This window comes from Lyngbya sp. CCAP 1446/10 (assembly GCF_026130175.1).
GTDB lineage: Bacteria > Cyanobacteriota > Cyanobacteriia > Cyanobacteriales > Microcoleaceae > Microcoleus.
The window spans coordinates 1-53,441 of sequence record NZ_JAIGNI010000042.1; the positions used below are offsets into that span (position 1 = coordinate 1).

The window sequence follows — 53,441 nt, forward strand, 5'->3', positions numbered from 1 at the left end:
CCACCAATCACCCCAAAAAACCGAATTTACGATCGCAAAAACCCAAATTTGTAGGGGCGGGTTTATTCAGATTCTTTGTTGGTGACAGAATCAACGGTGAACCCGCCCCTACAAATTTGGGTTTTTGCGATCGTAAATTCGGTTTTTTGGGGTGATTGGTGGGGTGGGGGCGGGTTTATTCAGATTGTTTATGGGCAACAAAATCAACGGTGAACCCGCCCCTACAAATTCTGGGTGATCGCAAATTCAGTAATACTATTGCCTATCTTTCCTCCTTTGGGCATCTTGCAATTGCTTCCCTATCTTTTCCACCATTAGTAAGTCTTTTAAAGTTTGATATCCCTCTTTTGCTAACTTCAAATACTGTATCGCTTCGGGATAATTCCGCATGGATGAATAAACTTGTGCTAAACCGTAACGCGCATCGGTTAGCTCTTCGATATCGTCTGGTTTAGCTTTATCGATCGCCCTTTTATAGTATATTTCAGCCTGCGGCATTAGTTGCGATCGCCCTTGATACATTTCTCCCAACTTCCGGTAAATTGGCGCTGTCTCAACTCCCGCTGCTGGTAAGCTTTCCAGGATTTCTATTGCTTCGGCAATCAAGTTTGCGCTACGATAAACCTGTGCGATCGCCAATTTCTGACTCGCTGCATTTTGTACCTGTTGCTCGATCGCCCCCACAGCCTCCTTAACCCTCTCAACCTCCTTCTCATCCAACAAACTAAACTCTGAATCTCCCTCTGACAGCGGACTTTCCGAAGAAACCCCCGTATTCGTCTCCACAATCAATCGGTACTTAACACCCGGTTTCAGCACCGGTTCCCCCGGATACACCGCCTCAGTACCCTTAACCGTCATTTCCCAATTTAACTTCGCATTTTTTTCGAGGATGCTCAACTTATAGCTAGTCGCACCCGCAACCGGATTCCAGCGCAAAGTTGGCTTATTTCCCAGCAATTGCGTCCGTCTCGGACTGATTATATAAGGAATTGGCGCGTTATTCCAAGCAATTTTATCATCACCGCGATCGGGACATCTAATTAAGTTTTTATTGCACTCAGACTTCGACTTGTCGCTAGCCAACAAACAGCTATTTAATTGATTTTCGCCCGATTTAATTGACTTAATTCCTAAATCTGCACATTGAATCGTAATTTGTCCATTTTGTGCAGTTTGCAGTTTGTCGCCCGGATAAATCGGTGTACCGGCTGTCGGGCGAATATTTCTGCCATCTTGACGTTGTAGCTGCACTTCCCCGCTAATATTCAGGATTTGTCCGTTGGGTATTCTTGTCGTTGCTGCGATTGCTGAGGAAATTATTAGATTGTTAGCGGATATTTTGGATAAATTGGTGTCACTTCCGAAGTGGGGATGAGGCAAAATATCGATCGCAATTAACGTAAATGCGATCGCGCTTGCACCCATAATAACAGTCGTCCGTTTTTTCATTTAGTTTTTCCTGTTTTTGGTAAACGTTCCTTTGCCATTTGGATACATTCATCTTGTGCTGGTATCCTGGAATTGGCAGATTTCAGTGTTTCTTCCCAATGTGTCAGTGCTTCTTGTGGTTTTCCTTTAGCTTCCAGTACCTGCGCTAAAAGGCAATGAGCTTCTGGAGTCTTATTGCTGAGAGATATTGCTTGTCTTAAATCTGGTTCCGCTGAATCGTATCGCTTTTGGTTCAAGCGCACCCAGCCGCGATTCTTGAAACAAGCTGATTTGACTCCATCCTGTTTAGCATTTTGAAAGCAAAGTGCGATCGCCTTTAAAGCGTCTTCAGGTTTATTTTCCCGCAGAAACGATTTAGATATTTGAGCGTGAGCTTCAGGAATTCCCAGCCAGACTGCACTTTGCATTGATTCTCGCTCGCATTTGCGATCGCTTAAGTCTTTGCAAAGTTCGGATAAGTTATAGTAAGGCTCGCCGTTAGTAGGATTGATTAATACAGCTAGATTGTATGAAGCTTTCGCGATTAAAAATTGATTACTACGGTGGTTTTCCATCCCAAATGTATTGATCGCAGATGCCAGATTCTGCCCGATCAATGGATAGCCGATCGCCAAACCAGCTAAACTGATACTGGTACGCTGCATAAATTTAGTGGAAATGGTAAATTGTGGGTAGCTTGGAGGGCGATTGGCAGTTACAGGATCTGTTGTAGGTACGACAGGGCGATCGGCTTCCGGCTGCGGTAAAACAAACTCCTCAAACGTCGGATGCTGACACAGCATAGGAATTCCACTCGCACCCGGAAATTGAGAATCCCATTTCTGCAAGTCATTCTTAGCTTTTCGCACAGCTAAAAATAAAAGCTCTCCCGCAGCCAAATATGTGAATAAAGACTTCACAAAATCTTGAGCAACTACATCAGGTAGCGGCGCGCGCATCACAATTATCGACGGTAAATCTAAACCCTCAGCAACTATATCCGTCGCAATTCCCAAGCTCGAACAAGAGTTGAAAATCAGCAACTGCAAGCCTTTATTAATAGCTCTTTTTAAACCAGATTTTAAATCTTCTACTTTAATACTATTGTGATCAGGATTTTGATTGATATACAGCACTCCGTTAGTAGCATTATTGTCGCTGTTGCTGTGTCCCGCAAAAAAGAAAACTTGCCAGCCTTTATCATCAAAAAGCTCATCATGCAATTCTTGAGGAGTTGGCTCTTGGAGAAACTGTAAATCGCAAAGCTCGCCCAAACTTTTTTGTATAATTATTTGATCTTTATCAATATCAATTCCCTTGCTATTCCCAGCAATACATAAAATTCTCCCTTGAGAAGGTTGAGCTATGTCTGCTGTGGTTTTATGTTGATTTTTCTTGCCATATTCTGACGAAGTGGGAATTATTTCGCAGTTGGCGTAATCTTCGCGAAATGCCCACACATCCCAAGGTAACTCCCAAATTTCAGGCTTGTCTATTTCTAAAAATATTTTAAAACATTCAGATACATTGCCGATGTGCGTTCTGAGTTTTGACTCAATTTTTCTACAAAATTCGTCAGACTCCAGCCACTTTTTCATGTGTTCCCGCAAGTTCCTATATACGGCTTCAGGTTTATCCTCAGAAATGTTTGTAACACCCGTGGATTTTACCTTGATCCGAGGATCATGGCTCCGAGGTTTAAGAGCATTACATATCATTTTCCATTTGTCATGCAGTAGCGCAATTTCCGGCGCTGGTGGCAAGCTTCCTGAAAATTTAATTCTGGTTTTTTCCGATTCTTTGAGTTCCGCTGTGACGTGAGCAAAACCGTTCCCTAAAGTCCCAGAAGCCAAAACCAATATAATACTCTTACTCATAAATTGGAGGCGAGTGTAGTGATTTTCAAAATCATACCACAAAATTTTCTGTTATGCTCAAATCATCTATTGCTACTCGGATGCTAAAGCTCTCTTCGGGTTCTACCTCAAAATCTTTCAGCAAAATACACAAATCTTGAACCGTTGATTCACTTTTGTGTAAAATTTTTCCAGTATCGGATATTAACGAGAGTTTAGTATGGGGTGGGAGGTAGCGTTGTCCGATCGCCGGATGCAACTGGACATGAACTCTGACAGTGCGATCGCTCTGTTGGGCGATCGCCACCAACAAAGCCACAGTTGTCCTACCCAACTGCATTCCCAAATCAATCAATCTAGCCCTCGCAACATCCGCTTCGGGAAATCTATGCTGGAGGCTGGCTTGTCCCCCTGATAATGATAAATTTTGTCTCGAATTTCCACTACTTCGGAATGCAAAATTTGGATGCTGATCAGGAAAAATTGTTTCTTCTAAATTTTGCTTACCTTGGTCAAATTTCTGCCAACCTGTTTCAACAATATTCTTAAACCAATTACCCAATTTTGACGGAATTGGATTTTCGATTGCACCGGGCGAATCCTCCAATGGTTCAGGGTTAAATATTGCCTCGAAAGGTTGCCAATCAGGATTAAATACATTCATCAACCACTGATTTAGGTCAACTTTAGCGTCAAACAAACGTTCTAGATTTACTAAAAAATCGTCAAGAGAATGTAATTCGTTCAATACTAATTCGCCCGTTTCCGCAGTCGGAGAAAAACCAAGCAATTTCGCTGCTTTTTCATTTTCATCAATGGCTACGGCAATATAACCGATACGATCAGCCCTAGCTTCCAGGGGAACTGGGCAATTTACAGGAGAATTTGCTGACAAATTGTCATTAGCTGTTGCTTGATTTTGATGCAGATTTCTAACGGGACGGCATTCAATTTTACCCAATCCTTTGATATACAAATCTGCCGCATCTGTAAACAAGCGCATTGCGGGATTCCAGCTATCGCACTCAGTCAAATCAGTTTCAATATTCAAGATTTGCAGGTAATCGTGAACTGCCAGCACTGCCAAAGTATTGAAATAAACTTGCTCTTGTCTTTGCGGGTGGCGCTGTTGGGCGGCAAATTGTCGAGCAAGTTGTAGTGAACTTTGAGTGATTGGCATGGGCAAAGGTTCGAGATTTGAAAGGTTTTCATAGTTCATTGTTCCGGCACTCCTGGTATGTTGAAAGTTTGATATCCTTGATTTTCGGAAAAATTTTGCAGCAGATGGCGACAGTCATTGTTGAGCAATTGATATAAGGTGGAAGGGGCGCACCCAAACTCTTTGGCAATCTCTTGAATAGTTTGACCATACAAACACTTGCGCTGCAATAAAACTTGGCAATTTATCTGCGGCTTTCCTCTGACGTGTCTGTTTTTTAATTCGTCATTGGGATCGGTTTCTATCCATTCTAAAAGTTCGTCTAAATAGAAACTGACATCTGGATTGGCTTTCAGATTTTCATTGTATTTGATATCCTCTCGGTTTGATAATTCCTCTAAAGAGGCTATTGGATTTTGTATGTGTCTTGCCCTTTCTTGTTGTTGCTTCAGATGACAATCTAACAGCCGCTTTTTGAGATAGGGATTTAACCAGGTGGTAATCTGACTTATTTCGGGATTGTAAGCTTGTTTTGCTGTGGTAGCTTCACATAAATTGCCAGAAAGATAGATCCATGTCTTGTGCAATGCCTCTTCGTAGTGAGGTGTGTTTTCTTTCCAGAGTTTGCCGGATTTGATAATCTCTCGAATCAGTTTATTCAAGAAACGACTTCGCCGGAGACTACCCACGGGATGCTTACAAGCTTCGATGACGAGTTCGAGGATTTGCTGCTGGGCGGAATCTCGATCGCAATTTCCAGATTTTCCTGAGCCCCCAGCAGCATCAGAATCGTCGGATAACTGGTCTTCCCCCTCGGAGGGGTGGGATTGATCATTCATAGTTAAGTGCGGCCGCAACTTTGTTCCTACACTTATTTATCAGGTTGAGTTAGGATTTTTTTTGCGAAATTTCCAAGTTTTTTTTGTGACTGTGCTTGAAACCTTTGCTGTGCGGTCGATGTGGCTGTTTTTTTTTGTAGGTAAAGTTTTGTAAATAGGTCGATCGCCCATCAAGCCAGTGCTCGTGCATCAAAGAACTATGCGGTTGAAATAGCTGACCATCAGCCTCTCCATCACCTTTATCTGTTCCCAAATTTTGGCAAATTTCTGCTGTCGCCGATGCCATCGCCCTGAAAGTTGTCGCACAATCGGGTTAATTCGTTCTAGCCTCTGGGTGTTATCTTTGCCGATTTGACGGTGAATTTCTGAAGTTAGATCGTTTCCGGTGGCACCGGAAATAATATAACTCCTCTACTATAAAAATTTTCGTTGTTTTGCGACGAATGACCACATTGCGTCGGCAATCAATTCTTCTGTTTCTATCTGTATGACTTCACAGATTGTGAATCATCAGTGCTTTTTGACCAAAGCACAGGGGATTTAAGCCCTCAGCTTTAGGTGGATTGTTTTTAGGCAGGGGATTTAACCCCCAGCCTAAAAACTTCGCTGTCAACTGTCAACTGTCAACTGTCAACTGTTAAGCTTCACCTTGAAGAATCGAGACCTGATCTGAACCTTATGGGGTTCTCAGCAAATATTTTTGTTAAAAAACGCGGTTTCTGAGCACTCAAAAAAACTCTGTTGATTTGGTTGTCAGTCCATAAAGTTTCTAAACATCGCGTTCTGTTCGCACCCATTTGGTTTGCCGCTTCAGGATAAAACCCAGATATAAAGGAATTTTCCAAAGGATGTAAAAAGGTACGGATAAAAGAGTTGCACCGGAAATATCGGCACGCCCAAATTTTGCCCAAGCGCTGACAATTGAAACTAAAATTAGCAGTCCTTGTACTGCTAACAAGATAGCAGGAATCGGGGATGTTCCGATGATTGCTGCTAGTATGGAGGCGGCAAAAGCGGCTAGCCAGATAGCGACTAAAAGCGATAGGGGAGGGATGGACAAGTCAAGGGCGATCGCCATTAAGTCAAAACGTTGTTGCTCAACGGAGGCTGTCGCTAGCCTGGGAGTCTGAGTTAGTAAGGTTTGCAAGTGTCCGTGTTCCCATCTGGTTCTTTGAGTTTTAGCTACTTGCTGTTGCTGCGGCAAACACCCTGTGACTCTGGCTTCGGGGCAGAATACGGTTGGATGTCCGGCGATCGCCAAATCCAAACTCATTTGCATATCTTCAACGATATTGCTACTGGCTAAAGGAACATCTCGAATGATTAACCAGGGAAAAGCCATCCCCGTACCTGTTAGCAATGAGGGGAATCCTAACTGTTTTAATCCGCTGGGCCGGACTAAGTTTTTCACTAGAAATGCTAAGGCAGAAATGGAATCTTTTGGAGTAGGATTGGGCGGCTGTTCCATTAAATATGTGGCTTGGACTGGCCTTTGTTCGGCGATCGCAATCCGGGCTAATTTCTCGATCGCGTCTGGCCCACAGATGCAGTCGGCGTCAACCATGATCACTACTTCTGGGGGGTCTGAGGCGATCGACTGTAAGCCAAAATCCAGTGCGTATCCCTTCCCCTTGCGTTCTGTGTCGTGGCGCTCGATCGCACTTGCACCACAGTTACGGGCGATTTCTGCCGTATCATCCGTGCAGTTGTCAGCAATCACTAACAGGCGGTCTTGAGGTGTTAGCTGCGGCAATATGGTGGAGATGGTGGCACCAATTCCTGCTGCTTCGTTGTAGGCGGGAATTAACACCGCCACTTTGGGGCGCGGTTCTTGAGTTTCGGCTGTGGGGCGGAGGCTGGACAAAAAAGCTGCACTGCATTCTAGGAATAGAACTGCAACGGGAATTAGCAGGATTAGGGCGATCGTCAAAAGTACAATATCAATAAATAGGAACGCTAGCTGATTAATTTGCACAATTCTAGTACCTTAATTTTATTTTATTTGCTGCGGTCATTGAGTTGATTTAATCAAATTGTACCTTTGTCAACTCAAGGAGTAACGCTATCTAAACTATCATATAATGTCGATTATGACAAATATTAAGTAGATCAATTTAATCTCAAACTACTTGAGAAACCCGGTATCTTTGAGATACCGGGTTTCGAGGTGTTCTGCTGTTAATCAATGAAAAACAACGAAGCAATCTCTACAACTTTTCAAGCTAAGCTGCTTCGCGGACAGGAACAGGTTCATATTTTTTTTGGGTTAACTGTGCGGGGAGTACAAATTCTCTGAGATATCTCGACATCGATCGCAAATATCCCACTTCTGCTTGAATAGAATCCAGTGTAGAAAGACTCTCAACTAAGTCATCAAATTCATCAGCAGTAACTCCAGCACTGTTCAAGATTTCTTGGTTAAGCCGCCCGTACATTCCTTGCAGAAGGAGTTCGATAATCTCCCTGTAGTCAGAAATTTCTGTTCCGTAACCTTGCAATTTCTTGGGATTGATGCCCCACTGCAAAATCTTCAACAAATCTTGAGGGGAACTCCACGCAAAAGAGGAAGCAATCACTTCTTTTTCCGCTGCGACTAAAGCGTGCTTGATTTGCACTTCCGGGAAATCTGGATCGCTGATTAAGCTTTCCAGGTTCGACACTTGTTTATCTAACACGCGCAAAGAAAAAGGAGCTAATTCTACAGTCACCATGTCGCCAGCATCGTCAACAATTCTAAAAGGATCTTCCAGAACATTAATTAGGAGGTGAATATCTGTCGGTTTGTTCCAGTCAAACTGTCCGAGGAAAAACGGTTCTTCGTAGCCCGGTAAAAGTCCTTGAAAATAAATCGGCAGATTGTTTCCTGACTCAAGAATTTTATAAAGAGCGACTTCCAGGGTTTCTGTCGGCCATCCGAGATTGGAAACGGCGACAAATTTCAGTTTTCCGGGAACGGAAACAATCAGCGCATTCAGTAATAAATGTACGGCTTCGATCAGATTTTGAGCGGTTACATAGCGGTGGGGAGCGTGAACGTTGACTGTTTTACTTTGCTCTACTTTTTTGGACATTTGCTCGCAGAACAAGCTATTTTCCAACATATGAGTAAAGCGAACCATCCCGTAAGTTACATCTCCTACTTGAGCTGCTTTGGCAAATTGCCATTCGGCAAACTTTTTGGAGGCTGCGTAAACTTCGGTTGTAAAATATCGAGATGTTTTGCCTGTGGAAGAGAAGATGCAGTGTTCTGCGCCGTATTCTTCGCAGAGTTGGATGACGTGTTGGCATCCTAATAGGCTGGTTGTCACTGTTTCTCGGATTTGGATTTCAGCTAGTCCTGGTTGGCGTTGGGCTGCTAGGTGAAAAACAATGTCTGGTTTTTCTATGTCAAATATGTGTTTCAGCGCCTCGAAGTTGCGAATGTCGGCGGCATAGAAAGTTACTGCACCTTCTTTGTTAAAGTGCGGGAGAGTTTCTTCGGGGTTTTGACATCGGGCTTTGTCTACGGAAATGATTTTAGTTGCGCCTAATTCGAGGAGTTTTTCGATTAAGAAACCGCCGACGCATCCTTCTCCCCCGGTTACGAGAATGGTTTTTCCTTTGATTTTGCTGCTGACTGCGGAGGCGTAGAGGTGAACGGTGCGATCGCGCACGTCGCTAAAAGGTTCGCTTTCTAGTTGTCCGTCGGCTTGATAGGCGGCGATTAGCTTTGCGGTGAGACTTTGTAAGACTGCTAGGATTTCAGGATCTTGCGGTTCCGGGGAACCTGGGGGAACTAGCTGCTGGATGCGATCGATTATTTCAGCTTTGCTGGCACCTTTAAACATTTCTGAGAGGTTAAATGCACTCATGACGTTCTTTGCTCCTGTAAATTCTAGAAATACCGTTGCTGATTCAAAGTTTTTAAACAGATTTTCAAGGGACAGAATCTTTAAAAGTCTGCTGGATTTTAGGATGTTTTTAGACTGAAAGCGACTTAATTGGAAAGGCAGGCAATCGGTTCTCCTAGTAAATTACTTGTATTAAGCCTACTTGTAGTTTTATTAAGCGCTTTTTTAACCTGCTTACTTTTGCGATCGGCTAAGTCGGAACGCGATCGGTCAAAAATTGATCACTACAACTATAAACTTAAGTTGCTGGCTGTTGGCAATACTCAGGACTAATCTTTACTATTTCTTTGCAATTCCCTGCGATTTTTCACGCAATTTTAAAGTTAATGTAAAGTAGGCGGCGTTAAAAAAGCTTAAAAATATACTTGAAATTGATTTTCTAGCCTTTGACTACTTAAATACAGTGTTTTTTTTGATACTAAATATAGTTAATTTAAGTAAGTATAGGCACAACAGCGCCAAATATTTCGGTCGGCCCAAAAGATTGCTACCCGATCGCAGGGGTAGTGCTGCTGTGCCTACCCCTGTATGTGTGTTGCTACCGGGCGCGAACGCTGCGCTCTTTTTTGCTGCCTTCAAACTCGCGAGCCGAGGCAGGATCGTAGCCTCCTGTCCGCAAACGACGGTCTAAATCGCTGGCTTCGGGAGAAGTTTTAGCCGCTTCTTCGATGGTCACTCTGCCTTCAAGCACTAATTTGTAAAGCCCCTGGTTGATAATCTGCATTCCTTCGTAGGTGTCAGTTTCCATCAACCGGAAAGCTTCATCATCAGCACCTTTCATCAAGTATTCCTGCATAGCTGGCGTATTCACTAAAATATCGTGAACTGCGACGCGGCGGTTGTCAACAGTTGGCAGCAAAAGTTGGGCAACTACCGCTACTAAAGAATCGCAAATTTGAATCCGCATCGCCTGTTGTTCTTCGGGCGGGTAGAGGTTCAACAATCGGTTGATAGCGTTAATGGCGCTGCGAGTGTGGAGGGTTCCAATTACTAAGTGACCTGTTTGAGCTGCTTGCAGGGCTGTATTGATGGTAACGCGATCGCGCATTTCTCCGATCAGGATTACATCGGGGTCTTCCCGCAAAACTGCCCGCAAAGCCTGTTGAAACTCGTGGGTATGCAAGCCGACTTCCCGCTGGCTAACTAAGCATTTTTTGGAAGGGTGAATAAATTCGATCGGGTCTTCAATTGTAACTACGTGCTTCTGTTCCATCTGGTTAAGATGGTCGATCATCGCAGCTACTGTTGTTGATTTTCCCGAACCGGTAGGCCCTGTAACTAATATTAATCCCTGCGATCGCAAAATGATATTTTTGAGAGCTTCTGGCAACCTCAAGGAATCGATAGTCGGTATTTCCAAACTGATCAACCGCAATACTATGGCACCACCGCTGAGGGAATCAAAACAATTGACACGACAGCGCACGAAGCCTGGGTAAAAAATTGCTGCATCTAATTCTTTGGTATTAGTAAACTGTGTTCGTTGTTCGGGGCTGAGAATTTCAGCTAAGTAGTGTTCAAAAATTTCTGGTGTTACTTTCGGGTGGCTGGTTGCTATTTGCATCACGCCCCGAATCCGAAATCTAGGTACTTGGCCGACTCGAACATGAATGTCGGAAGCACCGGCGCTATGGGCATCTCTGACCATTTGTTCGATCGTACTGACGGGAGTCTCAACAGGACGCTGCTGGGCCGAGGGGGACGCACTCGGTGGGGGTGCAGGATGGGCGGGTGTTACACCCAAGGGCGGCGGAGGCGGCGGTGTGCGGCGGGCTTGAGCGTCTGGTCGAACAGGTGTAGGATTGTTTAATGGGTTCATTTTTTGGTCTCCAGTCAGTCTATTTTAGATTTTAGATTTTAGATTTTAGATTTACTCCACAGATTAATCTGGGAGCAGGAACTCTTAGTCTAAAATTTGGGGATCGACCGTGATTGAGTGTACGTGGCACGGTATCCGTTTTTGGGCGGGGTCAATGTAGATTTATTGCGAAAAAATGCCCGATTTCTAATCTAATCGCTCGCTTGCTAATTCGGTGCTAAATGGTGAAAATATTTTACAATTAGGCTTGGTGGGCGATCGAGCAATTAACAGTTTTAACTTGTATGAACATCATTCAAAAAATTGCCGACTGGCTCGAAAATCGCGCTGTTACTCCCGCCTACGCGGGTTGGCTGCTATCGGGAATGACGGTTTTCTTTTTTGGTTCTGCTACTAATACAATGGCTGGGTGGCTGTACGCACTAAGCGGTGGGAGTTTGGCGTTGTTGGTAGTAGCGGCGGTTTTGCCGGCAAAATCGCTTCGTTCCTTGGAAGTCCGCCGTCGCCCGATCGAACCAGTGAGTGCGGGGGATAAAATTACGATCGAACTAGAAATCGAAAATCGCGATCGCCAACCTAAAACTTTGTTGCAAGTAGTAGACATCTTGCCGTTTGTATTGGGAAAAGAGGTCGTCCGCCCGATCGAAGTCATAGAGCCTAACAGTACATACAGGGATACATACTATATAGAAGCCCAGCAGCGCGGTATCTATCGCTGGCAAGAGGTGCACTTGAGAACGGCTGCGCCTTTAGGGTTGTTTTGGTGCCGCCGCAGCCGTCCGGCGAAAGCGGTAGCGGTTGTCTACCCGCTGGTTTTGCCGTTGAGCACTTGTCCTTTGATCGATCGCATCGGTCAAGAAGACAGCCCGCAATTGTACAATCGCAGTCGATCGCAAACTGCTACCGAAGGCCTCACCCGCAACCTCAGACCTTACCGCCACGGAGACCCCACCCGCCTGATTCACTGGCGCACCAGCGCCCGCTACGGAGAACTGCGGGTGAGAGAGTTAGAAGTTGCCGCCGGCGGTCAAGAAATTATTATTGCTCTCGACAGCGGTGCCATGTGGGAAGCAAAGGAATTTGAACGAGCCGTGACAGTAGCAGCTTCTCTTTACTTCTATGCTAGCAAGCGCCTGTTAAACGTCAAACTTTGGACTGCCGGAACCGGACTCGTATCGGGGAACCGGGTAGTTTTGGAAACTTTAGCCGCGGTTAATGCTGGGGAAGAGGCGATCGAGAATCGATCGAAACTGTCGATAATTTGGCTGACTCAAAACGCTGCCAGTTTAAGCACTCTTTCCCAAGGCAGCCGCTGGGTACTGTGGCCGAGCGCCACTGCTGAAACAGACGAAAAAATATTAGTAAAACACGATTTACCGGGCTTAGAAATTCGCTCCGACCGACCGTTAGAACTTCAGTTACAAGCAAGCGTCTCCTAGACTTTTAAACGCTAGGATCGTTAAGAATGAAGATCGGAGCCGCTTTACTCAGAATGGGAGCCTTTTTATAGTTTTGTGTACAGAAATATGAAAGACGAATTTGATGACAAAGAGAGAAATTTTTCTTCCGGCGATCGCTCAAACTTTATTTTTGGGCGAACAGAACTATATTTATTGCTGCTGTTGTTCGTGGGTGGCATTACGATAGACTACTGGTTTAGGCATCACCCACAACAGCTTTGGCGATCGCCCACCGAGCAGCCTGCGGGTCTCAATCCACCATCCCCCAAACCGCTGCTTTAACCGGAGGATCGTCAACGTCTGCACTTTTCCCAAAGGCAAAATGATACGCATCGGAAAACTTATCTGGAGTCGCTTTTCCCATCAACTGTTGCGTCCCAAGCGATTGGCGATTTTTGAAGCCTGCCTGATTGGGCTAGTGTCAGGACTGGCTGCGCTACTGTTGGCACAAGGAGTAGGTTGGCTCGGCGGCTGGCGGCAGCAGGCAACGCATTTAATCCCGGCCTATATTGCGCTGCCCTTGATCGGGGCCCTAGGCGGATTCTTGTCTGGATTCATAGTCGATCGCCTGGCTCCGGCCGCCAGCGGGAGTGGCATGAGCGAAGTCAAGGCGGTACTCGCCAACGTTCCGATGCCTTTGAATTTACGAATTGCCCTAGTGAAGTTGGTCAGCGCCACCCTCATACTCGCTGCCGGCATACCCCTCGGACGAGAAGGCCCGACAGTACAGATTGGGGCAGCGTTAGCGAGTCAACTGAGTCGATGGTTTCCAACTTCACCCGACCATCGCCGTCAGATCCTCGCAGCCGGGGCCGGAGCGGGACTTGCAGCCGCCTTTAACGCGCCGATCGCAGGTGTTTTATTTGTGGTCGAAGAACTGTTGCAAGACGTGTCTGGAATCACCTTGGGAACCGCGATCCTGGCTTCGTTCATCGGGTCAGTTGTCGCTCGGATCAGTGGTTCGCACAATCTCGATTTAGACCTGCATCTTGTTGTCTTTAATACCAGCTTTTCTGCTGCTGAGATTCCCTTTTACCTGCTGCTAGGAATCCTAGCAGGCGGACTTGGCGTGCTGTTCAATCGCTCAATCCTGACAAGTTTGACGTTGTACCGCCGCTTTTTCCGTGTCAGCTTACCCTGGCGCATCGGATTTGCTGGGCTGATTACGGGAATTGCACTCGCTGCCTTACCAGATATATTTCGAGACAATGCCGGACTCAAAGAATTGCTATTAACCGGAAATGCAGACTGGCAACTCGTGGCGATCGTCTTTTGCATCCACTTTTTTCTGATCGTCGTCACCTACGGTTCTGGCGCACCGGGCGGGTTGCTGATTCCCAGCATGGTACTCGGTGCAGCGTTAGGATACCTCGTAGGAGTCGCGGAACACCAAGTTTTGGGTTTAAGTCTGGCAACCACTTATGCACGGGTGGGGATGGCGGCATTTTTCTGTGCGGTTGCTCGCACTCCGATTACTGCGGTAATCCTGGTGTTTGAGATGACGACTGACTTTAATTTAGTGTTGCCGCTGATGATCGTATCTGTGACTTCTTATCTGATTGCAGAATTGCTTGATGAGGGTTCGCTTTACGATCGCTTGCTGGCCTTTAAAGGCATTCACCTGACGAAAGAAACGAGCGCTCAAGATCCTTGGACAGATTTAACTGCATTGAATGTGATGCAGCCGAAAGTAGAAACGCTTTCTAGTCTAATTCGGCTGGAAGAAGCGTTACAGGCATTTTCTGTGTCTTCCCACCGCACGTTTCCGGTGGTAGAAAGCGGCAAGCTTGTCGGCATTGTAACTCAAAAGGATATTGCCAACTTTTCTGCACGAGGATTGAATGGTGAGAATCTTGTCAGCGAGTTGATGACACCAGAGCCTGTTCGCATTAACCCAGAAGATACGCTTGCTTATGTGCTGCATTTGCTCGATCGACACAATCTCCATAGCTTACCAGTCGTAGAAGGACGGCGATTGGTCGGTATTATTACCCGCAGCGATATTATTCGCGTTGAAGCAGCCTATCTCAACAACGAAAATCTCGCTCAACCAAAGGTAGAACGAGCTCGGATCGTTCACCAAACCAAATCGCCAGAAACGGGACAAGGGCGCATCCTCGTGCCGTTGAGCAATCCAAAAACATCCCTGACGCTGTTAGAAATGGCAGTGGCAATTGCCCGCGATCGCAACTATGAAATTGAATGTTTGCAGGTGATTGTTGTGCCAAGACATGAGGCGCTTGCAGAAACTCCAGTAAAAACGGCGGAGTGTCAAAAGCTACTAAAGCAGGCAACCCGTCTGTGTCAAGCGTGGCAAGTTCCGATCCATACCCAGATTCTAGTGGCGCATGATTTGTCAAGTGCCATTCTCGAAACGATCGAAGAGCGACATATCGATCTCGTCTTCATGGGGTGGAAAGGCAGCACTAAAACACCGGGGCGGGTTTTTAGTCGAGTTGTCGATACTATGATTCGACAGGCTATTTGTGAAGTAGTGTTGGTGAAGTTAACCGATCGAGCAATTTTTGAGCGGTGGTTAGTACCAATGGCAGGCGGCCCCAATGCCCAGCAAGCAGTTCGGTTGCTACCTGGATTGATTTCTATGAGCAAAACCGCACAAGTCAGATTATTTCATGTGTACGATGCTTCTGAGGAGCGCCAAGCCGATCGTGCTGACTTTGAACCAACCGAGGAAATCTTGAAAGTTGCCGCTGAGTTTCTCAAGCCCCAAGTGAATGCCTCTATCTTGACGACTTCTGTATGTGCTGATTCTGTGTCGGCGGCAGTATTGAGTTATGCCAAGCAGGATGGAAGCGATGTGATTATTTTGGGTGCGAGTCGAGAGGGATTGTTGCAACAGATGAAACAGGGAAATATTCCAGCCCTGATTTCTCGTCAAAGTAACTGCAATGTGATTTTGGTGAGAGCGTTTTGAAGCATGAAAATGAACCACAAAATATCTCATATCCGGTTGATTAGCCGCAATACGAACCGTTTTTGTTATAGTAATCTAGCGGATACGATAGGAATCGTGGAGCGATCGATTGACATATTTCGCCATTGGTTCGTAGTGCGGACTGAAGTCCGCTTTATAGAAACCGCTTTCGTCGGTTAGGACATAGACTGGAAGTGGTTCTATGTGCTATAGCAGTTCTCACAAACATGAGGTATTGATCGATCCATGAATCCCCCAATCTAAAATCTAAAATCTAAAATCTAAAATCTAAAATCTAAAATCTAAACCTGTACCTCACCTTTTTGAGAAAGGCTATAATTCAATGACCCTAGTTCCCTGCGGGTAGCAACGGATATTTATCAGCCGGCTGCAAATTGACCCCGAAATAATTTATTATTAATCTAAAATCTCAATAAACATGATAAACTACAGGAGTGTAATCTCTAAACTTGAGCGTCTTACAGGGTCAGGCAATTGCTTGGCAAGTTAAGAGCAGCTTAGATTACTCTGACTCCGGTCACGGACATCACATCTCGTTCACCAAACAGGAGAAAAAATGAGTTTTTGGGATCAATTCAAGCAGAACGTATCAAAAATTAACGATTCTTTGCAAACCAATATTTCCAAATTTAAAAATAATGAGTTTGCTGATGCTTCAATGGCAATATGTGCATTGATTGCTGCTGCTGATGGCACTATCAATTCCGCTGAAAGACAAAAGACGGCGGCTCTAATAGTTTCAAATGAAACACTCAAAATTTTTCCAGCGTTGGAATTGAAGCAAAAATTTGAATTCTATTGTGAGAAGCTATCACAAGACTTCGATTTTGGTAAAATTGAGGCTATCCAAGCCATATCAAAACTCAATAAAAAACTAGACCAAGGTCGTGCTGTCATCCAAATCGGCATTATCATCGGTGGTGCAGATGGTAATTTTGACAGCGATGAAAAGAAGATTGTCAAAGAAGCTTGCCATGCTGTAGGCATTAATCCTGGGGAATTCGACCTTTAAATTCAACTATTTTCTGGTTCATGCCAATCAATTCTTCAAAGCCTTATATTTGCGAATAGCATTGTTCATTGAGTTTATTTGCTCTGCATGAAATGAAGGAGGCATTAAGCTATGAACTGTATGAACAAGTCCATTGTGCATGACATCGGTCGGAAGTGCAGAATGATCGAGTCCTAGTGTATGTCCTATTTCATGGGCAATGGTATTTGCAATTAAGTTAGATTGTTGATTGACATTAAGTCTGGCATTGTCAGAAGCATAGAATACTTGGTCAATGCGAATAATCGCCCGATCTGTCACCATTCCATACTTGAAACTAGCCACGCCGAGATAGTCAACGGGCTGATTATCCGCGAATATATAAACATGGGTAAAGTCTGAGCCCCACTCTTTGGGATCGGGGGGATCAGAGGTCAAAAATACCTTGATGCTTCTAAACGCGCCGTAGAGTTTGGAGAAGGCGTCCATCAACAGGAAAAAGATCGCTTCTCTACTTTCTGGTGCGACATCCATTCCTGATACATCTACCCAAATACAACGGCGAAAATCGCTATCCCGATCGCTTAGAAATCCTCCACAGGAAGGGCAAAACTCCCACTGAGGCTGGATAGGGGAACGACAGCCTTGACAGCGGAGTTTCGGGGTTCTAGTTAGGTTTATCCGTTGAGAAAGCGGGAGTTTTAGCTGGCGATTGTGTTTGGTTAAGTCTAGGCGATCGTACAGAGACATTGATTCGGTATCTGATTCCAGCAAGTAAGAAGCATCTAGATATTGACCGAGTGGTTAAGCGTAGGCTTTCACAAGTTCCTGTAACCCATTAACCTTAACACCGTTACCGATCGCCGCCATTTTCCACTCATCATTATGCTTGTAGATTTCTGCCATGAGCATCCCCGTCATGCCTTTGTATTCAGAACCTGATAGGTTATATTTTGCAAGTTCTTGATTATTAGACTGATTAACCAAACGCACAAACGCATTTTGAACTTGTCCGAAGTCTTGCTTGCGCGAAATGCAATCGTAAATGTTAACTGTAAAAACCAGTTTGACAATTTCTGAGGGAATCCGAGATAAATCGACGAGAATTTGCTCGTCATCCCCGTCTCCAGCCCCTGTTAGATTATCACCTAGATGCGTAATAGATCCTGAACGGTGGGAGAGATTGCCAAAATAAATGATATTGGCCATATCCTTCACTTTGTCATTTTTATCTAAACAGATCGCTGAGGCATCCAGGTCATAATCTGGAGCATTGCTAAAAGCCCCAAACAAACCCCCACCTGAGCGTTTTGCCACATCCCACCCTAATCCGCAGATCAGTTTTGTTAGCCCTGGCGCTTCTTTGGAAAGCGAGATGCGCTGTCCTTTCTGTAGGTTAATTCCCATGTGTTTTACCTTTTAGCTTTTAGCTGCTATAGCGATCGAGTAATGCTTGCAAACCACCTTGATAACCGGAGCCCACTGCATTGAGACGCCATTCGCCGTCTTTCCGGTAAAGTTCAGCCATGATCAGCGCTGTCTCTACGGAATAATCTTCTACAAGGTCATAGCGAACAGCTTCTTGTTGTGTTTGGGAATTAACGATCCGCACGAAGGCATTGTGCACCTGACCAAAATTTTGATGGCGTTGCTGTGCTTCATGGATGGTGACAGTTACAAGAATTTTTTGGACATCATTAGGAACTTTTTTGAGGTTGATTTTGATAACTTCATCATCCCCATCGCCGGCCCCGGTGAGATTGTCTCCCATGTGCTGCACGGATTTATCGGGATCGGGGCTTGTGAGATTGTTGTAAAAAATGAAGTGATTGTCAGAAATTAATTTGTCATTAGCACCTAGGAGGAACAATGCTGAGTCTAGGTCAAAGTCAGAACCCGTGTCTGTAGCTTTAACGTCCCATCCCAGTCCTATGAATACTTCTGAGAGACCGGGTGAAATTTTTTCTAGCGATACCCGTTGTCCTTTTGTCAGAGATACTGCCATGATTCAATCTTCCTCTTTATTTTAGAAGTGGTGAGGGAGGCGCGGACTTAAAAAGTTTTTTAAGTCTTTGCTGAAAAGAAGCGTATAATTTAAAATCTTAAATAATCAGAATATTAGCTCACTGTACAGATGTCAATAGAGATTACAAATGTTAATTATTTTTTGGAGATTTGAGTACAAAGCAATCATTCCCTGCCTCAGATAGTGGTGCTATCTCAGCTTGGGTATTGTGATTGTGTAGTTTGACAAACTCGCCGCTACTTTGCCAAGTTTGTGATCATTACCGGGGGTTGCCACAGGGCAGGCAGCTTGGAAGTCTCGTGTTTCGGCAGATCGACGCCACAATTCGATGGTGTTGCGACTGATTCCAAAAACTTTAGCGGCTTCGATTTTCTTCATGCCATCCAACCCCAGCCCTGGGATGACCTTCTGACCGAGTTCGCCATTTTACGGTTTGGGCATCGGCACAGCGAAGCTGTCGCTCCGCAGGATTTGGGACTATTTCTATGCTATGTCCTAACAGCCTTGGCGGTTGCTATAGTTTGGTTTAAATGCCGATCGAGCCGATCGAACTTATTACCCGATCTAAAAATGTCAATCCCGGTTAATCCGTAGTGTCGGGGAGAGTTTCGACTACATACTCCGGTACATACTCAGCAACATTTTCAGGTCGATTCTCTGGCAATTTTTCTGGCAATTTATAGGGCAAATTTTCCGGTGGATGTTCCCGCCTCACCCGCCGGATCGGGAGATTTGCAATCAATGCTGTAGCCCGCTGATCGCTAGCTAGCGAGAACTCCGACTCGGTAGTATCAATTTCCACATAGCGAGACACCACCTCTAGAATTTCTCGGCGCATCGACTCAACCATTTCGGGGCTGAGCTCTGAGCGATCGTGGGCTAGAACCAGTTTGAGGCGACGTTTTACATCGTCGCGGCTGTTGTCAGGGGGGTGCGGGAAAAGTCTTTCGAGAAGTGTGTACAGCATGGGTAGATCTGGTTTGTCAAGGGTTGGGCATAGAAAAAATCACTGGGGAAAATTTCGGCTACTTTTTGTGATGCAGTGGCTGCTGTTCAAGATCGATCGCCAATATTGCAGCACATCACATAATTTTAATGTTTAAGAACTTGCGGAGTCGAGTAAACAAGTTTTCCCGACGGGGATTGAGATCTAGAAATTCAACTTTTTCGCCTTCTAAGCGGCGGGCAATATTGTCGAAGGCAGTTCCAGCTAAAGAGGCTGTTTCCGACAATACTAATGGTTCGCCTCGGTTGGTGGAAACGATGACGCGCTCGTCGTCGGGAACAACGCCTAACAGCGGAATGGCGAGGATTTCCCGCACGTCTTGCACCGACATCATATCATTTGCCAGCACCATTGCGGGCCGAATCCGGTTGACGATTAGCTGGATTTTCTTGACGTTGTTGGCTTCCAGCAGGCCGATGACTCGATCGGCATCACGAACAGCAGCGATTTCTGGAGTGGTGACAATGATACCTTCTTGCGCCGGGGCGATCGCATTTTGAAAACCCTGTTCAATTCCAGCCGGAGAGTCGATCAAAATATAGTCATACTTTGGTAACAACATCCCCACAAGCTGCTTCATTTGCTGGGCGCTGATGGCATCCTTCATCCGAGTTTGAGCAGCCGGCAACAGCACCAAACGCGGCTGCCGCTTATCTTTCACCAAAGCTTGCTCTAACCGGCACTCTCCGGCGAGAACTTCTAATGCCGTGTAAACAATCCGGTTTTCTAAGCCCAGCAGCAAGTCTAAATTTCTGAGGCCGAAATCGGCATCAATTACGGCAACATTGCGCCCCCGCTTAGCTAAAGCCATGCCGAGATTAGCTGTGGATGTGGTTTTTCCCACTCCGCCTTTCCCTGATGTAACAACAATAATGCGAGCCATAAGCGATTTTAGATTTATTGGTCAGTAGTCATTGGTCAGTAGTCAGTAGTCAGTAGTCAGTAGTCATTGGTCATTAGTCAGTAGTCATTAGTCATTGGTCATTGGCAATTAATCTTATTATTTGTCGTTTGTTGGCAATTATTTTATGAGAATTGGGCCGCAATCTGTTATTCATTGAATCAACTCAACACTCAAAACTCATAACTCTCATTGTTCTACGAATTGTCTCTAAATTTGCACTGAAATTTTAAAATTTCCTTGACTGACTAATTTCGCCAAGACCAAAATTATCAAGCGCCGACTTAAAGAAAAATAGTATTACTAATGACCAATGACCAATGACCAATGACCAATGACTAATGACCAATGACTAATGACTAATGACTGATGACTTATTACTCATTACCGCCGATTAACTGCGATTTGTCAAAATCAGAGGCTCTGCCGATCCGAATCCCCTGAGGCGTCACATAGGCGACTTCCGGGAAAAACTGAGCGGGTGAGGTTTCTGGGCCTCTGGCAACGTACTTAGCAATCCTAATCACCATCGGTTCCATCTGCAAGGCCATAATCACGCTGTTGGTGTTGCCGCCGGCACCAGCGTGCACGACGCCCCGCAAACGGCCCCAAACTAGGATATCGCCTCCGGCGATGACTGAGCCACCGGGATTTACATCTCCCAAAAGTACGATCGTCCCTGGATGACGAATTTCTACGCCCGATCGCACTGTCATCTGCAAATATAAAGGTTCCGCCAGCGATTGCGGTTTTTGGGCAGTGGATTTATTCAGGGAAGAAACCGGAGGCTGCTGTTCTACACAATAGCCGGCAGTAGCTGCGGCAACGGCGGTTTGGCGGCGGCTGGTGTGGACTCGTTTGAGTTGCAGTTCCACTTCAGAGAGGGCATCGGCGATTTCTTGCAGTTGGCGGATATCTAAAAGTCGATCGCTCCCCATCAATTGTACTTCTGCATTTTCCTGCCAAAAGCGTTCTCCAGCATTTAGCCTAACTTTTAGCTGTTGCCAAAGTTCAGTCCAAGTCGATGCCGTACCAGTTGCGGCTTCGTTATTGGTTTCTGGGGGAAGTAGCAACAATAGCTGTCCATCTTCAGTCTTGAGTCGGACTTGCAGCTCTAAGCTGACTTCGGGTGTTGATTGAGGGGCGGCAGCAGCAGCTCCGGCGGAGGCATCGGGTGTCATGGGACGGTTTGATATCGGGTAGAGACAGGTTAACATCAATATTAGCCTGAGTAGTCTTTTGCCTCAGCTTTTGGGGCGAAAAGTCTGGTTTTTTTATTTTTAACCGCAGGTAAGGCAATTATATTTCGTTTGTCACCAAGATTTTTTTTTAATTAACCGCAGAGGGCGCAGAGAACACAGAGAAATAGAATTAAGATCGGAATAAAGTAGGGTGTGTACTCCGCACCAAAGGCGGGATAAGTAGCGCGTCAAACCACTTTTTGTCTAAGTCCTGTAATTATTAATTTTTAACTACTTTATGCAGCAAATAGAACTTTATCGCGGTAGTCTTCTCGGTTTAGCAGTTGGCGACGCTTTGGGAACAACTTTAGAATTCCATCGCCCCGGAACATTTGAGCCTATTAACGATATGGTTGGCGGCGGCCCTTTTCGACTGCAACCGGGAGAGTGGACTGATGATACATCAATGGCACTTTGTTTAGCTGAAAGTTTGATTGAGAAACAAGGTTTCGATCCAGTCCATCAATTAGAAACTTATCTCAAGTGGTGGCGAAACGGACATTTGAGCAGCACTGGTGAATGTTTTGATATTGGCAATACGGTGCAACAAGCACTTTGGAAGTTTGAAGATACAAGAAAACCTTACTGCGGTTTTACCGATGCTCAGACTGCTGGCAATGGTTCCATTATGCGTTTGGCTCCCGTACCTTTGTTTTATGCTACAAATCCTTTAGAAGTCATAGAAAAATCGGGAACAAGTTCTCGCACTACTCACGGTGCTGCTACTTGCGTGGATGCTTGCCGCTATTTTGGTACTTTAATTGCGGGGGCTGTGAATGGAATTAGCAAAGATGTGTTGCTTTCGGAAAGATATTGTCCGATCGCCGAATATTGGGCCGCGCACCCCCTGGTGGCAGAAATTGATGAAATTGCAGCGGGTTCTTTTAAACGGCGACAACCTCCTGAAATTAAGGGTACTGGTTACGTAGTTAAGTCATTAGAGGCGGCACTTTGGGCATTTTATAACAGTTCGTCTTTTGCCGAAGGGTGTTTGTTGGCGGTGAATTTGGGCGACGATGCGGATACAACTGGTGCGGTTTACGGACAGTTGGCGGGGGCTTTTTACGGCGAATCTGCTATACCGGAAAAATGGCGATCGCAATTGGCACATCGCTCTTTAATTGCATCTTTCGCCGAACAACTCTTGACTTTAGGACTTACGCACGGGTGACTATAAACTGAGTTTTTATGCAACAATAGCCGTAGCCGTAGGGTGCGTCGCCAGCAAAATTCTCCGTTTAAAAATCGACAATATCACAGCGACGCAACTGACCAAACAATTATGTAAACTAGCCTCATTTTTCCTGTTAAAAAACACAAAATTGGTCATTTGTTTGAGAAAAGATATTACTTTGGCTCTCGCAACACGTAGCCAACTCCTCGAACCGTATGCAGCAAGCGTTTTGAGTTACTTGCTTCTAACTTGATCCGTAACGCCCTAATATACACTTCAATAATATTTGACTCGCCCATAAAATCGTAACCCCAGACTTTTTCTAAGATGCGATCGCGCGTAATCACTTGACGGGGATTCCGCAGCAGAAATTCCAACAAATCAAACTCTTTAGCTGTGAGTTCAATTAATTGATTTTCTCGATAAACTTCACGGGTTAAACAATTTAAAGTTAGGTCTTCAAATTCTAAGCTATCCGGGTCATTTGGTTGGAGGCGACGGAGACGTGCTTTCACTCTCGCTAGAAGTTCTTCGATACTGAAAGGTTTAGTCACATAATCATCAGCGCCAGCATTTAATCCCGTTACGCGATCGGGTACTTCATCTTTTGCTGTTAACATAATTATTGGTACTTGCACGCCAGTCGATCGCAACCTTAAACAAATATCCAATCCAGAGATACCCGGAAGCATCCAATCTAAAATCAATAAATCCGGTTCAGCCGTGCGGGCTATCATCAATCCATCCAATCCATTGGGGGCGACGGTGACGTGATAGCCTTCTAGAGTAAGTTCAGATTCGATGAACTTCGCTAGTTTAGGGTCATCTTCAACCAAGAGAATGCGATCGCTCATAGCTGCGGATTCCAGACAGGTAAGGTGATAGTAAAAATACTACCTTCTCCCGGTTTAGAACGGAGCGTGATACGTCCATCCATACCTTCGATCAGGCTTTTGGCGATCGCCAATCCCAGCCCTGTACCGTCCCTAGAGCGAGTCATAGACTCATCCACCCGGTAAAACCGCTCAAAAATCCGGTTTTGATGGGGCAGAGAAATCCCAATTCCGCGATCGGCCACATGAATCATCACCTGCTGTTCCTTCTTTTCTAAGACTAACTCAACTGGTTGTTCAGGAGCAGAATACTTAATTGCATTATCAACTAAGTTAATTAACACTTGTTGCAAGCGATCCTGATCCGCACAGGCGACAACATCCTCATAAGTTGGTACTAAAATAATTTTTCGATTGCTCACTTTTTGACTCATTTCGGCAACTTCAGCCACCAGAGTATTCAGCATCACCGGATGCAAGCGAAAGTGCAGGTTGCCGCTATCAGCCCGTGCCAAATCCAGCAAATCTTCTAACATCCGAATCGTGCGTTCAGTTTCCCCAACCGCTGTTTCCAGTGCTTGCTGCTGATAATCACTTAAATTAGTGCTGCGGCGCAGCAAACTTTGTAAATAACCAACAACAACCGTCAGCGGAGTGCGTAATTCGTGGGAAACATTACCAACAAATTGGCGTTGTTGCTCCCAGGAACCAGACAATCTAAACAACATCTCATTAAAAGTTTGTGCAAGTCCTAAAATCTCATCAGGAGCCTGATGCAGTTGGAGTTTTGCCGCCTGCAAATTATCAGCAGACAAAGTGCTAGCTATCTGACTCATCTGTTCCAAAGGATGAAGAGCATGACGAATGCGACTGGCGATCGCCACCATCAACACTAAGATTACCACAATACAGACAACAATTAAACTCCGAATCCCATCATTTAATTGACGTTGCTCATCAGTGATATCTTGAGAAAAATATACCGTACCCAGCAATTCATTTTTAATCCGTAGAGTCGTGCTACAGATCACCAAATAGCGATCGTCCACCTGAACAAAAGTCGGCTCAGCAGGTACTTCCGTCAACGAGATCATCTTCGTAATTTTAGAAGATTGCATATCCATATCAGGTGAATTCACCAAAAGCATCCCATCCTTTCGCTTCACCCACACCATAATTCCTCCTGTAGAAGCTTTATGAACACTTCGAGTCAAGCCAATTTCTAGTGAACCCATTTCACTATAAAGTTCAACCTGTTCGGGAAAACGCATTCCAATATATTCCAGCGTTTGTTTGTGGGCACCAACTAGATTTTGCGACCTTTGCCAGCCAGCCCAAAATGCCACACTGCTAAGTCCTAAAATCGACAGCACTAGCAATTCTAGTGTTAATCGAAACTGAAGTGAAGAAGTGGAAATTCGCTTACCAGTGAGATGGTTGAGGACAGATCTAAATCGGGGAAATTGCTTCATTTTTCTTGTAAGTATTAGTGATAGTAATTAAGTATAAAAATTATACAAATTCCAACTAGAGCAATCAAAAGCAGCAATTGTGGGATGGGCATCTTGCCCGTCCCCCAAAGGTGGTTTATTTGGTATGAGTGAGTCCAGAAATGTAGATAAAAAGATCCATCAGAATGCTCGCTTAAAAGTTTTCCGCAGTGCCTTTTATCTGGTTAAACTCAAAGCGTCGAACATAATCTGCTTCACCATAAAGATTAAAACTAATTGTTGGTTCATCTCCGAGGGCTTCCACATGATGAATCGCATCAGGCATCAAGCACAAAACGTCACCAGGTGCAAGCAAAATATCGCCCACTGTTTGAATTTTATCGGGAAACTTCGCAATTGGCGATCGCCTCCACAAAGTATTTTTCTCCTCTCCACCCAGTAGCGCCACCACTCCCCAACTCGCATGATTGTGAATCGGAGAAACTGTACCCGGAGCCCAAGCCACCAACTGCACCGTCAGAGGAAAAAACGGTTCATCATAAAGTGTTTGTACCGCCCAGCCAGTCTCAGAGTCAGGCTCAAGGAGAGACATTTGAAACCAGGGGGAACTATCTAACAACCTGCGAACAAGGGGACAAATTGCCTGGAGTCGTAAAGAATCATCACTAATTTGCTCTAAGACATCTTCCAAGTCAGTTAAAAAGCGGTAAAGTCGGTAGGGATGAGTCAAATCTTCAATTTGATTAGTAGCTTCGCAAACATGGTACTGTCCATCATCCGTCACTAACCAGTCTTTTCCTGTCATAAATTTGACACCAATGATCGGGGTTGATCTCCACTCTATAAGATATTCCTGCTAACTAGATGATGCGTTCCTAATTCCCAGATGAATTTTTGCTGAAGAAACGGACAGATCCAGCATTCAGAGTTTTATCTCCCATCCATCTCTTCCTCATCTAGCACTCATATTCTTGAGTGTTAATGTAAATAACCTCAAGTCTTGAGGACAACAAAAGATCAGCAGATTTGCCAGAAAGCAAGAATTTTCAAGCAAATATCTAGCCTGAAACTACTAACAATTTATCTAGAATTAAACACATGAAAGTAAAATACATTACCACGATCGCCATTGCCACCATTTTAGGTTTGGCAACAGCTAATGTTAGCTACGCCAATCTCAAAGCTTCAACAAACTCAAACTCTACAACCGTTTCATCCAAAATTGCAGAAGCCAATCCTTGCGCTGGTAAAGCCAATCCTTGCGCTGGTAAAAATCCTTGCGCTGGTAAAGCCAATCCTTGCGCTGGTAAAGCCAATCCTTGTGCTGGTAAAAATCCTTGCGCGGGTAAAGCCAATCCTTGCGCGGGTAAAGCCAATCCTTGTGCGGGTAAAGCTAATCCTTGTGCGGGTAAAGCCAATCCTTGTGCAGGAAAAAGCAGCACAACAACTGTTCATCCTAAGTATTATACCGAGAAAGGCGTAGCCCTTGATGGTCAGGATGTCGTAGCCTATTTCACCCAAAGTAAATTAGTGATGGGAGTTAGCCAATTTAAACAGGATTGGGGCGGAACAACTTGGATGTTTGCTAGTGCAGCAAACCGCGATATGTTTGCTCAAAATCCTGAAAAGTATGCTCCTCAATACGGTGGATATTGCGCTCAGGCTGCGAGTGAAGGCAATCTTGTTGCCACCCAGCCTGATGCCTGGAAAATTGTTGATGGGAAGCTTTATCTCAACTACGACAAGAAAGTACAAGCACAGTGGATGGGTGATATTCCCGGTCACATTGTTTTAGCAAATAAAAATTGGCCGGCTATTTTGAATAACAAAGAATTATTTCGCTAACTTCTAATAGGACTTGGGCGCGGGTACTCAGTAACTGTTTTTTTAACTGTCATACTTGGCTCAAAGTCACATTTTGTACCGCAAATAAGTTTTTTTACTGCTTGCGGGATGCCCACCCCGCCAGCAATTTGATGTTTGGTGCCACAGGCATCTTGTCTGTGGCTGCTGACGCCTACCCGACAACAAACTTGCTGTTTTGTGGAACAGGCATCTTGCCTGTTCTTGAGAATGGTGTAACATCTGAGGTTCGATCGACTTTAAAAACAAAAAGGTTCTTTATGGAATTTAAAGATTTTATGGCTTTGCTGCATCCCGTTGTAGCTGTAGCGATCGTTTTTCCGATGCTGGGCGTGGTTCTGAATATGGCTTGGCAAACCATGCAGCGCCGCCAGCAAATTGCATCCGGGGATAAGAGCAAAATTCCTCCTGTAGTCGGCGCAGAACACGTCAAAGCAGGTAAAATTCTGTCAGGCTCTGTGGTAGGAGTGACGCTGTTGGGGCTAGGCTACCCGATTTTTGAGCATATTTTGAGCAAGGATGTTTGGAGTAAAAACTCGTTTCAGGTCATTTTCATTGTGCTGATGTTTGTTGCGACGATCGCCTCTTTGGTCATGTTGTATCGATCGACACCGGCGTTATGGCGTGGCATATTTGCGACTTTGACTGGTGCTGGCTTGGTGATTCTTGGCACTCAAGATGGCGTTTATCGTCGCACCGATGAATGGTATTGGTCTCACTACTACATTGGGATCACCGCTGCGCTACTGATGGTTTTCTCCCTTGCCATAATTCAAGACATCTACAAAGATCGATCGAATCGCTGGCGCACTGTCCATGTCATCTTGAACTCGATCGCTGTCATGCTGTTTCTGGGACAGGGAATGACTGGAACCAGGGATTTGCTAGAAATTCCTCTAAACTGGCAGAAACCCTATATTTATAGCTGTGACTTCCCCAATAAGACCTGCCCCAAACCGTGAGCGATCGGGGTTAATTTTTAAATATATTGTTGCGCTTGGGCGCTCTTTCCTGTTATCCAAAAGAGCGCCCAAGCGCAACAACGTACCTTTATTTAATTTGAAAAAAGTTCTTGACATTTGCCACAATCTGTGATTAAGTTACTAACCCCGGTATTGGTAGAAAAAAAATATTTACAAATCTTAAATTTTTATTAACTTAAGTATTATAATCGAGGTAACTTCCAACTAAGTATTTATTCTCACTAACATGATAGCGGATCAATTTCCTTGGCTAACCGCGATAGTCATCCTACCCCTCATCGCTGCCCTCGCCATCCCTTTTTTGCCCGATACAGACGGCAAAACTGTGCGCTGGTATGCGCTGGGTGTAGGCATTACAGATTTTGTATTAATGTGTTGGGTGTTTTGGACGCACTACGATCCGAGCATCTCTACTTTCCAAATCGTCGAGAAATATTCCTGGATACCTTCTTTAGGCCTCAACTGGTCTGTTTCGGTTGACGGGCTGTCGGTTCCGCTGGTGTTGTTGGCGGGATTGGTGACGACGCTATCTATTTTTGCTGCATGGGAGGTCGATCGCAAGCCGCGATTGTTCTACTTCCTCATGTTGGTGATGTATTCGGCACAAATCGGAGTATTCGTCGCCCAAGACATCATGCTGCTGTTCATTGTTTGGGAATTAGAACTAATTCCGGTGTACTTGCTAATCTCGATTTGGGGCGGACAAAACCGTCGCTACGCAGCTACCAAATTCTTGATTTACACCGCCGGCGCTTCCATCTTTATTTTGATAGCTGCCTTAGCAATGGGATTTTACGGCGGAGGAAACGTTACCTTCGACATGGTAGAACTCGGCTTGAAGGACTACCCGCTAGGTTTAGAAATCCTGCTTTATGGCGGATTGTTCATTGCCTTCGGCGTAAAACTGGCGATTTTCCCCTTTCACACATGGCTACCTGACGCCCACGGTGAAGCATCTTCTCCTGTGTCGATGATTCTGGCTGGCGTGTTGCTGAAAATGGGCGGATACGGACTGATTCGCCTGAATTTAGAACTTCTTCCCAAAGCACACGTTTACTTTGCACCGATTATGGCGGTGCTCGGCGTGGTTAATATTATCTACGGCGCGCTGAATTCCTTCGGCCAAACGAACATGAAGCGCCGCCTTGCGAATTCGTCGATTTCTCACATGGGATTCGTGTTGTTGGGTATTGCTTCCTTCACGGATTTGGGAATCAACGGGGCGCTGCTGCAAATGATTTCCCACGGTTTGATCGCCTCAGTATTGTTTTTCCTGGCTGGCGTGACTTACGATCGCACTCATACCATGATCATGGACGAGATGGGCGAGATTGGGAAAGTGATGCCGAAAGTGTTTGCCTTGTTTACAGCAGGCGCGATGGCTTCTTTGGCACTCCCCGGTATGAGCGGTTTTGCTAGCGAATTGTCAGTGTTTGTGGGCGTCGCAACTAGCGATATGTACAGCACTTCTTTCCGCGCGGTGATTGTGTTCCTGGCGGCAGTGGGACTGATTTTGACGCCGATTTATTTGCTCTCGATGCTGCGACAGTTATTTTACAACTGTGGAACATTGGCGGCTTGCGACATCGAAGATCTAAATTTGCTGAATCAGAGAAATAATCTTGATGCAGCGGTTTGTTTCGGTAATAGTTGCGTTTTGCCTGGTGATGCACCGTTTATTGATGCTAAACCTCGCGAAGTGGCGATCGCATTTTGCTTTTTGATACCGATTGTCGGCATTGGTTTTTATCCCAACATGGCGATGCAGGTTTACGACGCGAAGACTGTGGCGGTGAATGCCGAAGTCCGCGAATCTTACATCCAAATCGCTCAACAAAATCCTCAGATTTATGCGAAGGGATTTTTGGCTCCCAAAATTGCACAGGCTCCAACTACGCCTGCTTTGGGCAAAATTACTGCCTCTGAATCTGCCTCGGTTTTGGGCATTGTCAAATAATTTTATTGAATTCTGTTTTTGTTGAAAATCGGGCGATCGCTTTTTTTGAAAGGGCGATCGTTTTTTTGTAGAAGGAAGCAGGCCATTCGGCTTCGCGAGCGAGTAACAAGAGGGAACAGAGAAGAAGCAATTAACAACGTCCTAACCATCTTTGCGGTTGCCTTAGCGCTGAATTTCTGCAATAATCCGCGCTAGATTTTCCCTAGCATATCCCACATCCAGGGTTGATTTATATTCCAACAAAGATGCAACTTTGGTCAGAATATTTAGCGGTTCTTCAAAGCCTGTAGTTGTCATAAACAAAACTTGCAGCCGATTTTTAACTAATTCTAAAATAGAGCGACTTCGAGCCTCTTTAATCTCTTTTTGTTGAGCAATACTCGCGCTCAAATTGTGAGTTTTCAATAGCCGCATTCTTTCTATTCCTTGCGTCTTCACCGTCTCCAAAACCTCTGCTCGAATCTGCTCGACTAATCTTTCGCTTACATATTGCACGATTAAAGGCTGAAGCATAAAAACAGTTTCCCCGCCCTCACTGATTTTTTCAATCAGCGAGCGACGACCCAGAGAATCGAGATTTTTTAGCAAATCGGAAAGCGACGAATTGACTAACATCTGTTCTCGCAAAGTCGCCAGGGAAATCGGACCTTCAGCAATAGCCAGCCAATAGGAAATCTCTTGTTCTGAACTCGACATTCGATCGAACTGCTGCGCGAGCAAATTGCTGATGTGTTCTTCAATAAATAACGCCGTCGCTTCCAAAAATTTGCCAACATTCCCATCAAAAAACTCGTGAATCGTTGTCGCTACAATCTTCAATGCTAACAGATTGCCTCCGTACCGGGTTAACAATATTTCCCATTCTCTATCTTGAGCCGATAAGCCTTTTTCTTGGAAAATTTCCCTGGCTATTTCCTGGGAAATCGCCGGTTTTAAAGACTTGACTTTTTCTCCCGCCAGCAAAGCCATTTCCGTAGGTTCTTCGGAACTAACTAGGACAAAACAGCTATGGTGATTGACCTCACAGAGCCGCACAATTAAATCTCGATATCCTTCGCAGCCTTCGCGGTAGTGTCCCGCTAGTGCGTCGGGTTTGAGCACTGATTCAAAATCGTCTAAAATTAGCAGACAGCGGTGTTTCCGCAGATAATCGATTAATCGCGAAATTTTGCCGTTGAGGTCTGCTGGTAAATCAGGTCTTTGTTGGTTAGAAAAAAGTTGAATTAAGCTAGCGAGGAAGTCGGATGGTGCTGGAGTCGATCGCAGCGATCGCCAAATCACAAAATCAAACTCATCCTGTACCTGTTTTGCCAACTGCACCGACAGAGTTGTTTTACCACTACCGGCCAAACCCAGCAGCGCTACTACCCGACAATTATCCGATAGAATCCACTGCTTTAAAGTAGTTAATTCTTCAGTCCGTCCGTAAAAAACCGCAACATCCGGTGCTTGGCCCCAATCTTCCTGTCGGCGGGCGATAGGCATTTTGAACAGAGATCCTTTACTTCGACTAAAATCGATCGAACCCTGCTCCGTGTGGTATGAAAATAGCAACTGATGCCTCAATTCCGAGAGCTTTCCAGGGCCGTTCCCCGCAATCTGAAACTTTTTGTAAACTTCGCCTAATCTTTTGCGAACTGCGATATCGCTAATGCCAAGCTGGGTTGCAATGGTAGCCGTAGATTGACCATCGAGAGCCATAAACAGAGTCTCTAACTCGGCATCTGTGACACCGCGCTCTTTGGCGATCGTTTGCACAAAGTTTTGAGGGATCGGAGTAGTCAAAGTAGGAATCTCGCCTGTACTAAAAATATACATTCTATTATATTCTGTAACCTGGCTCAGTCCTCAAATCCGGGGACAGGAAGTAGTAGAACCTATTCTAGGGTGGGGGTCGGCGCGGCAATTAATCTGTAGCACTCAACGATAAATCTCCAACCGCGCCGCCACCACCGCGAACAAACAACCGGGTCAATTTACAATTCCTGAAAGCAGCTCTGTATCAGCCAAAAACCTTCGTACTATCGCGGTATTTTTCGCTCGAAAGCAGCCGCCAACTCCCATCGCCCAAAAGTTCCAAAACCTGCTGGTGATATTTCAACAAGCTCAATCGGTGGCCGACACTCACAAATGTAGTTTGAGTTGCTTGCAACTGCTCGTATAAAACTTGCTCATTCTTCAAATCTAAAGCACTTGTCGCCTCATCCAAAATAGCATATCGCGGTTTCGTCAACAACAATCTGGCAAAAGCTAAACGCTGCTGTTCTCCCAGGGACAAAATCTCGACCCAATCTAAAGCCTCATTAAAACCGCCCAATCTGTCCGGCAAATCTGCTAAATTTACTAATGCCAAAACCTGGCGCAATTGTTCCTCATCAACCTCGCTGCTGGTGTTGGGATAGAGAAGTTGCGATCGCAAACTGCCCAAAATCAGATAAGGACGCTGCGGCAAAAACAGCATTTCTCGCAGTTCCGGCCGCGCCAGACGACCCGTTCCCGAATCCCACAAACCCGCAATAGCCCGCAGCAAAGAACTCTTCCCAGAACCGCTTTGACCGACAATTAACAGTCCTTCTCCCGGCGACACCGCTACGGACAAATCCCTAATCAAAGTCTTTTGATGCTTGGGAGTATCTAAAGTAACGTGTTTCAGCGTCAACTGAGAATCTACTACGACATCTATAGTAGTTCCTTCTGCACGAGATACCGCCCTTTCTGCTTCCAAAGTATCTGTAAATATAGTTAAACGATTGATGCTAGCTGCAAAAGAACTAAGCGGTTCAATGCGACTGACAATCAGTGAAAAAGCGGCTAAAACCTGACGGAAAGCAAAAGCCGCCTGAGTGATGTCTCCAAACTGGATCGTATCGGTTTTGTCGGCAAAATAAGCAGGAGCGAGAAACAAAGCCGGAATAATCACCACAGCATACCCGTATCCAGTTGTAAAATAATTCAAATTTCGCTGCCAGCCAATTAGCAAATTAAAATTGCGAAATACTTCCACGAACCGCTGCTTTATTTGCATCGATTCTCGCTCTTCCCCCCCATAAAAAGCAATTGATTCAGCATTGTCGCGAATGTGAACCAGTCCGTAGCGCAAATTAGCTTCTTTTTTAAGTTGCTCGAAATTCAGAGGCACTAATCTTTGACCAAAAATCAGAGTGGCGATCGTGCCCAAAATAGCATAGACAACCAGGAAAATCGAAAGTGGTTTCGAGATTGACCACAGGATACCTGTGAAAGATATAATATTAACTATTGAAGCCAGGATTGCCACTATAAATGTCAAACTTGTCTGAGTAAACGATTTAACATCTTCAGAAATTCGTTGGTCGGGATTGTCGATTTCCTTGTGTGAATTTATTTCATAATAAGCCCGATTCTTAAAATACTTGTCCAGGAACTTATTTGTCATCCATTCCCGCCAGTAGAGACTCAATTTATCTTGGGTGTAGCCGTAAATTACTACAATAGGAGTGCCGACTGCAAAAACCCCTGCATAGACAAAAAGATACTTCCAATAATTGAGCTGGTCTTTCTTTGCTAGTGCTGTGTTGAAAAAGTTGCTGACGTAACTAATTATTACATTCAAGCCGCTGACAGACAGGGACAATAACAGCAATAGAGCCAATAATGCCCACGACTGCCAATGCGGTCTCAATTTGCCTTTGACTAATAAAAAAATGCTGAAAGGAATAATTAGCATCAAGGCAATAATAAGCATTGCCGGAGACTGAATAATTCCTTGCAACAAACTAACTAACCCAGCAGCAATATTATTGACAAAAACGGGAAAAAGAGCGACCCCGCCCAAACATACAGCACTGACGAGTAAAAACATAGCAGCGAAGAGAAATATCAACAACAGCGCTACTAATCCCAGAAAAATCTTGCCTCCTCCAGGCTCTAAAGGATAAAAGTAAGGCTGAGCGATCGCAATAAATCTCTTCCACAACTGACGGTCAAATCGATTCATCTTTGCTGTTTACAAAACTACTTCAACTGTTTTAACATATCAAGTTTTATTACCGAGTGTCGCAGTAATTTATTTGGGAGTTGAGCGAAGAAATTGGGTTTCATATCATGTGCGCGGTCAGTACAATTAAATTGGTTCGATCGTTCGGACTTTAGTCCTCATGAAAATCAGAGGACTGAAGTCCTCGCTACCAACCTGATAACGGTTATTTGACCGGACACGATCTTAATTACCAGAAAGAATTGATTTAAAGCCAGAACCCTGATCTGGAGAAATTAAAATCAGACGATTCATTACTCCAATCCTCTTCCTTCTACGTAGATGTCGCCCTCAAGCTGTCAACTGTCAACTGTCAACTGTCAACTGAAAGAGGAATATTTGTTTTCCGATTTTAGTCCTGGAAAGCCAAAAAGTTTGTAGGTTAGTTGTGGAGCAAATCTAAAATTTCAAATCGATCGCATCAGAAGCAGTCGCGCTGTCGCCGATCGCCTCCGACGACGATAGATTGTAGTAAAATCGGTGGCTAATCCCCAAACTAACTTGCTTGAGCACCCAATACAAAACAGCAATGACGACAAATGTTGCAGCCATTACGACAACCGGACGCTTACCAATCAAATCATTCATGACGGTGTTAACCAACGCATCGGGATTCGTCAGAATGTCCCAAGTGTTGAAGCGGATAAATCGCCCTAAATAAATGCCGATCGCCGAAAGTGCGTGTATAGTTATCTCCGTTACCAGAATAAATCTACCCCAACCCTGTTGCTTCAGATAGTAACCCAAAGCCATCACCGACAGTACATAGGCCTCAAATCCCGCCAGCATAAACGCCAGATACTGCGGAATTAAAGCCAGAGTTACAGTCCACTCCGAGTACCCATATTGAATCTGGCGGATCAGATGAATAATATCAGTTAAAACGTAGGGCGCATTGGGCAAAAATGCGATAAACGCCAGAAAACCGCCCCACCAGCGGAGAGAGCGAACTCCGCGCTGTCGCAGTACCCAGATGTCTACAGCCATCAGCACGATCGTAATGGCGATCGCCCCCAAAACGTAAGTTTTGCCCACATCCTGCACAATGTGCCTCAGATAGGACAAAACATGGCGGGTACTGGGCACAAAAGTAGCGCCCAGAAGCACCCATGTACCCCACAGCAGCCAGCGCGATCGGGGTTTGCGGAACAGCCAAAAACTCAGCGCCAGCGGTAGTAAACCTAAAAATAAATTCCAAGACATCCAGCGGACATTGTGTCCCATTGCTTCGAGCGCTTCCAGGATTAATCCCATCATGTTAATTTTTATACAGTTAAAGGTTTGATGCAGCACCGCTTTCTCAGCAGCTTGAATCTATCTTAGTCGCTATAGCAGAAGGAAGAGTTGACAGTTGACAGTTGACAGTTGACAATTGACAGTCTGATTTGTAGGGTGCGTCAGCTCGCCGCTTCTGGCTCCCCACCTAAAAATTCGGCCATGAGCTGACGCACCCTACCACTATGGAGTCAATCTAAAATCCCAAATCGAAGCTCCGCACCCTACTACTGATAGCTTTTGCCGATCGGAATTTCAATCTTAAAAGTCGTTCCCTGTCCCATTTGGGAAATACACTCAATCTTACCCTTGTGCTTTTCTACCACAATCGAGTGCGCGATCGACATTCCCAGCCCCGTACCTTTCCCCACAGCTTTTGTCGTAAAAAACGGGTTACAAATGCGATCGACAATCTCATCGGGAATGCCCGTACCGTTATCCGAAATTTCCACCATCACAGTGTTTTGCGGCGTTACACCAGTCCAAATAGTAATCCGGCCGGGATTTTTCTCTGCTTCAGAAACCGACAACTTGTGACAGCGTTCCTCAATCGCATCAATGCCATTAACAATAATATTCATAAACACCTGATTCAATTGGCTCGCATAGCACTCCACCAGTGGCAGTTTGCCGAACTCCTTAATTACTTCAACTTCCGGGCGGCTGTCGTGACTCTTCAAGCGGTGCTGCAAAATCAACAAAGTGCTATCAATTCCCGCATGAATATCCACAGGCTTCATTGCCGATTCGTCCAGCCGTGAGAAATTTCTGAGGGACAAGACAATTTGCCGGATGCGCTCGGTTCCTACCTGCATCGAACCCACAATTTTTATTAAATCCTCAGCCATGAAATCCAAATCAATCTCTTGAATGCGATCGACAATTTTTGGATTAGGTTCGGGATACTCATGTTCGTAAAGAGTCACCAGATCGATCAACTGTGTAGTATATTGCTTGAGATAATCAATGTTAGCGTGAATGAAGTTAACCGGATTATTAACTTCGTGGGCGATGCCTGCAACTAATTGCCCCAAAGAAGACATTTTTTCAGTTTGAATGAGCTGAGATTGAGTAGAGCGCAATTCCAGCAGCGCTGACTCTAACTCTCTGGATCTCGATCTTTCTCGCGCCTCGCTTTGTCGCAGATCTTCATCTGCTTGTTTACGAGTCGTAATATCCTGGGAAAATCCAATTATTACCTTGGGCTGACCTTCAGAATTCCTGCTAAAAATACTATCCCTACTTTGCAGCCAAAAGCATTGATTGTCTGCGCCCTGCATCCGGTACTCAATTTCCAGAACTTTGCCATCCTCAATTCCTGCAAAACTCGCGTGATGTTCCAGAACTTTTGACAAATCTTCGGGGTTCATTAACTGAGGAATCAGTGACGCACCCATCGCTTGAATTTCGTCAAAGCTATAGCCCAAAATCGTGCCAATAGAAGAATTAGCATAGACATTTCGCTGTTCTTCCAAGTCGTAGAGATACAACATACCGGGAGTAGCATCGGCGATTTTTTTAATGAACTGCTGGCTGTCTTGCAAAGCTAATTCAGCTTGCTTGCGATCCGTCACATCAATGGTGATGCCGTCCCAAAGAAGATCGCCATTTTTTTTAGCTTCAGGACGCGCAATTACCTGAAACCAGCCAATTTTGCCAGAAGGCAGCACCAGCCTTCCTACCCACTGCCAAGGTTGCAAATTTTGCGCTGAAATAGTAATAGATTCTTCATAACTTTGGCGGTCGTCTGGATGAATTAAATCTATTAGTAAATCCGCATTTTGTAAAACAGCTTCGGGTTCTAACTCAAACATTTCTAGGGAAGCAGGACTCATGTAAGGGAAACTGACAGAGCCATCTGAACGCAGCAAACATTGATAAATCATTCCCGGCAAATTAGCCGACAGCTTTTGAAATTTTGCCTCGCTTGAACGCAGTGCTTCCTCTGCTTGTTTGCGCTCCGTAATGTCAGTAATTGAACCAACAATGCGGACTGCTTTTCCAGATTCGTCCCACAAAGCTTGTCCCCGACAGAGTATCCATTTGTAGGAGATGTTGTAGCACCACAAGCGGTATTCGATGATGTAATGGGGTGTTGTTCTGTCTAAATGGTCTTGGAAAGCCTGCATTACTAAGTCTAAATCGTCGGGATGCGTCATCCTGTTCCATTCGTCAAAGTAATCGAGATTTGGGCTTTGTTCGTATCCGGTGATTGCCTTAAAGCGATCGGATAGGAATATTTCTCCGGTGTGTAAGTTCCAGTCCCAAATACCATCATTATTGCCTTTGAGCGCTAACTGCCACCGTTCTTCTGTTTGGAGCAATTGAGCTGTTCTTCTTTCTACTCTATTTTCTAGTTCTTGATTAAGCTGTTTGAGACTTTCTTCTGCTTGTTTGCGCTCGATCGCAATTCCTGCTAAATGCCTGACAGTTTCGATCGATTCCAGCTCAAAATTTTGGGGAGCGCGCGGTTCGGCGGAATACATGGCGAAAGTCCCTAAAACTTTGCCGACCGACGATAAAATCGGACTAGACCAGCAAGCTCTCAGTCCAAAAGTAAAGGCTAAATCTCGATAATTTTCCCACAAAGGATCGGTAGCAATATCTGTAACGATCACTTGTTCGCGGCGGTAGACAGCAGTGCCGCAGGAACCGACATCCGGGCCGATGGCTGCACCATTAACAGCAGCATTGTAACTTTCCGGCAAACTCGGCGCCGCTCCGTGCAGCAAATGTTGACCGTCTTCATCTAACAGCAAAACCGAACCCATGACATCTCTCGATTGCTGTTCGACAATTTCAATTAATGTATTTAAAGTATCGCTCAGAGAAGCGCCCTGAGCAATCATTTCTAAAATTTGTTTTTGACCGCTCAACCAATTTTCAGATTGCTTGCGCTGCGTAATGTCGCGGGCTACCAAGAGAACCGTATTTTCTTTCATGGGCGAAATGTTAGCGAAAAACCACTTTTGTTCGCTGCCAATTTGCAGGTTATATTCAAAACTACTGATTTGATTCGTAGCGAGGGCGAGGCGAATTTGCTTCAGAAACATTTCTGCTTTTTCTGGATCAAATATATCGCGGGTTTTTTGTCCGATAATTTCGGCCGGTGGCTTGTACAAAAGTTCGGGATTTGTGGGGGCAATTTTCAGGAAGCGTCCTTCAATATCCAGCACCAAAATCACGTCATTCATGGCCGCAAACAAAGCTAGCAATTCTGATTCAGATGCTTGCAGGGCGATTTCAGCTTTTTTGCGATCGCTAATGTCTGTACCTACCGACAGGATCCCGATCGATCGCCCTTGGGCATCGAGCAAAGGTTGGTTTCTCCAGGCTACCCAGACTTTTTCGCCATTGCGGCGGATGTTTTGATTTTCGTGTTTGAAGTATTTGTCCGGCTCGGCAGCACAGTCTCGAATTATTACGGCTAAAGAATTTTCGGACAAATCGGCCGAATCTACAATTGTGCCGATCACACTTTTGCCAATTATTTCTGCTTCTAAATACCCAAAAAAAGTTTCCGCAAACTCATTAAAAAAAGTAATCTTACCTTCGCTATCTAACTGCACAATAATGCTGTTAGCATTCTCCACCAATTGCCGATACTTAGCTTCGTTCGCGCGCAATTTCGCAGTGCCGTAGACCCAGCTAAAGGCCACCGCCCCGCAGAAAACAGCCAGCAAGCAGCCGCCAAACAGCAACCACCCCCGCAGCGGCGAATTCTTTTGCCATCCTCCCGCCGGAATTGCTGCCAACTGCCAGGAACCGTTGGGCAAGGTCACTTCCAGAACCACGGGATTGTTCTCAAAAATCGACTTGTCGCCGAAAAACACGTCGCCGGACTTTCCCCTCCCGTCTTTGCCCCGCACAGCGTATTGCAGCTTGGCTGAGGAATCGTTGAGTCCTGCTTCGTCCAACAGGGAGTTTTTGTCGAGAACCAGGTTGGCCAAGCCCCAGTAAACTCCTGTTTCGGGCTCGGCACCAGGGGGTGTGAGAAAAATGGGCGATCGACTGACGAAGGCCACGCCTCCCTCCAATAATTTCACTGGCCCGGCAACCAAAGTTTTTCTGGTGTTGATGACTTCTTCGACCATTTGTCGCTGTTCGGGTACCGCCGTCAAGTCAAGCCCGATCGCCTTTTGATTTCTCTCCCGCGGATAAATGTAAGCGATCGTCGTGCCTTTAACTAAACTTATGCTGCGAATACCGGTTTGCTGTGCCAGCAGAATTCTCGCCGTCGCTGCAAACTCGGCTTCGGTGATGTTTGGGTTGTTGGAAATGTCAGCCACCAAACCCCGGATCAAAAACAGCCGGGAATTTAAAGAGCTTTCCAGCTTAGAACGGACTGTGCTGAGCCGATCGATCGTGCTAGTGCGGCTGTACTGCAAAAATCGCTGTTGTTCCGATCGGTCTAAAATGCCAACTCCCACCAAAATTGCTACTGATGTGACAATTGCTGCTATATAAGGTGAAATTTGAAATTTTTTAATCTTAAAGTATTGCATTGGCCGGCACTTAAGCTATATTTCTAAGTCTTTAGATAGATTTATTTTAATTCGATTTTTCTAGGCCGATGCAAAATTTCCGACATACCGGGCTTGGGGCAAGAGTGGAGGGGTAGGCACGGGGGCACTACCCCTACAAGACAAAACCCTGATTTTTTCTAGAATGAAACAGTCCAGACTCTCCCTCTCCCCGTTCGGACTCGCGCACCCGAAAGACGGGATTTATTGGTTAAAATGGAGTTAGCAATAATTTTTGTCAGCGCTGGGCGTAAATCTTCATAGGGGCAATTTGATGCAGGAACAGTTGATGGAAGCGATCGCCCCTTACCGCGATCGAGTAGATTATTTAGAAGTTCGCCTCGAAAAAAGCGAGTCAACGGCGATTAGTTTTCGCGGCCCTCAGTTAGATGCTGTCAACCGCAGTTTCAGTCTCGCCGGCGGCATCCGCGCCTGTCACAAAGGCGGCTGGAGTTTTGTAACTTTTAACGGTTTAGCTGAGTTAAAAGCTCGGATTGAAGAAGCTGTCGTGCAGTCTCGTTTAGTTGGCAGCGAAAAAACTGTACTAGCAGATGTCACGCCGATTCAAGATTATGTAGCGGTGGAATTGGGTCATGATCCGCGATCGATCACTCTAGCAGAAAAGCGCAAGTTGCTCGAATCTTACAACCAGTTGCTGTTAGATTATGACCCGCGAATTCAGACGACAATGGCGGGTTACAGCGATCGATTTGGGATTACTTATTTTGTGAATTCTCAAGGTACTTCGATCGCTCAGGAGCGTTTGGATGTCACCGGACGCTTCGGGGCGATCGCCCGCAATGAAGATGGTGTCGTCCGTCAAGGCTTTGAGTCGATTCATTCGCGATCGGATTACGATGTCTTGACAAATATTGAAGATCGTGTTAAGAGTGCGGCGGTTCGAGCTGTCAGCCAACTAGAGGCAAAACCGGTCAAAGGCGGTCAGTATCCGGTGATTTTAGACCCTTATTTGTCGGGGGTGTTTATTCACGAAGCTTTCGGGCATTTGTCGGAAGCAGACGGCATTTACGAAAACCCGAAAATGCAGGAATTGTTGACTTTGGGCAAGCCTGTGGCGATCGAACAATTGAACGTAATTGACGATGCAACTCTGCCGGGATTGCCAGGAACTCTCAAATATGACGACGAAGGCGTGCCCGCTCAGTGCAAGCATTTAATCAAAAATGGAGTTTTAGCAGCGAGGATGCACAATCGCGAGACTGCGGGCAAAATGGGCGAAGCTCCGACGGGAAATGCGCGGGCCCTGAGTGCTACTTTTATGCCGTTGGTGCGGATGACTAATACGGCGATCGAATCTGGCGCACATTCTTTTGACGAAATGGTGGGCGACATTGAGGAAGGGGTGTATGCAGTGCGGATGTTGGGAGGACAAACCAACGGCGAAATGTTTACCTTTGCGGCGGCTGAAGGCTTCATGATTCGCGACGGCAAATTGGCTGAACCGGTGAGTGATGTCACTTTAAGTGGCAATGTATTTCAGACTTTAAAGGATATTGAGTCGATCGGCAACGACTCAGTTTATGCCTACGGCGGCTGCGGCAAAGGTGGCCAAAGCGGTTTACCCGTCAGCGTCGGCGGCCCCCATTTGCGGATTAAAAATGTTGTAGTCGGAGGAAGATAAAAAATGTTGAGTTTTGATTTTTGAACTCAACAGTTTTTATCCGAATATGGTTCAGTTATCGCTATTTATCGCCCGGAGATCCCCCTAAATCCCCCGAAAGCAAGGGGGACTTTGAGGATACTCTTGTCCCCCCCTTTTTTAAGGGGGGTTAGGGGGGATCTCCGGGCTTAACTAAACCGTATTGGTTTTTATCCCAGTCAGGCGCGCCACAAGCACCCAAAAGCTCAATAAAAACCCCGGCTTCTTCAAGAAACCGGGGTTTTTTCTACCAACTAAAGTGAGAGGAGTGAAAAATCAAAATGTAGCGGTTGCGGGAATTCTGCATTTCTCGCGCAACCTCTAAATCAAACTACGGGCCAATTTTAGTGGCAGCTACTTAAAGCTGTCTCATTTCATCTTCAAGCACCCGAATCAAATCTTGGTTGCCGTTGGCTCTGGCTACTTCTATGCGGTGCGTCAGTTGCTTTTGAATATTAGCACGGTGGGTGTCAGCGATTTTTTTGACGTTTTGGCGATTTGTGTTCATGGTGGACATTCCTTATATTTAATTTGGTGTACTCGCTACTTATTCAATATAGCGCGAAATTTCAAAAAGTATCGAAATTTACAAAAAATTTACATTGATTGACCGATCGCCCAAAATAGTGTACACTATTTGCCATAAGTCAATAGCGATATCTTGACAATTTCCCTAATTTAAATAGTAGGGGTCGGCCAGATTCTCGCTCCACTCATTGCTTCAAGACTTATGTGGGGCAGGCAAGAATTTAGCTCAACAGACGGGAATCCCCTACATTTACTGAAAACTCAAAACTTGCCCCAGCGCCTCTACCAACTGCTGAAGGTGTGCGAGCTCGTGAGTTGCCATCAGCGAAATCCGAATTCGACTCACGCTGACAGTCGGAGGCCGAATCGCCACAGCAAAAATACCCATCTCCTTAAGTTGGCTGCTAACTGTTAAAGCTGTGGCTGCATCTTTTAACGGCAGACTGAAAATTGGAGAGAGGGAATTGCTAATTGGTAATTGGTGATTGGTAATCGCGCCATATTTAAAAGTTTCAATATTTTGCTGCAACCGCACTCGGCGTTCTGGTTCTTGCTGGACAATTCTCACAGCTTCCAAAGCAGCCGCCGTGTCAGCAGGCGTCAATGCTGTAGTATAAATCCAAGTTGCAGCTCGATTGCGGAGAAAATCAATTAAAGCAGCAGAGCCCGCAACGTAGCCGCCCAAACTTCCCAAAGCTTTGCTAAGCGTGCCAACTTGGATTAGTGGCAATCCCGTACACCCGAAATGTTCGGCGCAACCGGCACCGCTAGCACCGAAAACTCCTGTAGCGTGAGCTTCATCTACTAATACCATACAATTAAATTGCTCGCCCAAACCTAGTAACTGCGGCAGCGGACACAAGTCCCCATCCATGCTGAAGACGCTATCGGTAATAATTAAACACTTGCGGTATTTGGCCCGATTTTGCTCTAGTTTGGCTTTTAAATCTTCAAGATTGCAGTGATTGTACTCTAACGCGGTTGCACCGCTGAGTGTGGCTCCATTTTTCAGGCTCGAATGGTTGTACTTGTCAGATAATATCAAATCGCGCTGGCCGACAACTGATGCGATCGCCCCTAAATTCGCTAAATATCCCGAACTGAATACTAAAGCGTCTTCGGTTTGTTTTAAATTAGCTATAGCCAGTTCTAGCTGTCGGTGCAAATCGCGGTGTCCGCTGAGCAACCTCGAACCCGTCGCGCCCGTACCAAATTCCTGAGTTGCAGCCACAGCCGCTTGAATTAGCCTGTCATCCCCCGCCAGGCCGAGATAATCGTTGCTGGCAAAGTTAATCAGCCGGCGGTTTCCTAATTTTACCGCAGGGCCCGGGCAACTTTCGATCGATTGTGGCGATCGATACCAATCCGCCCGGTGAACAGTGTCGAGGGACTTCTCTATCCAAGCATAAGGGTCTGCGTTCATATTGTTCGGCGATCGGGTAATAAGTTATATTAGCGGGTGATCAGTTCCTCCGCATCACCAAAGCATATGCCACTCACTAAAAAATACAGATTAGTCACCCGCAGCGATTTTGACGGTCTTGTCTGTGCCGTTTTGCTCAAAGAACTCGATTTGATCGACGAGATTAAATTCGTGCATCCTAAAGATATGCAAGACGGAAAAATCGACATAACAAATAACGATATTAGCACCAATTTACCCTATGTTGAGGGAGTGCATCTAGCTTTCGATCACCATTTCAGCGAAACTCTCAGACACGACAAAATCAAAATCAACCACATCATCGACCCCTATGCAGCTTCAGCAGCTAGGGTACTCTACAAATATTATGGAAGCAAAGCAAAGTTTCCTACTATTTCCGAGGCGATGATGGCGGCAGTTGACAAATCAGATTCCGCTCAATTTGCCCAAGAAGAGGTTTTGCATCCGCAAGAGTGGGTACTGTTAAACTTTTTAATGGACGCCCGCACCGGGTTGGGCAGGTTTAAAGAATTTACGGTTTCCAATTATCAGTTAATGATGGAGTTAATCGATTACTGCAAAAATCATACCATCGATCAAATATTGCAGCTTCCTGATGTGAAAGAAAGAGTAGACCTCTACTTCGAGCAATCAGAAAAATTTCAAGACCAAATACAGCGCTGCGCCAAAGTTTATGGTAATTTAGTTGTTTTGGATTTGCGCAACGAAGATGTGATTTATGCAGGGAATCGTTTTGTACTTTACGCTTTGTTCCCGGAGTGCAATATATCGATTCACGCACTGTGGGGACTGAAAAAACAAAATACTGTTTTCGCAGTTGGCAAATCAATCTTTAACAAAACTTCTCAAACTAATATTGGGGAGTTAATGTTAAGATATGGCGGCGGCGGGCACCGGAATGCTGGAACTTGTCAGATTGAAAACGATCAAGCTAGTAAAGTTTTGAAAGAGTTAATTGCCCAGATTGAACAAAATCGTTAAATTAGCTTGATATTTTTTGCATTCAGGACTTGAGTCTTTGATTATTTAAATTTTCAGGACTGAAGTCCTTAGTACAAAAGGGAGTTTTCAGGACTGAAGTCCTTAGTACAAACGGGAGTTTTCAGGACTAAAGTCCTTACTACAAACAGGAGTTTAGTCCTCAAGGTTTTGAGGTTGCGCGTTCGGGGTATTGAGATTTTCTGCACTCTTGCCTTTGACTGGCGACAAATGGTCTACTAAACCCATATCAAAAGCCACATCTGGTAAATCAGCGGCGTTATAATTTCCTGGTTCAAACAATCGCCCAGGAGTAAAACAAGGCTGCTTCAATCTTACCACTTCGCTAGGTGAAAACATTCCCCTAAACATTTTGCGTTCGAGTCCCATATTTCCGCTCCTAAAACAACTCTCGCATCAATCTTAGCAATTTTTTGCCCGTAGCTTCCCAATTAAACAAATCCGCCGTCTCTCTAGCTTTTTGAGCTATCTCAAAACGCATCGGATCTTCAATAATTTTTCGCAATTGCTCGCGAACAGACTGAACATTTGGTTCTGCCCAATGAGGAGCATTTCTGATTTTCAGATACTGAGTATCGTAACACTCTCCGACGGGAATTAGATCGTAAGCAATGGGATAGCAGTTAGTAGTATTGGCGTAGTCCGTCGGGCCTCCGTACAGAGTCATGGCGACGGGTAAACCCGCAGCAAAGGCCTCCAAAATTTTAATCGCAAAACCTTCGCCGCGAAAGGGAGCTAAAACAGCATCGGCTGATAAGTATAAATCAGCTAGTTCTGCTTTGGTAAAAAATTTAGGTTTTACGTAAACTTTTGGCTTTAACTTGCCGAATTGCTTTTCGATATTTACGAGATGTTCCACTATGACATCAGGATTTTTGCCGCCATCTTTGATAATTAACTCTACGTTGGCATCATCTTTAAACTCTTGATAAAATGCTTGAATGGCGAGGTCGGTGCCAAATCTATACAAATCGTAAGAATTGGTCATGTGCAGAATAGATTTTATATTTTTTTGGGTTTTGTGCGGTTTGGGAGAATACAGTTGCGAGATTAAAGGATTGAAACCTAAAGGTACGACTGAGACTTTTTGGGCGGGACAGCCAGCTTTGATTAAAACGTTTTTAGAATATTCGCTTACTGCTAAAATGTGGGATGAATTATTGACTGCATCGTAAATCCAGTAGTCATAATTCTCATCGTTTCTGGCGAATTCGTAATTAATGGCAAAAAATTCTAAGTTGAGATGTCCGTTAAGTTCTTTGAGAAAGTAAGGTTTCCAGTAGTGAGACCACTTGATCTGAAATAAATCTGATGGGGCGGTGTTCATCCACTTCGCTAGCAGGTGGTTTTCTTCGGCTGTGGAATTGCGGGTGACGTGAGATGCGATTTCTGAGGGTTCGACTGAAATAGGAATCCCGATTTTGTCTAAGGTTTTCGCCAGTGATAGGGTGATGTCGGCGAAGGAATTAAAGTTTTGAAAGCCGACGTTAAAGTGAACCATAGTCATTAGTCAGTAGTCATTAGTTAGTAGTCATTAGTCAGTAGTCATTAGTCATTAGTCATTAGTCATTCTTTAGCATAGCTGCCTTATGATGATTTTTCTAGGATGCCGATCGCACTAAAATAACTGTACAGTCGCACCCGCGCGCCACTGCTTCCGGGATGTTCCCGTGAATTACCTGTTTCAGTAGCCCTTCGCGACTCGCTCCTAACACGATCGCATCGCACTGATCGTTCTGAGCCTGATCGATTAAAGCATCAGAAACCGATTTAGCGCAAACCGTAGTCGCGATTACCGAACAGCTAACCCTGCGCTTGATAAACTCCGCTGCTTGCTTTAATTCGTCGCGCGAGGGTTCTGTAACTGAAGGCTGGTGAACTTGACACAATTTAATCTCCGGTAGAGCACTCGCAGCCACGAAAGCAGGTAGCAATCGCAAAGCCGCGGCTTGTTTGTAACTGCCGCGGATTGGTACTAACCAGCGCTGTAAACCCATCAGCGTATGCAACCCCAATTCCTCGGTGTGAATGTTGGAATATGGTGCGGGAGATTCTGCTATTTGGGATTCGGGATTTTCTGGGAGGTTGTTGTCGATCGAATCAGCAGACTCTTTCCTCAATGCTTCGCCCCTAACTTGTGCCTTTTGTCCCCAGTCACCTGTCTTACCTTTGAGTAATAACTTGTCACTCCACTTCACCAAAATTACCTCGCAGCCAGCTTGCCGAATTACAGTATCTACCACATCGCCAAAAATGCGTCCAGTTGTGGATAATTCGCCTTGCCAGCCCATCAAAATTAAATCTATATGTCGCTCCTTAATCGTCTCCAAAATCGCGTTAGGCACGTCGTGAGCTACCCGTATTTGGGTGTGTACTGGCAAGTTCCAAGTGCGAATAATTCGCTCGGCTTGTTGCAGGAGGCGACGGCTTTTTGTAGTCCGCACTGCGCTTTCGGAGGGGGAACTGTTGCGCGGTACTAAGATGATTTGCAGGCATTCTAATTCGTAATTGCGATCGCGCGCAATGGCCGCCGCTAGTCGCAGCAACGCGGGTGCTGTTTGCGGGTTGGAAAGCGGCACTAACAGCCTGCCGTTGCCGACTTGGGGAGCTTTGGTTTGATACACTACATAGGATGGTTCTGGATGCGGGCCTTGGGTTGTTTGTCCGCTGAGGCGATCGGATTCAACTCGGATAATGTCGCTGCGAGTAATAATTCCCACCAAATGGCGGCCTTCTACTACCGGCAAGCGGCTGAGATGGTAGTTGTTGAGCCTGTACAAAACCTCGCTTAAAGTATCGGTTGCTTTTACCGTAATTGGCTGTACAGTCATAAATTCTTTTAGCAGGGAGTTGCCGGAAAAATTGCGATTGCTGGCATTTGCCAAATCGGTTTGACTGACAATTCCCACTAATTTACCGCCGTCTACTACTGGAAATCCTCGGTGGTGCGATCGCGAAAAAGCCTGCATCACTTCCTCCAAAGTCAGCAGGCTCGAAAGAGTTTCAACTCGGCGCTGCATAACGTCGTTTGCGTGCAAGTCGCTCAAAGTATTGCTGGCAGCTTTTACCTGCGTCAGTTGAATGCCGTTAAACTCCAAAAGGTGACTGTACAACGAGCCGCTGTCTACCTTTTCTGCGACTAAATAAGCAACAACAGAACAGATCATCAAAGGTAGCACTAATTTGAAATCCGCCGTAATTTCAAACACAATTACTACCGCAGTAATCGGAGCCCTCGAAACCGCGCAAAAAAAACCTCCCATTCCCGCCAAAGCATAGGTTGTTGGCAAACCAACACCAAGGGAATTTTCTTGCAAAATCCCCACAAGTTGACCTAGGGCAGAACCCATAACTAAGGAAGGAGAAAATAATCCTCCCGGAGCTCCAGAAGCAGCGGAAATAATTGTTAGAAAAAAATGAGCTGCAAAAGCAGTTAAACTCGTTATAGCGTTGGCTTCACCAGTTAGCAAAAACTCCCGCAAACCTGTATTGTTCCGAAAAGTTTCTGGCAAAAAAGCTATTACTGAACCGCAGATTATACCAGCTAGAGCAATTCGCACTGGCAAGGACAATTTGAGGGTTCGTTTGTTAAAGTTTAAGCTAGCAACAATCCCTTTGCTAAACAAAGCTCCGAAAATTCCCGCTAGAACTCCTAACAGTATGTAAAACGGAATTTCGGAAATTTGAAAACTTATTGGGTACTCGCGTAGGTTCAAGTTTAAACTATCGCCGCCCAAAAGTTGCGAAACAACTGCACCAATAAATGAAGCGATGATTGCAGTCCCTAATGTCAATCCCGAAACATCCTGCAAAAGTTCTTCAACTACAAACAAAACTCCCGCAATGGGAGCATTGAAACCCGCAGCTAATCCCGCCGCTGCACCGCAAGCAATCAATTGTCTGCGGTAGTCTGGGGAAGTAGGCATTAAGTGACCAATCCAGCCTGCTAAAGATGCTCCTATTTGCACGGTGGGGCCTTGTCTTCCTAAAGATAAACCGGAACCAACTGCTAAAATAGTGGTGAGCAGTTTGGCGACAGCTACTCGTAAATCTAAGGCAAGATTGACACCGCCGAGGGCAGCTTTGACGTGAGGAATGCCGCTTCCGGCAGTTTCGGGAGCCAAACGTTCTACCAACAAACCTGTTAGGAACCCGCCTACTAATCCGACGCTGGGGAGTAATATCCAAACTGGAATTAATGTGGAGCTAGCTACTCGCCAACTGCCGAGCCATCCGACTCCTGATTTGAGTAAAACGCCTGCAATTCCGGCAACTAAGCCAATCAGACAAGCTTCAAAAATGGCGAGCCGTCTCGGTCTTAAAAATAGTTGAGATTTGATGACCCTGGAAGGTTCCCTAAATTGTTTAGGGATAGTAATGTACGGCATAAATAGCGTTTATTGCCTGCAAATTTCCTGCTCGGTTAGAGTTTAGCAAGAAATCGCTTGATTTGGGAAAATGCAACGAATTTAATCGCGAAATTACTATTTGATCACTCTAATTTTGATTTCCAAAGTTCTAGAGAGCAAAATAATTTAGATTAATTTAACTTTCATAAAGGCGATCGCCCTAAATGTAGTTTTTTAAGACTTGACAATTTTACCTGAATATGGTGCACAGCGCGATTGCCAGTAGATAATTTTATGTGGCAAATCCGTCGGGCAGCCGTTCTCAACTATAATCTGCATCTGTGCTGTGGGGGATACTTTGACTCGCCCCTGCTGTTGAAAAGAGAATTAAGTCGCTACAAGTTGAACGATCTTTAGCTAGCGGGCGGTTAAACAAGCAACAAGCATAATGTTTGTCGGGCGGGTGCGCGCATATTTCTAACATCAAAGTTGTGAACTTGCGTAACCGGCACTCGCCCGGAGTTATAGAAATTTATTGGATTCTTCTAATTATGTTTAATGTTTTTTCGTAGCTATCTGTGTTTCCTTGTTGCTGATACAAGTTGGCGGCTTTTTGGAAATCTTGTATCGCACCAGGCTTGTCTCCTAAGTCATAGCGGATAACTCCCCGATTGTAGTAAGCAGACGCATAGTTGGGGTTAATTTTCACGGTTTCGCTGTAATCTTCGCTCGCACCCTGCTTGTCTCCTAACCTCGATCGGGTAACACCCCGATTGTAGTAGGTATTATCACTATTGGGGTCAATTTTTAGAGATTGATCGTAATCGGCGATCGCGCCCTGCTTGTCTCCTAAGTCATCGCGAGCATTACCCCGGTTTGTGTAAGCAGACGCATAGTTGGGGTTAATTTTCAAGGCTTCGTTGAAATCGGCGAGAGCAGCCTGCTTGTCTCCTAATATATAGCGAGCATAACCCCGCTCGTTGTAGGCTAACGCATCGTTGGGCTTAATTTTCAGGGCTTCGCTGTAATCGGCGATCGCACCTTGATTGTCTCCTAACCTCACTCGGATAACACCCCGGTGGTAGTAGGCTGAGCCATTGTTGGGGTTAATTTTCAGGGCTGCGCTGTAATCGGCGATCGCACCTTCATAGTCTCTTAACCTCGATCGGGTAACACCCCGGTTGTAATAGGCTGAGCCATTGTTGGGGTCAATTTTTAGGGCTCGATCGTAATCGGCGATCGCACCCTGTCTGTCTCCTGAGTCATCGCGGGCATTACCCCGGTTAACGTAGGCATCAACATAATTAGGATTAAGCTGAATTGCTCGATCGAAAGCCTCTATAGCACCTTGATAATCTCGTTTGTTGTACTTCTCCACACCCTGATTATAAAACTCCTCGGCTGTGGGTTCTGCCGCCACAAGCTTCCTCGCAACCTCAACTCCCAAATCTACCTTTGCTGAAGCCAACAATCTCAAATTTGAATTAATCGCAATTTCCCCTAAAATTTTGTGACTTTCCGCATAACTTGGTTGACAATTTATCAAACTTGTGGTAGTCGAAACAACTAATCCCGTCAACAATCCGGTCAATATTTGGCAATTCATAGTAATCTCCACATTTTTATAATTTTAAACAACTATTTTGACATCAATCTGCGGTTATTTAGGCGATCGCCTCCACCAACGTTTTCAAATCCGGCACTTCTAAATCTGGTCGGGCGCTGAAATCGAGTTCGCGGCCCGACAGCAATTGTCTCAAGACTGGCAATATGCCGCTTTCCCAATCAATCGGAGTACCGTAGCAATCAAAACTCACAACTTCAAATTGATTAAAATCTAACATCTGTCATTGCTCCTATTGTATCGAGAACGATCCGCTCCGTCTAGAAACCGGATTTTTATATCGTGTCCGATCGATTAATCCGTAGCGCGTAAGGTTCGTAGTGCGGACAACCGTCCGCTATTAAACCGAGGACTCCAAAACCCACTACAACCGGACATAATATTACAGAAATTAAAAATTATAAACCCGTCTTTCGCCAAAGTCGCCGCTTTTTGATCACCCATTCCTAAGTCATGTTTATCCTATTCTACGGTTGATATTCAGCAAAAATCTCAATTTTTCCGACAATATGGCGATTAAAATCTGCCAACTCTTCTGCTGGAATCCAATACTCTTGGTGAATCGAATTGCCGACAGTTTGGACGGGATATTCATTCAAAAATTCAGCCAAAACTCGAAACTGGGTTACATAGCCAAAATATCCCGATGCTGCATCTTTGGTATTCCAATCTCGCGCAATTTTTATAGCATAAGCTTTGTGAAGTACGGGATAAAAAATAGGCTGAAAAGACAGTCGCGGCGGAAATGCCATAAAATCGCTTTCTTTAATTAATTCCATTTCTTTTTTCCCGACTGCTCTAAACAGCGTTACCGTCTCTTTATCTGATATGTTTATATTCTTAAACCAATCTTTCCAACCGTCCCAATTGTGAACTATTTTAGCCAGTTCAGTATAACCAGGGGCGCGGGGATGGGAACCGTCATTTTCGGCAAGTTCTTTGAGCCAAATTTCTGATTTTTCCAGGGGGGTACAAATATCTAAATAAGGCACGTTTAATTCGCTGCAAACTTGGGAGAAGTGTTGGGATAAATTAGCTATTCTGATTGTGCGCTCCACATCAACAACTGGCGGCGGCCCGATCATTAAAACTGGTACTCTTTCTTTGGCAGAGGTCAGAATATAGCGGAGGTTTTCCAGAGATTTTTCCAGTGCTACGCGAGGTTTTCCGTTTTCAAAGTAAGTGTCGTTGACGCCAAACGAAAATACTATTCTGCCGTCGCAGTAGTGAGGCAAGCGACAAGAAATTTCGCTGAACAATCGAGTTTCTATATCGGTACTGGTTTCTCCCCGCACTCCTAAATTATAGTAGGTAATATCCTGTCTTTGCCCGCTGGCGGCTGCGCAAATTCGTCCTGTCCAACCAAGATATTTGGGATCGCCCGTACCATTGACAAAGGAGTCGCCGATAAAACAAATACGCATATTATATGGGGGAATTGGGAATTGGAAATTGGGAATTGGAAATTGGGAATTGGGAATTGGGCATCGGGCATCGGGCATCGGGCATCGGGCATTTGTTATATCAATTCCGGTTGCACCGTCAGGTGATTGTTGACTGTTGACTCGGTGTCGAAAAACTTAGTTATGATTTACTGTTAACTGTAGTCCTACAACAAGTAACCACTAATTACTAACTACTCACTATTTACCAATTACCAATGCCCGATGCCCTGTTTACCCTGTTTGGTCGATGAATTTAGTTTTTACCGGTGACGGACAATCCCTCTACAATTACAGATGGTGTGTGGCAAGAACCGTTCCACTCGGAGTCTCCTCCTAATTCTACTAATTGTTTTAGGACACTGTAGACGTTTCCGGCTACCATTGTGTCTTTGATTCTGCCGATTATTTGACCTTTTTTGACTCGGTAGCCGAGATCGACGTTAATCGAAAAGTCGCCGGAAATTCCGGCACTGCCACCGAGCATTTGATCGATGACTATTCCGTCGTCTAATTGAGCGATTAAATCAATTAACGATCGCTCTCCTGCTTTAATTAAAACATTGAACAAACTCGGCGTGGGATAGCTGCCCAAACCGGGGCGAAATCCGTTGCCGGTGGTGCCGCTTCCCAAGGCTCGACCGGTGGTGCGATCGGTATAAAATAGCTGTAATACTCCGCTGTTGATAAAGACGATTGCCCTTGTGGGAGTGCCTTCGTCATCAAAAGGACAGCTATAGGGCCCGATATCCGGCTGCTGCGAGAGAGTGACAAGGGGTGAAGTCACTTGTTCGCCCAATCGATCGCTCCAAGGAGAAGCGCCTTCGACTACCTGTTTGCCATTCAACGCCGCACAGACAGTCCCCCACAGCAAATCAGCGGCTTTGGCTGTAAACAGTACCGGCACGCGCCCGGTGGCTGGGGCTACATTTTCTTTCGCCCATTCCAAACGCTGCAAAACCCGCTTAGCGCTGGTGGTTAAGTCGAGGGTGCCGCGTTCGGTTTCGCCATCCCAAATGTTGAGGAAATCTTCGCCACGCACTAATTCTGCTGACAAGTAACCGCTGAGGGTGGTGTCGGTGTGACTCGAATCCAAGCCTAGTGTGTTCAGTAAGCGGGTGCTTTCGATTTCGCAGTCGAGTTCGGCGGTACAGAGGCTTTCGGGATAGGCTTCGCGGACGATCGCGATCGCCTCCTTTCCCCAGTTTACTAGCTGTTCGGCTGGGACTGACACTCCGCGATCGGGATAAACAACTTTCTCACCGGTGCCGAGTTCGATGGTTTCCGGTTCGTTGAGTTGCGAAAGTGCGATCGCGCGATCGACCAAAATTTGCGGTTCCACGGGCCCGTAAGCCACCGCCAAACCAGGCCGCCCGTCCCGCCACAGCCGCAGCGCAATGCCTTCTGCTTGGGCTGTTTCTAGCTGTTTGAGGCGGTTTGCTTCAAAAAAGACCGGCCGCGAGAGCGATTGCGATTCCAATACCTCAGCAGCTTCGGCACCTGCTTTGGTGGCTAGTTCTAGCAGTTGTTCTGCTGATTGGTGATTGGTCATTATAGTAGTTGACAGTTGACAGTTGACAGTTGGCAGTTGGCAGTTGACAGTTGGTAGTTGGTAGTTGGTATAGCAATCCTAAATCATTTTCTATGTATAGGTGTATTGATGGATTTTGGGGAAATCAAATTTATGTTCGTTTGTGAAAAACTCAAACAAAAATTTAATTATCTTAAAAGACTTACATAAATACC

40 protein-coding genes and 1 pseudogene are annotated in these 53,441 nt (G+C 45.3%); 11 read left to right on the top strand and 30 right to left on the bottom strand.

Annotated features, from left to right (window positions below):
* Positions 1 to 255: 255 nt before the first annotated feature.
* From K4039_RS17865 to K4039_RS17900, 8 genes and pseudogenes are all read right to left on the bottom strand, one after another.
* Entirely contained in the window at positions 256 to 1,452 is a 1,197-nt protein-coding gene (locus K4039_RS17865) for a tetratricopeptide repeat protein (RefSeq protein WP_265237073.1), read from the bottom strand.
* Positions 1,449 to 3,308: a CHAT domain-containing protein gene (locus K4039_RS17870; RefSeq protein ID WP_265237075.1), complete on the bottom strand. Its 1,860-nt coding sequence runs from the start codon at positions 3,306 to 3,308 to the stop codon at positions 1,449 to 1,451. The genes K4039_RS17865 and K4039_RS17870 overlap by 4 nt, the downstream gene beginning before the upstream one ends.
* A 31-nt stretch (positions 3,309 to 3,339) precedes the next feature.
* Positions 3,340 to 4,506, bottom strand: coding sequence for a DUF1822 family protein (locus K4039_RS17875; protein WP_265237076.1), 1,167 nt, complete (start codon positions 4,504 to 4,506; stop codon positions 3,340 to 3,342).
* On the bottom strand, positions 4,503 to 5,285 hold the full coding sequence (locus K4039_RS17880; protein ID WP_265237077.1) for a helix-turn-helix domain-containing protein: 783 nt from the start codon (positions 5,283 to 5,285) through the stop codon (positions 4,503 to 4,505). The genes K4039_RS17875 and K4039_RS17880 overlap by 4 nt, the downstream gene beginning before the upstream one ends.
* A 198-nt stretch (positions 5,286 to 5,483) precedes the next feature.
* A pseudogene (locus tag K4039_RS17885) lies at positions 5,484 to 5,630 on the bottom strand (IS1 family transposase); the annotation flags it as partial.
* 424 nt (positions 5,631 to 6,054) lie between these two features.
* A complete protein-coding gene (locus tag K4039_RS17890; protein WP_265237079.1) occupies positions 6,055 to 7,260 on the bottom strand; it encodes a glycosyltransferase in 1,206 nt (401 codons plus the stop codon).
* Positions 7,261 to 7,507: 247 nt separating this feature from the next.
* Positions 7,508 to 9,136: a polysaccharide biosynthesis protein gene (locus K4039_RS17895; protein ID WP_265237081.1), complete on the bottom strand. Its 1,629-nt coding sequence runs from the start codon at positions 9,134 to 9,136 to the stop codon at positions 7,508 to 7,510.
* A 577-nt stretch (positions 9,137 to 9,713) separates the two neighbouring features.
* Positions 9,714 to 10,994 carry a type IV pilus twitching motility protein PilT gene (locus K4039_RS17900; protein WP_265237083.1) on the bottom strand — a complete coding sequence of 427 codons (1,281 nt, stop codon included), beginning with the start codon at positions 10,992 to 10,994 and terminating at the stop codon, positions 9,714 to 9,716.
* A gap of 284 nt (positions 10,995 to 11,278) precedes the next feature.
* Here K4039_RS17900 and K4039_RS17905 point away from each other — a divergent pair, with 284 nt between their 5' ends.
* From K4039_RS17905 to K4039_RS17920, 4 genes are all read left to right on the top strand, one after another.
* Positions 11,279 to 12,433 carry a DUF58 domain-containing protein gene (locus K4039_RS17905; protein WP_265237085.1) on the top strand — a complete coding sequence of 385 codons (1,155 nt, stop codon included), beginning with the start codon at positions 11,279 to 11,281 and terminating at the stop codon, positions 12,431 to 12,433.
* 87 nt (positions 12,434 to 12,520) lie between these two features.
* The gene (locus tag K4039_RS17910) at positions 12,521 to 12,736 is read left to right on the top strand and encodes a hypothetical protein (RefSeq protein WP_265237087.1); all 216 of its coding nucleotides are present in this window, start codon (positions 12,521 to 12,523) and stop codon (positions 12,734 to 12,736) included.
* A 40-nt stretch (positions 12,737 to 12,776) separates the two neighbouring features.
* Complete coding sequence (locus K4039_RS17915; protein ID WP_265237089.1) at positions 12,777 to 15,389, top strand: chloride channel protein; 2,613 nt, start codon at positions 12,777 to 12,779, stop codon at positions 15,387 to 15,389.
* 577 nt (positions 15,390 to 15,966) lie between these two features.
* Positions 15,967 to 16,422, top strand: coding sequence for a tellurite resistance TerB family protein (locus K4039_RS17920; RefSeq protein ID WP_265237091.1), 456 nt, complete (start codon positions 15,967 to 15,969; stop codon positions 16,420 to 16,422).
* 27 nt (positions 16,423 to 16,449) lie between these two features.
* Here the strand turns inward: K4039_RS17920 and K4039_RS17925 are convergent, their stop codons facing one another.
* The 6 genes from K4039_RS17925 to minC form a co-directional block, all read right to left on the bottom strand.
* Positions 16,450 to 16,935, bottom strand: coding sequence for a matrixin family metalloprotease (locus K4039_RS17925; RefSeq protein WP_265237092.1), 486 nt, complete (start codon positions 16,933 to 16,935; stop codon positions 16,450 to 16,452).
* Positions 16,936 to 17,205: 270 nt separating this feature from the next.
* On the bottom strand, positions 17,206 to 17,808 hold the full coding sequence (locus tag K4039_RS17930) for a TerD family protein (protein WP_265237093.1): 603 nt from the start codon (positions 17,806 to 17,808) through the stop codon (positions 17,206 to 17,208).
* Between the two features lie 19 nt (positions 17,809 to 17,827).
* Positions 17,828 to 18,406: a TerD family protein gene (locus K4039_RS17935; RefSeq protein ID WP_265237094.1), complete on the bottom strand. Its 579-nt coding sequence runs from the start codon at positions 18,404 to 18,406 to the stop codon at positions 17,828 to 17,830.
* A 604-nt stretch (positions 18,407 to 19,010) separates the two neighbouring features.
* A complete protein-coding gene (minE, locus tag K4039_RS17940; protein ID WP_265237095.1) occupies positions 19,011 to 19,394 on the bottom strand; it encodes a cell division topological specificity factor MinE in 384 nt (127 codons plus the stop codon).
* 115 nt (positions 19,395 to 19,509) lie between these two features.
* A complete protein-coding gene (gene minD / locus K4039_RS17945; protein ID WP_265237096.1) occupies positions 19,510 to 20,316 on the bottom strand; it encodes a septum site-determining protein MinD in 807 nt (268 codons plus the stop codon).
* 395 nt (positions 20,317 to 20,711) lie between these two features.
* Positions 20,712 to 21,515 carry a septum site-determining protein MinC gene (minC, locus tag K4039_RS17950; protein ID WP_265237097.1) on the bottom strand — a complete coding sequence of 268 codons (804 nt, stop codon included), beginning with the start codon at positions 21,513 to 21,515 and terminating at the stop codon, positions 20,712 to 20,714.
* 298 nt (positions 21,516 to 21,813) lie between these two features.
* Between minC and K4039_RS17955 the strand changes: the two genes are divergently transcribed.
* Positions 21,814 to 22,746, top strand: a complete 933-nt coding sequence (locus K4039_RS17955; RefSeq protein ID WP_265237098.1) for an ADP-ribosylglycohydrolase family protein — start codon at positions 21,814 to 21,816, stop codon at positions 22,744 to 22,746.
* Positions 22,747 to 22,922: 176 nt separating this feature from the next.
* Here the strand turns inward: K4039_RS17955 and K4039_RS17960 are convergent, their stop codons facing one another.
* The 3 genes from K4039_RS17960 to K4039_RS17970 form a co-directional block, all read right to left on the bottom strand.
* Positions 22,923 to 23,603 (bottom strand): response regulator transcription factor, encoded by a 681-nt coding sequence (locus K4039_RS17960; RefSeq protein ID WP_265237099.1) that lies wholly within the window; start codon positions 23,601 to 23,603, stop codon positions 22,923 to 22,925.
* Complete coding sequence (locus tag K4039_RS17965) at positions 23,600 to 25,054, bottom strand: HAMP domain-containing sensor histidine kinase (RefSeq protein ID WP_265237100.1); 1,455 nt, start codon at positions 25,052 to 25,054, stop codon at positions 23,600 to 23,602. Before K4039_RS17965 ends, K4039_RS17960 begins: the two co-directional genes overlap by 4 nt.
* Before the next feature lie 172 nt (positions 25,055 to 25,226).
* Positions 25,227 to 25,838 (bottom strand): cupin, encoded by a 612-nt coding sequence (locus K4039_RS17970; RefSeq protein ID WP_265237101.1) that lies wholly within the window; start codon positions 25,836 to 25,838, stop codon positions 25,227 to 25,229.
* A gap of 293 nt (positions 25,839 to 26,131) precedes the next feature.
* Between K4039_RS17970 and K4039_RS17975 the strand changes: the two genes are divergently transcribed.
* The 3 genes from K4039_RS17975 to K4039_RS17985 all read left to right on the top strand — a co-directional run bounded on the left by K4039_RS17975 (position 26,132) and on the right by K4039_RS17985 (position 29,836).
* On the top strand, positions 26,132 to 26,878 hold the full coding sequence (locus tag K4039_RS17975; RefSeq protein ID WP_265237102.1) for a YHS domain-containing (seleno)protein: 747 nt from the start codon (positions 26,132 to 26,134) through the stop codon (positions 26,876 to 26,878).
* A gap of 278 nt (positions 26,879 to 27,156) precedes the next feature.
* Positions 27,157 to 27,858, top strand: coding sequence for a DUF4079 domain-containing protein (locus tag K4039_RS17980; protein ID WP_265237125.1), 702 nt, complete (start codon positions 27,157 to 27,159; stop codon positions 27,856 to 27,858).
* A gap of 247 nt (positions 27,859 to 28,105) precedes the next feature.
* The gene (locus K4039_RS17985; RefSeq protein WP_265237103.1) at positions 28,106 to 29,836 is read left to right on the top strand and encodes an NAD(P)H-quinone oxidoreductase subunit 4; all 1,731 of its coding nucleotides are present in this window, start codon (positions 28,106 to 28,108) and stop codon (positions 29,834 to 29,836) included.
* 162 nt (positions 29,837 to 29,998) lie between these two features.
* Here the strand turns inward: K4039_RS17985 and K4039_RS17990 are convergent, their stop codons facing one another.
* From K4039_RS17990 to K4039_RS18005, 4 genes are all read right to left on the bottom strand, one after another.
* Entirely contained in the window at positions 29,999 to 31,621 is a 1,623-nt protein-coding gene (locus K4039_RS17990) for an NB-ARC domain-containing protein (RefSeq protein WP_265237104.1), read from the bottom strand.
* A 217-nt stretch (positions 31,622 to 31,838) separates the two neighbouring features.
* Complete coding sequence (locus K4039_RS17995; protein ID WP_265237105.1) at positions 31,839 to 33,812, bottom strand: ABC transporter ATP-binding protein/permease; 1,974 nt, start codon at positions 33,810 to 33,812, stop codon at positions 31,839 to 31,841.
* 438 nt (positions 33,813 to 34,250) lie between these two features.
* Positions 34,251 to 35,108 carry a DUF1361 domain-containing protein gene (locus tag K4039_RS18000; protein ID WP_265237106.1) on the bottom strand — a complete coding sequence of 286 codons (858 nt, stop codon included), beginning with the start codon at positions 35,106 to 35,108 and terminating at the stop codon, positions 34,251 to 34,253.
* A gap of 245 nt (positions 35,109 to 35,353) precedes the next feature.
* Positions 35,354 to 39,631, bottom strand: a complete 4,278-nt coding sequence (locus K4039_RS18005; protein ID WP_265237107.1) for a PAS domain S-box protein — start codon at positions 39,629 to 39,631, stop codon at positions 35,354 to 35,356.
* A gap of 292 nt (positions 39,632 to 39,923) precedes the next feature.
* On the opposite strand from K4039_RS18005, the gene K4039_RS18010 reads away from it, so the two are divergent.
* Positions 39,924 to 41,291, top strand: a complete 1,368-nt coding sequence (locus K4039_RS18010; protein WP_265237108.1) for a TldD/PmbA family protein — start codon at positions 39,924 to 39,926, stop codon at positions 41,289 to 41,291.
* 376 nt (positions 41,292 to 41,667) lie between these two features.
* Here K4039_RS18010 and K4039_RS18015 read toward each other — a convergent pair whose 3' ends face one another.
* Positions 41,668 to 41,817, bottom strand: a complete 150-nt coding sequence (locus K4039_RS18015; protein ID WP_265237109.1) for a hypothetical protein — start codon at positions 41,815 to 41,817, stop codon at positions 41,668 to 41,670.
* A gap of 270 nt (positions 41,818 to 42,087) precedes the next feature.
* Positions 42,088 to 43,260, bottom strand: a complete 1,173-nt coding sequence (gene bioF / locus K4039_RS18020) for an 8-amino-7-oxononanoate synthase (protein WP_265237110.1) — start codon at positions 43,258 to 43,260, stop codon at positions 42,088 to 42,090.
* A 66-nt stretch (positions 43,261 to 43,326) separates the two neighbouring features.
* On the opposite strand from bioF, the gene K4039_RS18025 reads away from it, so the two are divergent.
* Positions 43,327 to 44,262, top strand: coding sequence for an exopolyphosphatase (locus K4039_RS18025; protein ID WP_265237111.1), 936 nt, complete (start codon positions 43,327 to 43,329; stop codon positions 44,260 to 44,262).
* A gap of 153 nt (positions 44,263 to 44,415) precedes the next feature.
* Here K4039_RS18025 and K4039_RS18030 read toward each other — a convergent pair whose 3' ends face one another.
* The 6 genes from K4039_RS18030 to K4039_RS18055 all read right to left on the bottom strand — a co-directional run bounded on the left by K4039_RS18030 (position 44,416) and on the right by K4039_RS18055 (position 51,677).
* On the bottom strand, positions 44,416 to 44,649 hold the full coding sequence (locus tag K4039_RS18030; protein ID WP_265237112.1) for a hypothetical protein: 234 nt from the start codon (positions 44,647 to 44,649) through the stop codon (positions 44,416 to 44,418).
* A 10-nt stretch (positions 44,650 to 44,659) separates the two neighbouring features.
* Positions 44,660 to 45,781, bottom strand: a complete 1,122-nt coding sequence (locus tag K4039_RS18035; protein ID WP_265237113.1) for a glycosyltransferase family 4 protein — start codon at positions 45,779 to 45,781, stop codon at positions 44,660 to 44,662.
* Positions 45,782 to 45,881: 100 nt separating this feature from the next.
* On the bottom strand, positions 45,882 to 48,668 hold the full coding sequence (locus K4039_RS18040; RefSeq protein ID WP_265237114.1) for a chloride channel protein: 2,787 nt from the start codon (positions 48,666 to 48,668) through the stop codon (positions 45,882 to 45,884).
* 493 nt (positions 48,669 to 49,161) lie between these two features.
* The gene (locus K4039_RS18045; RefSeq protein WP_265237115.1) at positions 49,162 to 50,235 is read right to left on the bottom strand and encodes a tetratricopeptide repeat protein; all 1,074 of its coding nucleotides are present in this window, start codon (positions 50,233 to 50,235) and stop codon (positions 49,162 to 49,164) included.
* A 58-nt stretch (positions 50,236 to 50,293) separates the two neighbouring features.
* Positions 50,294 to 50,473, bottom strand: a complete 180-nt coding sequence (locus tag K4039_RS18050; RefSeq protein ID WP_265237117.1) for a hypothetical protein — start codon at positions 50,471 to 50,473, stop codon at positions 50,294 to 50,296.
* Positions 50,474 to 50,720: 247 nt separating this feature from the next.
* Positions 50,721 to 51,677 (bottom strand): GDSL-type esterase/lipase family protein, encoded by a 957-nt coding sequence (locus K4039_RS18055; protein ID WP_265237119.1) that lies wholly within the window; start codon positions 51,675 to 51,677, stop codon positions 50,721 to 50,723.
* 5 nt (positions 51,678 to 51,682) lie between these two features.
* On the opposite strand from K4039_RS18055, the gene K4039_RS18060 reads away from it, so the two are divergent.
* On the top strand, positions 51,683 to 51,817 hold the full coding sequence (locus tag K4039_RS18060; RefSeq protein ID WP_265237121.1) for a hypothetical protein: 135 nt from the start codon (positions 51,683 to 51,685) through the stop codon (positions 51,815 to 51,817).
* 134 nt (positions 51,818 to 51,951) lie between these two features.
* Here K4039_RS18060 and K4039_RS18065 read toward each other — a convergent pair whose 3' ends face one another.
* Positions 51,952 to 53,247 (bottom strand): TldD/PmbA family protein, encoded by a 1,296-nt coding sequence (locus tag K4039_RS18065; RefSeq protein ID WP_265237123.1) that lies wholly within the window; start codon positions 53,245 to 53,247, stop codon positions 51,952 to 51,954.
* Positions 53,248 to 53,441 lie beyond the last annotated feature (194 nt).

Bases quoted from the DNA above. Each gene is read 5' to 3' on its own strand.
- K4039_RS17865 (WP_265237073.1), bottom strand. From the start codon at position 1,452: ATGAAAAAACGGACGACTGTTATTATGGGTGCAAGCGCGATCGCATTT.
- K4039_RS17870 (WP_265237075.1), bottom strand. From the start codon at position 3,308: ATGAGTAAGAGTATTATATTGGTTTTGGCTTCTGGGACTTTAGGGAAC.
- K4039_RS17875 (WP_265237076.1), bottom strand. From the start codon at position 4,506: ATGAACTATGAAAACCTTTCAAATCTCGAACCTTTGCCCATGCCAATC.
- K4039_RS17880 (WP_265237077.1), bottom strand. From the start codon at position 5,285: ATGAATGATCAATCCCACCCCTCCGAGGGGGAAGACCAGTTATCCGAC.
- K4039_RS17895 (WP_265237081.1), bottom strand. From the start codon at position 9,136: ATGAGTGCATTTAACCTCTCAGAAATGTTTAAAGGTGCCAGCAAAGCT.
- K4039_RS17900 (WP_265237083.1), bottom strand. From the start codon at position 10,994: ATGAACCCATTAAACAATCCTACACCTGTTCGACCAGACGCTCAAGCC.
- K4039_RS17905 (WP_265237085.1), top strand. From the start codon at position 11,279: ATGAACATCATTCAAAAAATTGCCGACTGGCTCGAAAATCGCGCTGTT.
- K4039_RS17910 (WP_265237087.1), top strand. From the start codon at position 12,521: ATGAAAGACGAATTTGATGACAAAGAGAGAAATTTTTCTTCCGGCGAT.
- K4039_RS17915 (WP_265237089.1), top strand. From the start codon at position 12,777: ATGATACGCATCGGAAAACTTATCTGGAGTCGCTTTTCCCATCAACTG.
- K4039_RS17920 (WP_265237091.1), top strand. From the start codon at position 15,967: ATGAGTTTTTGGGATCAATTCAAGCAGAACGTATCAAAAATTAACGAT.
- K4039_RS17925 (WP_265237092.1), bottom strand. From the start codon at position 16,935: ATGGATGTCGCACCAGAAAGTAGAGAAGCGATCTTTTTCCTGTTGATG.
- K4039_RS17930 (WP_265237093.1), bottom strand. From the start codon at position 17,808: ATGGGAATTAACCTACAGAAAGGACAGCGCATCTCGCTTTCCAAAGAA.
- K4039_RS17935 (WP_265237094.1), bottom strand. From the start codon at position 18,406: ATGGCAGTATCTCTGACAAAAGGACAACGGGTATCGCTAGAAAAAATT.
- minE (WP_265237095.1), bottom strand. From the start codon at position 19,394: ATGCTGTACACACTTCTCGAAAGACTTTTCCCGCACCCCCCTGACAAC.
- minD (WP_265237096.1), bottom strand. From the start codon at position 20,316: ATGGCTCGCATTATTGTTGTTACATCAGGGAAAGGCGGAGTGGGAAAA.
- minC (WP_265237097.1), bottom strand. From the start codon at position 21,515: ATGACACCCGATGCCTCCGCCGGAGCTGCTGCTGCCGCCCCTCAATCA.
- K4039_RS17955 (WP_265237098.1), top strand. From the start codon at position 21,814: ATGCAGCAAATAGAACTTTATCGCGGTAGTCTTCTCGGTTTAGCAGTT.
- K4039_RS17960 (WP_265237099.1), bottom strand. From the start codon at position 23,603: ATGAGCGATCGCATTCTCTTGGTTGAAGATGACCCTAAACTAGCGAAG.
- K4039_RS17965 (WP_265237100.1), bottom strand. From the start codon at position 25,054: ATGAAGCAATTTCCCCGATTTAGATCTGTCCTCAACCATCTCACTGGT.
- K4039_RS17970 (WP_265237101.1), bottom strand. From the start codon at position 25,838: ATGACAGGAAAAGACTGGTTAGTGACGGATGATGGACAGTACCATGTT.
- K4039_RS17975 (WP_265237102.1), top strand. From the start codon at position 26,132: ATGAAAGTAAAATACATTACCACGATCGCCATTGCCACCATTTTAGGT.
- K4039_RS17980 (WP_265237125.1), top strand. From the start codon at position 27,157: ATGGAATTTAAAGATTTTATGGCTTTGCTGCATCCCGTTGTAGCTGTA.
- K4039_RS17985 (WP_265237103.1), top strand. From the start codon at position 28,106: ATGATAGCGGATCAATTTCCTTGGCTAACCGCGATAGTCATCCTACCC.
- K4039_RS17995 (WP_265237105.1), bottom strand. From the start codon at position 33,812: ATGAATCGATTTGACCGTCAGTTGTGGAAGAGATTTATTGCGATCGCT.
- K4039_RS18000 (WP_265237106.1), bottom strand. From the start codon at position 35,108: ATGATGGGATTAATCCTGGAAGCGCTCGAAGCAATGGGACACAATGTC.
- K4039_RS18005 (WP_265237107.1), bottom strand. From the start codon at position 39,631: ATGCAATACTTTAAGATTAAAAAATTTCAAATTTCACCTTATATAGCA.
- K4039_RS18010 (WP_265237108.1), top strand. From the start codon at position 39,924: ATGCAGGAACAGTTGATGGAAGCGATCGCCCCTTACCGCGATCGAGTA.
- K4039_RS18015 (WP_265237109.1), bottom strand. From the start codon at position 41,817: ATGAACACAAATCGCCAAAACGTCAAAAAAATCGCTGACACCCACCGT.
- bioF (WP_265237110.1), bottom strand. From the start codon at position 43,260: ATGAACGCAGACCCTTATGCTTGGATAGAGAAGTCCCTCGACACTGTT.
- K4039_RS18025 (WP_265237111.1), top strand. From the start codon at position 43,327: ATGCCACTCACTAAAAAATACAGATTAGTCACCCGCAGCGATTTTGAC.
- K4039_RS18030 (WP_265237112.1), bottom strand. From the start codon at position 44,649: ATGGGACTCGAACGCAAAATGTTTAGGGGAATGTTTTCACCTAGCGAA.
- K4039_RS18035 (WP_265237113.1), bottom strand. From the start codon at position 45,781: ATGGTTCACTTTAACGTCGGCTTTCAAAACTTTAATTCCTTCGCCGAC.
- K4039_RS18040 (WP_265237114.1), bottom strand. From the start codon at position 48,668: ATGCCGTACATTACTATCCCTAAACAATTTAGGGAACCTTCCAGGGTC.
- K4039_RS18045 (WP_265237115.1), bottom strand. From the start codon at position 50,235: ATGAATTGCCAAATATTGACCGGATTGTTGACGGGATTAGTTGTTTCG.
- K4039_RS18050 (WP_265237117.1), bottom strand. From the start codon at position 50,473: ATGTTAGATTTTAATCAATTTGAAGTTGTGAGTTTTGATTGCTACGGT.
- K4039_RS18055 (WP_265237119.1), bottom strand. From the start codon at position 51,677: ATGCGTATTTGTTTTATCGGCGACTCCTTTGTCAATGGTACGGGCGAT.
- K4039_RS18060 (WP_265237121.1), top strand. From the start codon at position 51,683: ATGGGGGAATTGGGAATTGGAAATTGGGAATTGGAAATTGGGAATTGG.
- K4039_RS18065 (WP_265237123.1), bottom strand. From the start codon at position 53,247: ATGACCAATCACCAATCAGCAGAACAACTGCTAGAACTAGCCACCAAA.